This window comes from Arcobacter cryaerophilus gv. crypticus (genome assembly GCF_002993025.1).
In the GTDB taxonomy this organism is placed as follows: domain Bacteria; phylum Campylobacterota; class Campylobacteria; order Campylobacterales; family Arcobacteraceae; genus Aliarcobacter; species Aliarcobacter cryaerophilus_B.
The window spans coordinates 57672-115342 of the sequence record NZ_NXGI01000010.1; the positions used below are offsets into that span (position 1 = coordinate 57672).

The 57671-nt window shown below is 27.6% G+C and carries 58 protein-coding genes and 1 tRNA gene (2 of these 59 cut by a window edge); 29 read left to right on the forward strand and 30 right to left on the reverse strand.

Annotated features, from left to right (window positions below; translation table 11 throughout):
- Nucleotides 1–416 carry the 5' portion of a pseudouridine synthase gene (locus tag CJ670_RS05520; RefSeq protein WP_105939183.1) on the reverse strand. Its footprint begins 253 nt before the window's first position, so 416 of the gene's 669 nt are visible here — the first part of the coding sequence; it begins with the start codon at nucleotides 414–416; its stop codon lies off the left edge, out of view.
- 52 nt (nucleotides 417–468) lie between these two features.
- On the opposite strand from CJ670_RS05520, the gene aat reads away from it, so the two are divergent.
- Entirely contained in the window at nucleotides 469–1134 is a 666-nt protein-coding gene (gene aat / locus CJ670_RS05525) for a leucyl/phenylalanyl-tRNA--protein transferase (protein WP_105911319.1), read from the forward strand.
- An 11-nt stretch (nucleotides 1135–1145) separates the two neighbouring features.
- Here aat and CJ670_RS05530 read toward each other — a convergent pair whose 3' ends face one another.
- From CJ670_RS05530 to CJ670_RS05550, 5 genes are read right to left on the reverse strand one after another with little or no spacing between them, the layout of a single operon-like run.
- Nucleotides 1146–1505: a thiol-disulfide oxidoreductase DCC family protein gene (locus CJ670_RS05530; protein WP_105939184.1), complete on the reverse strand. Its 360-nt coding sequence runs from the start codon at nucleotides 1503–1505 to the stop codon at nucleotides 1146–1148.
- A 15-nt stretch (nucleotides 1506–1520) separates the two neighbouring features.
- Nucleotides 1521–2090 (reverse strand): TlpA family protein disulfide reductase, encoded by a 570-nt coding sequence (locus tag CJ670_RS05535; protein ID WP_105939185.1) that lies wholly within the window; start codon nucleotides 2088–2090, stop codon nucleotides 1521–1523.
- Nucleotides 2087–2377: a hypothetical protein gene (locus CJ670_RS05540; RefSeq protein ID WP_105939186.1), complete on the reverse strand. Its 291-nt coding sequence runs from the start codon at nucleotides 2375–2377 to the stop codon at nucleotides 2087–2089. The genes CJ670_RS05535 and CJ670_RS05540 overlap by 4 nt, the downstream gene beginning before the upstream one ends.
- Nucleotides 2377–3030 (reverse strand): DsbA family protein, encoded by a 654-nt coding sequence (locus tag CJ670_RS05545; protein WP_105939187.1) that lies wholly within the window; start codon nucleotides 3028–3030, stop codon nucleotides 2377–2379. Before CJ670_RS05545 ends, CJ670_RS05540 begins: the two co-directional genes overlap by 1 nt.
- A gap of 55 nt (nucleotides 3031–3085) precedes the next feature.
- Nucleotides 3086–3487, reverse strand: coding sequence for a disulfide oxidoreductase (locus CJ670_RS05550; RefSeq protein WP_105911324.1), 402 nt, complete (start codon nucleotides 3485–3487; stop codon nucleotides 3086–3088).
- Nucleotides 3488–3599: 112 nt separating this feature from the next.
- On the opposite strand from CJ670_RS05550, the gene CJ670_RS05555 reads away from it, so the two are divergent.
- Nucleotides 3600–6098, forward strand: a complete 2499-nt coding sequence (locus tag CJ670_RS05555; RefSeq protein WP_165785191.1) for a glycosyltransferase family 2 protein — start codon at nucleotides 3600–3602, stop codon at nucleotides 6096–6098.
- Nucleotides 6099–6127: 29 nt separating this feature from the next.
- Here the strand turns inward: CJ670_RS05555 and CJ670_RS05560 are convergent, their stop codons facing one another.
- From CJ670_RS05560 to CJ670_RS05575, 4 genes are all read right to left on the reverse strand, one after another.
- Nucleotides 6128–7753 (reverse strand): cation:proton antiporter domain-containing protein, encoded by a 1626-nt coding sequence (locus CJ670_RS05560; protein WP_105939189.1) that lies wholly within the window; start codon nucleotides 7751–7753, stop codon nucleotides 6128–6130.
- A 33-nt stretch (nucleotides 7754–7786) separates the two neighbouring features.
- Complete coding sequence (locus tag CJ670_RS05565; RefSeq protein ID WP_105939190.1) at nucleotides 7787–8695, reverse strand: class I SAM-dependent methyltransferase; 909 nt, start codon at nucleotides 8693–8695, stop codon at nucleotides 7787–7789.
- A gap of 133 nt (nucleotides 8696–8828) precedes the next feature.
- Nucleotides 8829–9995 (reverse strand): acyltransferase family protein, encoded by a 1167-nt coding sequence (locus tag CJ670_RS05570; protein WP_228154208.1) that lies wholly within the window; start codon nucleotides 9993–9995, stop codon nucleotides 8829–8831.
- 320 nt (nucleotides 9996–10315) lie between these two features.
- Entirely contained in the window at nucleotides 10316–11482 is a 1167-nt protein-coding gene (locus CJ670_RS05575) for a pyridoxal phosphate-dependent aminotransferase (protein ID WP_105939191.1), read from the reverse strand.
- An 82-nt stretch (nucleotides 11483–11564) separates the two neighbouring features.
- Between CJ670_RS05575 and CJ670_RS05580 the strand changes: the two genes are divergently transcribed.
- Nucleotides 11565–12158: a M48 family metallopeptidase gene (locus CJ670_RS05580; protein WP_105939192.1), complete on the forward strand. Its 594-nt coding sequence runs from the start codon at nucleotides 11565–11567 to the stop codon at nucleotides 12156–12158.
- 1 nt (nucleotide 12159) lies between these two features.
- Here CJ670_RS05580 and CJ670_RS05585 read toward each other — a convergent pair whose 3' ends face one another.
- Nucleotides 12160–12450 (reverse strand): hypothetical protein, encoded by a 291-nt coding sequence (locus CJ670_RS05585; protein WP_228154209.1) that lies wholly within the window; start codon nucleotides 12448–12450, stop codon nucleotides 12160–12162.
- A 120-nt stretch (nucleotides 12451–12570) separates the two neighbouring features.
- Between CJ670_RS05585 and CJ670_RS11045 the strand changes: the two genes are divergently transcribed.
- From CJ670_RS11045 to CJ670_RS05600, 4 genes are read left to right on the forward strand one after another with little or no spacing between them, the layout of a single operon-like run.
- A complete protein-coding gene (locus CJ670_RS11045; RefSeq protein ID WP_265735152.1) occupies nucleotides 12571–12705 on the forward strand; it encodes a hypothetical protein in 135 nt (44 codons plus the stop codon).
- The gene (locus CJ670_RS05590; RefSeq protein ID WP_105939193.1) at nucleotides 12702–14153 is read left to right on the forward strand and encodes an L-aspartate oxidase; all 1452 of its coding nucleotides are present in this window, start codon (nucleotides 12702–12704) and stop codon (nucleotides 14151–14153) included. The genes CJ670_RS11045 and CJ670_RS05590 overlap by 4 nt, the downstream gene beginning before the upstream one ends.
- A gap of 53 nt (nucleotides 14154–14206) precedes the next feature.
- Entirely contained in the window at nucleotides 14207–15742 is a 1536-nt protein-coding gene (guaA, locus tag CJ670_RS05595) for a glutamine-hydrolyzing GMP synthase (protein WP_105939194.1), read from the forward strand.
- Nucleotides 15743–15790: 48 nt separating this feature from the next.
- Entirely contained in the window at nucleotides 15791–16105 is a 315-nt protein-coding gene (locus CJ670_RS05600; RefSeq protein ID WP_105939195.1) for an HNH endonuclease, read from the forward strand.
- Between the two features lie 12 nt (nucleotides 16106–16117).
- On the opposite strand, the gene CJ670_RS05605 is transcribed toward CJ670_RS05600, so the two are convergent.
- Nucleotides 16118–17818: a protein adenylyltransferase SelO family protein gene (locus CJ670_RS05605; RefSeq protein WP_228154210.1), complete on the reverse strand. Its 1701-nt coding sequence runs from the start codon at nucleotides 17816–17818 to the stop codon at nucleotides 16118–16120.
- 166 nt (nucleotides 17819–17984) lie between these two features.
- Here CJ670_RS05605 and CJ670_RS05610 point away from each other — a divergent pair, with 166 nt between their 5' ends.
- Entirely contained in the window at nucleotides 17985–19283 is a 1299-nt protein-coding gene (locus CJ670_RS05610) for a M99 family carboxypeptidase catalytic domain-containing protein (protein ID WP_105939197.1), read from the forward strand.
- 24 nt (nucleotides 19284–19307) lie between these two features.
- Here CJ670_RS05610 and CJ670_RS05615 read toward each other — a convergent pair whose 3' ends face one another.
- Nucleotides 19308–19502 carry a YgaP family membrane protein gene (locus tag CJ670_RS05615; protein ID WP_105911893.1) on the reverse strand — a complete coding sequence of 65 codons (195 nt, stop codon included), beginning with the start codon at nucleotides 19500–19502 and terminating at the stop codon, nucleotides 19308–19310.
- A 159-nt stretch (nucleotides 19503–19661) separates the two neighbouring features.
- On the opposite strand from CJ670_RS05615, the gene CJ670_RS05620 reads away from it, so the two are divergent.
- Together CJ670_RS05620 and CJ670_RS05625 are read left to right on the forward strand one after the other, a co-directional pair.
- Nucleotides 19662–20366, forward strand: a complete 705-nt coding sequence (locus CJ670_RS05620; protein ID WP_105939198.1) for an alpha/beta fold hydrolase — start codon at nucleotides 19662–19664, stop codon at nucleotides 20364–20366.
- A 53-nt stretch (nucleotides 20367–20419) separates the two neighbouring features.
- On the forward strand, nucleotides 20420–21013 hold the full coding sequence (locus tag CJ670_RS05625) for an FAD-dependent oxidoreductase (protein WP_105939199.1): 594 nt from the start codon (nucleotides 20420–20422) through the stop codon (nucleotides 21011–21013).
- Between the two features lie 29 nt (nucleotides 21014–21042).
- On the opposite strand, the gene CJ670_RS05630 is transcribed toward CJ670_RS05625, so the two are convergent.
- Nucleotides 21043–21666, reverse strand: a complete 624-nt coding sequence (locus CJ670_RS05630) for a hypothetical protein (protein ID WP_105939200.1) — start codon at nucleotides 21664–21666, stop codon at nucleotides 21043–21045.
- A gap of 134 nt (nucleotides 21667–21800) precedes the next feature.
- Between CJ670_RS05630 and CJ670_RS05635 the strand changes: the two genes are divergently transcribed.
- The 3 genes from CJ670_RS05635 to argC all read left to right on the forward strand — a co-directional run bounded on the left by CJ670_RS05635 (nucleotide 21801) and on the right by argC (nucleotide 27334).
- Entirely contained in the window at nucleotides 21801–23420 is a 1620-nt protein-coding gene (locus tag CJ670_RS05635) for a bifunctional diguanylate cyclase/phosphodiesterase (RefSeq protein ID WP_105939201.1), read from the forward strand.
- A gap of 71 nt (nucleotides 23421–23491) precedes the next feature.
- The gene (gene uvrA, locus CJ670_RS05640) at nucleotides 23492–26305 is read left to right on the forward strand and encodes an excinuclease ABC subunit UvrA (RefSeq protein WP_105939202.1); all 2814 of its coding nucleotides are present in this window, start codon (nucleotides 23492–23494) and stop codon (nucleotides 26303–26305) included.
- A 78-nt stretch (nucleotides 26306–26383) separates the two neighbouring features.
- A complete protein-coding gene (argC, locus tag CJ670_RS05645) occupies nucleotides 26384–27334 on the forward strand; it encodes an N-acetyl-gamma-glutamyl-phosphate reductase (RefSeq protein WP_105939203.1) in 951 nt (316 codons plus the stop codon).
- Between the two features lie 127 nt (nucleotides 27335–27461).
- Here the strand turns inward: argC and CJ670_RS05650 are convergent.
- Nucleotides 27462–27560, reverse strand: a tRNA-Sec gene (locus CJ670_RS05650).
- A 53-nt stretch (nucleotides 27561–27613) separates the two neighbouring features.
- Here CJ670_RS05650 and selA point away from each other — a divergent pair.
- On the forward strand, nucleotides 27614–28966 hold the full coding sequence (selA, locus tag CJ670_RS05655; RefSeq protein ID WP_105939204.1) for an L-seryl-tRNA(Sec) selenium transferase: 1353 nt from the start codon (nucleotides 27614–27616) through the stop codon (nucleotides 28964–28966).
- Nucleotides 28959–30788: a selenocysteine-specific translation elongation factor gene (selB, locus tag CJ670_RS05660; protein ID WP_105939205.1), complete on the forward strand. Its 1830-nt coding sequence runs from the start codon at nucleotides 28959–28961 to the stop codon at nucleotides 30786–30788. The genes selA and selB overlap by 8 nt, the downstream gene beginning before the upstream one ends.
- A 12-nt stretch (nucleotides 30789–30800) precedes the next feature.
- On the opposite strand, the gene CJ670_RS10835 is transcribed toward selB, so the two are convergent.
- Together CJ670_RS10835 and CJ670_RS05665 are read right to left on the reverse strand one after the other, a co-directional pair.
- The gene (locus CJ670_RS10835) at nucleotides 30801–30977 is read right to left on the reverse strand and encodes a hypothetical protein (protein WP_165785188.1); all 177 of its coding nucleotides are present in this window, start codon (nucleotides 30975–30977) and stop codon (nucleotides 30801–30803) included.
- 70 nt (nucleotides 30978–31047) lie between these two features.
- A complete protein-coding gene (locus CJ670_RS05665; protein WP_105939206.1) occupies nucleotides 31048–31878 on the reverse strand; it encodes a prephenate dehydrogenase in 831 nt (276 codons plus the stop codon).
- Between the two features lie 104 nt (nucleotides 31879–31982).
- Here CJ670_RS05665 and bamA point away from each other — a divergent pair, with 104 nt between their 5' ends.
- The 6 genes from bamA to CJ670_RS05695 are packed head-to-tail and all read left to right on the forward strand — an operon-like array spanning nucleotide 31983 to nucleotide 39867.
- The gene (bamA, locus tag CJ670_RS05670) at nucleotides 31983–34259 is read left to right on the forward strand and encodes an outer membrane protein assembly factor BamA (RefSeq protein WP_105939207.1); all 2277 of its coding nucleotides are present in this window, start codon (nucleotides 31983–31985) and stop codon (nucleotides 34257–34259) included.
- Entirely contained in the window at nucleotides 34259–35332 is a 1074-nt protein-coding gene (locus CJ670_RS05675) for a dehypoxanthine futalosine cyclase (RefSeq protein WP_105939208.1), read from the forward strand. Before bamA ends, CJ670_RS05675 begins: the two co-directional genes overlap by 1 nt.
- Nucleotides 35333–35387: 55 nt before the next feature.
- The gene (locus tag CJ670_RS05680) at nucleotides 35388–36626 is read left to right on the forward strand and encodes a M16 family metallopeptidase (protein ID WP_228154211.1); all 1239 of its coding nucleotides are present in this window, start codon (nucleotides 35388–35390) and stop codon (nucleotides 36624–36626) included.
- Nucleotides 36627–36629: 3 nt separating this feature from the next.
- Nucleotides 36630–37931 (forward strand): glutamate--tRNA ligase, encoded by a 1302-nt coding sequence (gene gltX, locus CJ670_RS05685; protein ID WP_105911905.1) that lies wholly within the window; start codon nucleotides 36630–36632, stop codon nucleotides 37929–37931.
- Complete coding sequence (locus tag CJ670_RS05690) at nucleotides 37928–38200, forward strand: YggT family protein (protein WP_105911906.1); 273 nt, start codon at nucleotides 37928–37930, stop codon at nucleotides 38198–38200. Before gltX ends, CJ670_RS05690 begins: the two co-directional genes overlap by 4 nt.
- Nucleotides 38201–38205: 5 nt before the next feature.
- Nucleotides 38206–39867: a lytic transglycosylase domain-containing protein gene (locus CJ670_RS05695; RefSeq protein WP_105911907.1), complete on the forward strand. Its 1662-nt coding sequence runs from the start codon at nucleotides 38206–38208 to the stop codon at nucleotides 39865–39867.
- Here the strand turns inward: CJ670_RS05695 and CJ670_RS05700 are convergent.
- Nucleotides 39836–40315 carry a hypothetical protein gene (locus tag CJ670_RS05700; RefSeq protein WP_105939210.1) on the reverse strand — a complete coding sequence of 160 codons (480 nt, stop codon included), beginning with the start codon at nucleotides 40313–40315 and terminating at the stop codon, nucleotides 39836–39838. The genes CJ670_RS05695 and CJ670_RS05700 overlap by 32 nt on opposite strands.
- Nucleotides 40316–40417: 102 nt before the next feature.
- Between CJ670_RS05700 and mobB the strand changes: the two genes are divergently transcribed.
- Genes mobB through CJ670_RS05725 form a run of 5 tightly spaced genes read left to right on the forward strand, consistent with a single transcriptional unit; the run spans nucleotide 40418 to nucleotide 44935 of the window.
- Nucleotides 40418–40915: a molybdopterin-guanine dinucleotide biosynthesis protein B gene (gene mobB, locus CJ670_RS05705; RefSeq protein ID WP_105939211.1), complete on the forward strand. Its 498-nt coding sequence runs from the start codon at nucleotides 40418–40420 to the stop codon at nucleotides 40913–40915.
- A complete protein-coding gene (locus tag CJ670_RS05710) occupies nucleotides 40916–41758 on the forward strand; it encodes a class 1 fructose-bisphosphatase (RefSeq protein WP_105939212.1) in 843 nt (280 codons plus the stop codon).
- Nucleotides 41751–41954, forward strand: coding sequence for a hypothetical protein (locus CJ670_RS05715; RefSeq protein ID WP_105911911.1), 204 nt, complete (start codon nucleotides 41751–41753; stop codon nucleotides 41952–41954). The genes CJ670_RS05710 and CJ670_RS05715 overlap by 8 nt, the downstream gene beginning before the upstream one ends.
- Before the next feature lie 15 nt (nucleotides 41955–41969).
- Complete coding sequence (gene metG / locus CJ670_RS05720) at nucleotides 41970–43937, forward strand: methionine--tRNA ligase (protein WP_105939213.1); 1968 nt, start codon at nucleotides 41970–41972, stop codon at nucleotides 43935–43937.
- Nucleotides 43937–44935 carry a peptidoglycan synthetase gene (locus tag CJ670_RS05725; protein ID WP_105939214.1) on the forward strand — a complete coding sequence of 333 codons (999 nt, stop codon included), beginning with the start codon at nucleotides 43937–43939 and terminating at the stop codon, nucleotides 44933–44935. Before metG ends, CJ670_RS05725 begins: the two co-directional genes overlap by 1 nt.
- Here CJ670_RS05725 and CJ670_RS05730 read toward each other — a convergent pair.
- Entirely contained in the window at nucleotides 44932–45588 is a 657-nt protein-coding gene (locus tag CJ670_RS05730; RefSeq protein ID WP_105939215.1) for a LexA family transcriptional regulator, read from the reverse strand. The genes CJ670_RS05725 and CJ670_RS05730 overlap by 4 nt on opposite strands.
- Nucleotides 45589–45786: 198 nt before the next feature.
- Between CJ670_RS05730 and pckA the strand changes: the two genes are divergently transcribed.
- Nucleotides 45787–47364 carry a phosphoenolpyruvate carboxykinase (ATP) gene (gene pckA, locus CJ670_RS05735; protein ID WP_105911915.1) on the forward strand — a complete coding sequence of 526 codons (1578 nt, stop codon included), beginning with the start codon at nucleotides 45787–45789 and terminating at the stop codon, nucleotides 47362–47364.
- A 106-nt stretch (nucleotides 47365–47470) separates the two neighbouring features.
- Here the strand turns inward: pckA and CJ670_RS05740 are convergent, their stop codons facing one another.
- The 11 genes from CJ670_RS05740 to CJ670_RS05785 all read right to left on the reverse strand — a co-directional run bounded on the left by CJ670_RS05740 (nucleotide 47471) and on the right by CJ670_RS05785 (nucleotide 56523).
- Nucleotides 47471–48502, reverse strand: coding sequence for a bifunctional 3,4-dihydroxy-2-butanone 4-phosphate synthase/GTP cyclohydrolase II (locus CJ670_RS05740; RefSeq protein WP_105939216.1), 1032 nt, complete (start codon nucleotides 48500–48502; stop codon nucleotides 47471–47473).
- A gap of 62 nt (nucleotides 48503–48564) precedes the next feature.
- Nucleotides 48565–49551 carry an LPP20 family lipoprotein gene (locus CJ670_RS05745; RefSeq protein ID WP_105939217.1) on the reverse strand — a complete coding sequence of 329 codons (987 nt, stop codon included), beginning with the start codon at nucleotides 49549–49551 and terminating at the stop codon, nucleotides 48565–48567.
- Complete coding sequence (locus CJ670_RS05750) at nucleotides 49548–50555, reverse strand: CsgG/HfaB family protein (RefSeq protein WP_105939218.1); 1008 nt, start codon at nucleotides 50553–50555, stop codon at nucleotides 49548–49550. The genes CJ670_RS05745 and CJ670_RS05750 overlap by 4 nt, the downstream gene beginning before the upstream one ends.
- A complete protein-coding gene (locus CJ670_RS11050) occupies nucleotides 50552–50680 on the reverse strand; it encodes a hypothetical protein (RefSeq protein WP_265735138.1) in 129 nt (42 codons plus the stop codon). The genes CJ670_RS05750 and CJ670_RS11050 overlap by 4 nt, the downstream gene beginning before the upstream one ends.
- Before the next feature lie 8 nt (nucleotides 50681–50688).
- Nucleotides 50689–51219, reverse strand: a complete 531-nt coding sequence (locus CJ670_RS05755) for an LPP20 family lipoprotein (RefSeq protein ID WP_165785189.1) — start codon at nucleotides 51217–51219, stop codon at nucleotides 50689–50691.
- An 83-nt stretch (nucleotides 51220–51302) separates the two neighbouring features.
- Nucleotides 51303–51728 (reverse strand): hypothetical protein, encoded by a 426-nt coding sequence (locus tag CJ670_RS05760; protein WP_105939249.1) that lies wholly within the window; start codon nucleotides 51726–51728, stop codon nucleotides 51303–51305.
- The gene (locus CJ670_RS05765) at nucleotides 51725–52309 is read right to left on the reverse strand and encodes an NUDIX domain-containing protein (RefSeq protein ID WP_105911920.1); all 585 of its coding nucleotides are present in this window, start codon (nucleotides 52307–52309) and stop codon (nucleotides 51725–51727) included. The genes CJ670_RS05760 and CJ670_RS05765 overlap by 4 nt, the downstream gene beginning before the upstream one ends.
- A 9-nt stretch (nucleotides 52310–52318) precedes the next feature.
- Nucleotides 52319–52819, reverse strand: coding sequence for a YajQ family cyclic di-GMP-binding protein (locus tag CJ670_RS05770; RefSeq protein ID WP_105939220.1), 501 nt, complete (start codon nucleotides 52817–52819; stop codon nucleotides 52319–52321).
- Between the two features lie 157 nt (nucleotides 52820–52976).
- A complete protein-coding gene (locus tag CJ670_RS05775) occupies nucleotides 52977–53369 on the reverse strand; it encodes a DUF423 domain-containing protein (protein ID WP_105939221.1) in 393 nt (130 codons plus the stop codon).
- Between the two features lie 2 nt (nucleotides 53370–53371).
- Complete coding sequence (locus tag CJ670_RS05780) at nucleotides 53372–53806, reverse strand: phosphoribosyltransferase (RefSeq protein ID WP_165785192.1); 435 nt, start codon at nucleotides 53804–53806, stop codon at nucleotides 53372–53374.
- Nucleotides 53807–53946: 140 nt separating this feature from the next.
- Nucleotides 53947–56523 (reverse strand): bifunctional aconitate hydratase 2/2-methylisocitrate dehydratase, encoded by a 2577-nt coding sequence (locus CJ670_RS05785; RefSeq protein ID WP_105911924.1) that lies wholly within the window; start codon nucleotides 56521–56523, stop codon nucleotides 53947–53949.
- 246 nt (nucleotides 56524–56769) lie between these two features.
- Here CJ670_RS05785 and CJ670_RS05790 point away from each other — a divergent pair, with 246 nt between their 5' ends.
- On the forward strand, nucleotides 56770–57534 hold the full coding sequence (locus CJ670_RS05790; protein WP_105939223.1) for a M48 family metallopeptidase: 765 nt from the start codon (nucleotides 56770–56772) through the stop codon (nucleotides 57532–57534).
- 95 nt (nucleotides 57535–57629) lie between these two features.
- On the forward strand, nucleotides 57630–57671 hold the 5' end (the start) of the coding sequence (locus tag CJ670_RS05795) for a c-type cytochrome (RefSeq protein WP_105939224.1). Its footprint extends 957 nt past the window's final position; the window shows 42 of its 999 coding nt (coding positions 1–42); its start codon is at nucleotides 57630–57632; its stop codon lies off the right edge, out of view.

The following is a 57671-nucleotide window of genomic DNA, read 5'->3' on the forward strand; positions in this document are numbered from 1 at the left end:
GGATTTTGTAAAGTTACTTCATATATCTTTTTTACATCTTTTTTTGGACTTGTAAGCTTATGGTTTAACTCTCCATCATCTGTTAATAAAATAGCTCCTGTTGTGTCCATATCCAATCTTCCAATAGTTGAAATTTTTGGATTTCTATTTTGCCATCTTTGTGGAAGAAGTGAATAAATCAGCTTTCCAGAGTCATTATGAGAACAAATAACATTAGAGGGTTTATTCATTAAAATTATTATTTTTTCACTATCAAGCTTTTCATCATTTACTTTAATTTCATTATGTTTTGCTTTTAAACTAGGATTAAATACCCTATTTTCATTTATAAAAACACTATTCATTTTTAAAAACTTTCTAGCTTCACTTCTAGTACAATATCCCAAACTTGATAAATAAGCATCTACTCTTTTCATATTAAACCTCTTAAAAATTGGATATTAACATAATTTTAAATAAAATGCCAAAATGAAATTACTTGATAAAAAAGAAAAAATCTGGCTTTTAGATGATGAAAATTTAAGTTTTCCAAAACTAGAACAAATGGGTGGTGATTTAGTCGCAATTGGTGGTGATTTTCACCCGCAAAGATTGCTTAATGCCTATGAAAATGGTTTATTTCCTTGGTTTATTGATGATTACAACTATATAAATTGGTATAGCCCACAAAAAAGAATGATTTTGTATCCAAATGATTTAAAAGTATCAAAAAGCCTAAAAAAATCAATAAAAAATAGAGGTTTTGAAATAAAATCAAACACAAATTTTGAAAATGTTATAAAAAATTGTCAAAAAGTAAAAAGAAAACACGAAAATGACACATGGATAGATGATAATTTTGTACAAGCATATAGCTTAATGCATAATTTAGAGATTGCAAATAGTATTGAAGTTTATTTAGATGGAAATCTTGTAGGTGGGCTTTATGGACTTGTTATAAATGATATTTTTTGTGGTGAAAGTATGTTTTCTCTTGTAAATGATGCTTCAAAAGTAGCATTTTTTTATCTTTGTAATTGGGCAAAAGAGAATAATATTAAAATTATTGATTGTCAAGTTTATAATAAACATTTAGAAAGTTTAGGAGCTTATGAGATAAGCAGAGAAGAGTATTTTAAAATCTTAAAATCTTAAAAAGAGTAATTTTAGATTTTAGATTTTTTTTGCATCAAAAAAAGTACTACTTTTCTTAAAATAAATAATATTTTATATAAAAGACTTGAAAAAACATTATCATATTTAAATAAAAAATGTAGTTTTCCCAAAAATGTAGTTTTATTTACAACACTATTTAAAAACTCCAAAGCTTTTTGGCCTTGGAAAAAATTATCTTTAAAATTTACTATAAATCCATTGTTAATATCAAATTTTGAATCAATATTTTTATCTTCTCTTGCATTCTTTAAAATCAATTCATAAGCATCTTTTAACTTCAAATATCCAGCATAACTATTACAAAATGGGCACTCTTTATCGTAATATATTATTATTTTTTCCTTAATCATAAAATTTAATTTTGATTAATTCTCCATAGCTATTTTAAGATATTTTTCTAACTCTTCTTTTGGTACATTTCCTACAAATTTATGTATAAATTTTCCACTTTTTGAAAATAAAAACATCTCTGGAACTTTTGTAACACCTAGCTCATCTGCTAATTTTTGGTTCTCTTCACCCATTGTAATTGGATAGTTAATTTGATACTCTTTAATAAACTCTTTCATCTCTTCAACTGTTTTTTCATCTTGAAAAAGTACTGAAACAATCTCTAAACTATCAGCATATCTATCTTTTAACTCTCTTAGTTTTGGAATTGTTTCAATACAAGGCGGACACCAAGTTGCAAAAATATCTACAATAACTGCTTTTTTACCTTTAAACTCATCAAAATCAAGTCCATTTTCACTTGTTTTAAATCCAATAAATTTTTCATCTGTTGTTAATAAAACAAAAGGAGTTGGTTCAAACTCTTTTTTTTCAGCCTCTATTTTTGTTTTTGATAGTGATTTTGCATCAATAGTTGAATTACTATCACAAGCTGTAAATAAAAACAGAAATCCAGTTAAAACTGTTGTTAATAATTTTTTCATTCATTCTCCATTTTTGATAACTCTTCTAAAATAACTTTTATTTCATGCTTTTCAAAAAATATATTTCTTGATAGCTCGTCATTTACTCTTTTTAAAAACTCTATTTTGTTATTTCTTTGTAACTCTTTATCATTTTTTGACTCATTTAAAATTTTTAAAAGAGCAATTTTATATCGATTTATTATGTCTAATTTACTTTGTGTCTTTTTTAATATATTTTTATTTGTAAAATATATAAATAAAACAACTAAAATAATAGTTAAAACAGTTGTTCCTAAATACTCCATTATTTATAAATCTCTTTTTCTACTAAATCAAATAAAGCTTTTTGTGATAAAGAATTTAATAAAACTCCATTTACAAAAAGTGTTGGCGTTCCTCTTACTCCTAAAGCTGTTGCATCAGCTCTATCTTGCGCAATAATTTCATCAATTTTTGGATTATTCATATCAACTTTTAACTTCTCAATATCCAAATTAGGAATCTCTTTTAAAAATTGCCATAAAAGCTCTGGTTTATCAACAGAAGCATAGTGAGAAGCCCATAATGAGTGTTTTTCAAACATCATATTTAAAACATCTTCGTATTTACCTTGAATTCTTGCTGCTTCTAACATTTGAATTGTTAGTCTAGAATTTTTATGATTATCCAAATATTTTACGACAATTTGAATATCTTTGTAATACTCTTTATATAACTTTTTAACAACTTCCGAATATATAGCACATGATTCACATTCAGGATCTAAAAACTCAACAACACTAATATTTTTTTGATTATCACCCATTTTATAAGAGTAATCTCTTAAAAGTAGCTCATTTATATTTGTATTTGTAGCTACTTGCTCAACTTTTTGCTCACTTTTATAAAAAAATGAAAATCCAATAAAAAGTGCTAAAACCAAAACCAAAGAACCTAAAACCAAAACCTTATTTTGCATCTAATTTTCCTTAAAAATTTTTATAAAACTCTAACTTAGAAAAGATAACAAAAGATTAAGAAACTCTTCTTTTATGAGCTATTAATAGAGTAAAAATAGTCAAAAAAGCAATAAAAGAGAGTAATGGAATAGTAATAAATCCAAAATAGTTCAGATAATCAACACTGCAAGGTACTCCACTAACACAAGGAGAGAGAGTTTCAGGAATTATTTTTAAAATCAATAAATTGTGATAAATTGAGATAAACAAACCAACAACTACAAGTGGAAAACTATATTTAAAAACTTTATCGTCTGGATATAATAAATTAATTAAAAATATAAAAACTAATGGATACATAAAAATTCTTTGATACCAACACAAACTACAAGGAACAAAATGCATAATTTCAGAGAAAAAAAGACTTCCTAATGTAGCAAACAAAGAAATAATAAAAGCAAAAAATATATAATTCAAAACAAAAATCCTTTTAAAATTCAAATAAGTTTTATTCTATCAAAATAATGTTAATATTCGCATATTTTTTGTAGAAGGATTTTATTTGAGATATATTATCTTAGGGCTTATTATGGCTGGGCTTTTCCAAGTCTTTTTTTGGTTATCAAGGGATAACTTAGTGACACTAAATGAAAATTCATTTGAAAAAATTGAATCATTGTCATATTCACCATTTGGAGGATACGATAAAAATTTACTTTCAAGTGAACAAATTGCTTATGATGTGAATTTATTTGAAAATTTTACGAACAAACTTAGAACTTATGGAACTTTGGAAGCTTATAAAATACTTAACTCTAGCAAAGATTCAAATCTTCCTATTGATTTAGGACTTTGGATAAGTGGTGATTCAGAAGAGAATAATCTTGAAATACAAAGAGCATTAGAAATTTTAAAAGAGTATCCAAATAGAATTCAATCTGTAATAGTAGGAAACGAGGTACTTTTAAGAAAAGAACTTGAGCCTTTGGAACTATATGCTTACATTGATTTTATGAAAAGTAACACAAAAAAGCCTGTAACAACTGCAGAAACTTGGGATATTTGGGAAAAACATCCGCAACTAGCTAGTCATGTTGATTTTTTAACTATTCATATTTTACCATATTGGGAAAAAGTTCCAATAGAAAGATACAACGAATTTATAATTGAAAAATATACACTAGTTGAAGAACTTTTTCCAAATAGAAAAATAGTTATTGGAGAGACTGGATGGCCTAGCCATGGGTACAACAATAATAGTGCAATTCCTAGTATCAAAAATCAAGCACAAGCTATAAGAGGTTTTGTAAATCTAGCTCATGAAAAAGGTTGGCATTATAATATAATTGAAGCCTTAGACCAACCTTGGAAAGGTTATGATGAGGGAAGTGTTGGGCAATATTGGGGAATTTTCACAACTTCTAGAGCATTGAAATTTCAATTAGCTGGTGAAGTTGAGTTAAATCAATATTGGTTTTATCAAATGATTGCTGCAATTATTATTGGAGCATTATTGACACTTTTTGGATTAAAAAATCAAAGAGTAAATATTAGCCATGCTTTTGCTTATGCAATTGCTGCTCAAGGTATGGCATTTGGTATTGTAATGGCTGCGATATACCCATTTGTAAACTATATGAACTTTGGAATGTGGATTATGTGGGGAATGGGAAGTTTTCTTATGATTCCTCTTGTAATAATAACTTTAGCAAAAGCAAATGAACTATTTAGAAGCTCGATTGGTATACAACCTTCAAGACTAGTTCCTCTTGATTTAAAATCACAAAATGCACCGCTTGTATCTATTCATGTTCCTGCATACAAAGAACAACCTCATGTTTTGGCCGAAACTTTAGAGAGTTTATCAAAACTTACATATCCAAACTATGAAGTTTTAGTTATTATAAATAATACTCCTGAAGATTTTTATAAAACCCCAATAAAAGAGCTTTGTGAGAAATTAGGAGATAAGTTTAAATATCTTGATATTAAATGTACTGGATTTAAAGCTGGAGCTTTAAATACGGCTCTTGAATATACTTCAAAAGATGCACAAATTATTGCAGTTATAGATGCTGATTATAAAGTTGAATCGCCTTGGCTTGTAGATTTGGTTCCACTATTTGATGACCCAAAAGTTGCAATTGTTCAAGCTCCACAAGATCATAGAGATGGTGATGAAAGTATTATAAAAAAAGCTATGAATGCAGAATATGCAGGTTTCTTTGATATTGGTATGGTTGATAGAAATGAAGAAAATGCAATAGTTGTTCATGGAACAATGGTAATGGTAAGACTGAGTGCTATGATGGAAGTTGGTGGTTGGGGAACTGACACTATTGTTGAAGATAGTGAATTAGGACTTAGACTATTTGAAGCTGGATATATAGCGCACTATACAAATAGAAGATATGGATTTGGACTTTTACCAGATACTATTGAAGCATTTAAAACTCAAAGACATAGATGGGCTTATGGAGCTATTCAAATTCTTAAGAAACACTGGAGAGAGTTTAAACCTAGTTCAAAAAAATTAAGTCCTGCTCAAAAAAATAAATTTGTTACAGGTTGGTTTTTCTGGTTAAGTGATGCTATGGGTCCAGTTATGGCAGTTATGAATATTATTTGGGTTCCTGTTATTATCTTTGTTGGTGTTACAATTCCTACAATTCCTCTTACTATTCCTATTATTACAGCGTTTATAGTAAATATTTTGCATACTTTTATACTTTATAGAACAAAAGTAAAAGCTAGTTTTAAAGATATTATTCTTAGCTCTATAGCTTCTATGAGTTTACAATTAATAATATTTAAAGCTGTATTTGATGGATTTATCAAAGATGGATTACCATTTAAAAGAACAGAAAAAGGTGGAAAAGCTAAAAAAAGTGCTAACCCAATAAAATACGAAACAATTTTATGTATTTTACTTTTAACTGCATTTGTATCTTTAATCTACACAAATAAATCTGGGATTACAGAGATTTATGTATTTGCGGCAACAATATTTATTCAAACTATTCCTTATATCTCTGCAATTATTATGAGAATATTGGAACTTTACTCTTTAAAAAATCAAAAAGCTTAATAGCTTTTTGGTTTAAAATAAATCTTTTTTTAATCATATTTATGAAGTCTTAAATCACAACAATGAGTTGCCTCTTCTACTAATAATCTTCCAATTTCAGCATGTGCGTGAACAAATTTTTTAATTTTTAAATCATTTAAAATATGTCTTTCTTCTAATGATTCATATTTTAAAATAATATTTGTATCTGGACAATATTTTAGTATTGCATCACATATAAGTATTTTTTCATGTGTTTCATTAATAGTTATTATAACACTTGAACTCTCTTCTATTTTTAAAGCTTCCAAAACTGATTTTTTATCTAAGTGACCAAAATATGCTTTATATCCCATTTTTGTAGCAACTTGAATTTGTCTAAGGTCATTTGAAACAATAACAAAAGGCATATTTCTATCTGATAAATCTCTAGCAACAACTCTTCCTAAAATAGAAAAACCGCAAATTATAATATGATTAGTCTCTTTAATAGGCTCTAAATTATCTGATTGATAAATATCAGCTGAAATTAAATTTGATATTTTATAGATATTATTTAATAAAAATGGTGTTAAAATCATTGACATAACAGAAATCAAAACCAAAAAATTTGCAGTTTCAACTGGAATAACATTTTGACTCGAAGCAAGGGTTAAAATAGCAAAAGAGAATTCACCAACTTGGCAAAGTGCAATTGCTGATTTTACAGATGTATTTTTGTCTGATTTTCTTCTAATAATTAAAAATACAACCAAGGCTTTTATTATCATTACTAATAAAAATAGACCTATTACTATATGGATATTATTTAAAAAGTATAAAATATCTATTTTTGTTCCAACTGTAAAAAAGAATGTCCCTAAAAGTAAATCTTTGAAATTTGAAATATCTGATTCAACTTTTATTCTAAATTTTGTATCAGCAATAATCATTCCAGCCAAAAAAGCTCCCAAAGAGTATGTAAATCCTAAATATTCAGCCAATAAAGATGCACCAATAACAATTGAGAAAACAGCTCCAATAAATAGCTCTTCAAGTCTTGTATTTGATGAAAATTGAAGCAACCAATCTATTATTCTTTTCCCAAAAAAGAACATAAATACTGTAATAACAGCAGCTGATATAAAAGTATTCAAAATAACTTGCCCAATAGATAAATTATCATTTGTCAAAAATGAAATCAAAAGTAAAATTGGAATAACTGCTAAATCTTGATAGATTAAAATAGCAGTTGTTCTTTCACCATAAGGAGTATAAATATCTTTTGAAGATTTTAAATAAGGCAAAACAATTGCAGTTGAAGATAGAGAAAATGCAAAAGCAATTATTATTGAAATTTCTATTGATAAATCAAAAATAAAGTGAGTAACAGCAAAAATAAGTAATGCACTAATATGAACTTGTAAAAAACCATTTAATAAAAGAATCTCTTTCATCTTTCTAATCTTATCAAAGCTTATTTCAAGCCCTATTGTAAACATTAGAAAAACTATTCCAAATTCTGCTATTGCATCTAATGATGCTATATTAGCACCTTGAAAATGAAATCCATAAGATATTATAATTCCAGTTAATATATAACCTATAATTTGTGAAATACCTAATTTTTTTAAAATTATATTTAAGACAGTTGCTAGAAAAATTGCCATAAATAGAGTAAATAAGAAGTGTTCCATTGTGATTTCTTTCTTTAAAAATGTTGGATTATATCAGTTTTTTTTAAAAAAAATTAGATTTTTAAGAGCTTTTTCTTCACTTTCTACTAAAAATTCATCTACATTTTCTAATTTTTCTAAAAACTCAAAATTTGGCGCTTCTTCTTTAAATATATCTATTAAAAAATTACTACTTAAAAATGGATCATTTAAACAAGCTAAAACTATTCCACCTATTGGTAATATCAAATCAAGCTTTTTTATAATCTTAATATAGTCACTAGTAGCAACAAATGAGCCTTTTTGAAAAGATGGAGGATCTATTATAACAATATCATAAGGTGACATTTTTTTAATTTTACCAAATGATTTTAAAATATTATGTGGTAAAAATTTTACATTTTCTGTATCTAAATGATTTATATGATGATTTATTCGCCCAATAGATAAACTAGCTTTTGACATATCAATATTTATTACACTTGAAGCTTTACCACTTATACAAACTACGCTAAAAGCACAAGTATATGAGAAAAGATTTAAAACGTTTTTATCTTTGCAAATAGATTTTATATACTCTCTACCTTTTTTCATATCTAAAAATAAACCAATATTTCGATTTTTAAAATCTATTTTATATTTTAATCCATTTTCAACTACAAAAAAATCTTCTACAATCTCTCCATAAATAACTTCATAAAAATCTTTTTCTTTATATTTTCTTTGAATAATAAAATTCGTAAAAGCACTATTTTTTGAAATAATTTCTAAATTATTTATAATTTCTTTTTCATCAAAACTCTCTTCAAAAAAAGTTGCAAAGAGAGTATTATCAAAACTATCAACACTTAAATATGAAAAATTATCATAAAAGTTCCCACGACCATGAAAAACTCTTTTTACTTCATTTGTTCTATTTTCCAAATTTTTCTCTATAATATTTTTTAAATCTTCTATAATCATTTGACCTCTATATTTAATATTTTAAAAATATTATTGAAATTGTATTTTTTATTTTTATTACACTAAGAATTATATATTTTGTAATTTTCAAAAAGTAAAAAGTAAGCTATAAAGCCTACTTTTTTATATATTTTTATTTAGTAATTTTATCTACAAAATTACTAACAGGAGTTACTAGTCTTTGAAGAATCATACTTACTAAAATAAATGCAACCAACCAAGCAATAACAGCAGCCCAAGCTGGAAGATATACAAAGAAAATATCATATTTTGCCATTAGTGGCCAGTGAATTAAATAAACTTCATAAGAGTAAACTCCATACATAGTTAAAAATTTACTATCAACTTTTTTAAGTATAAAAATCACTGTAAATGCTAGCATTATTACAATTGACATTATTTGTTCTACAAAAAAACCTTCACCTAAAATAGCAGTTAAAGCAGGCCATGAACCAGCACCTGTTCTTTGTGATACATAAAATACAATAGCAAACATAATAAAAATAATAATATATTTCATATCTTTAGAGTTGTCTCTGAAATCTTTAATATATTCTATAAATCTATTTTTTTCACCCTCTTTTACTTGTAAAAGCCAAGCTAAAAGAATACCCATAGAAAAAGCAACAGTATGAAGTCTATGAAGCCAGTTACTTCCTAAATCAAAGATATTAAAAGTTCCAATAATTGTAGCAATAACTGCTAAAATAATTGCGCTTAACCATGGCTTATCTTTAAAAAATACCAATGGATACAAAAGATAAAACATAATCATCCATGTAATATACCAAAATGGAGAGTTTACATCACCAAAACCATCTGCTGTTGGGAAAAATCCTAGCATAGATTTTATAATATATCCTACAGAGTAAGTTTTATCCATAAATATTGCATCTGCGATAAACATAATAATTAAAGCAATCCAAAATGGAATAAAGATTTTTATAACTCTTTTTTTATAAAAATCAACTGTCTTCATAGGTCTTTTAAGCATTCCTACTGTAAGACCAAATCCTGACATAAATAAGAATAAATCAACTCCAACTCCAGCAATTATAGAAAGTGGAAATAAGAATTCAGCATTTGTAACTTTCATATATGCGAAGTGAGCAAACACAACTGTTAAAATTCCAAGACCTTTTAGCTCATTTGTAACAGAAATTGGAAAAACATCACTATGAGTTGATTGTTTTAAAGTAGTAAACAAAACCAATATTGCAAAAGCAATAACAACAAAAGTAGATAACTGAAGACTAGTAAATGATACAACATCATTTGCAAGTGTAATAGGACCCATCATTTTATAAATTCCCCCTAATAAATTTTAAATTAACAAAAGATTTAATACCTTTTTTAAAATTGTGCGGATTTTACCTAATCTTAAATTAATAAAAAGTTAATAAATTATTCTTTTTATTTATTTAAAGAACAATGAGAGCCTGTGTTAAAAAAATATGATTTATTTTATAGGCTTTAGTAGTGTCATTTGAGATTTGAAAAGAAGTAGTACCAAAATTCTTTGATTTATTGCCACTACTTCCGAGTATTTTTAGATAATTCATAAGCATTCCCTAATTTAGATTATAAATTATTGTATCAAAATTAGGTTTAATTTTAAAATTATTTTTCTACAAACTCTTTGATTCTATTTATTCCATCTTCTATAGCTTTCATACTTGTAGCAAAAGATAATCTAACATATCCTTCCATTCCAAAAGCAAGCCCAGGAACAAGTGCAACTCCTTTACTTTCCAGTAAATCAGCACAAAATTTCATAGAGTCATTTGAATATTTTTTAATATTTATAAATAGATAAAAAGCACCATCTGGGTCATAACAAGATAGTTTAGGAATATTATTTATAGCTTCTACTGCATAATTTTTTCTTTTCTCAAACTCAACTCTCATCATCTCAATATCTTTATCTGCTTCACCTTCTAAAGCTACAATTGCGGCATATTGAGTCATAGAATTTACATTTGATGTAACTTGCCCTTGAAGTTTTGACATAGCTTTTGCAAGTGTAGAATTTGGACATGCAACATATCCAAATCTCCAACCAGTCATTGCAACAGATTTACTTAGACCATTTATTGTAACTGTTCTATTATACATATCTTCGCTAACTTCAGCAGTTGCAGTGAATTTTTTACCTTTATATATTAGTTTTTCATACATTTCATCTGATAAAACTACAATATTTGTACCTTTTAAAACTTCACCAATAGCCAATAATTCATCTTTTGAATAAATTGAACCAGTTGGATTTGAAGGAGAATTCAACATTAAAATCTTTGTTTTTGGTGTAATTTTCTCTTTTAATTGTTTTGCTGTAATTTTAAATTCCGTACTCTCATCTGTCTCAATAAATACAGGAACTCCACCACTGTAAACAACTAATTCAGGATATGTAACCCAATATGGACTAGGAATTATAACTTCATCACCTTCATCAATTAGTGCTTGAGCTAGATTAAATAAAGAGTGTTTAGCTCCATTACTTATTACAATTTTATCTAGCGTATAATCTAAATTGTGGTCTTTCTTTAACTTATTAATAATTGCTTGTTTAGTTTCTTTAATACCCTCAACTGCTGTATATTTAGTTTTTCCTTCATTTATTGCTTTAATAGCTGCATCTTTTACAACTTGTGGCGTATCAAAATCAGGTTCTCCTGCACTAAAACTTAGAATATCTTTACCAGCAGCTTTTAAATCATTTGCTAAAGCTGTTATAGATAAAGTAAGTGAAGGAGCTAATTTCTCCATTCTATTTGCAATTTTCATAATAGTTTTCCTCAATTAAATTATCATTACACTTATGGTATAATTGGGCGGATTTTATCTAAATTTTACTTAAAGGTTTTTTTTGAATTTTGAAATTAATTTGAATAATAGTGTAATAAGTGTTGAATTACATAATAAAAAGCATATAAAACATTGCTATTTAAGAATTTTGAGAAAAGATTTATTACAAATAAAAGCAAATAGATATTTTACAATTTATGATGCAAAAGATTTGATAGATAGAAAAAAAGATTGGATAATAGAAAATATAAAAAAAGTTGAAAATAAAACACTAGAAGATGGTTATTTTTTATATTTGGGAGAAAAAAGACTTTTAACTGATTTTTCTATAAAAAATCTTGATAGTTTTTATAAAAAAGAGATTGATAGTTTTATTTCTACTTTTATTGAAAAATATTCAAATTTAATGCAACTATTTCCAACAAAAATCTCTTATAGAAAAAATAAAAGAACTTGGGGTTCTTGTAACTATAAAAATGAGCTAAACTTTAATATCTTGCTTATGAAATTTCCACTTTATATTATGGAATATATTGTTATTCACGAACTAGCTCATATAAAACATAAAAACCATTCAAAAAGATTTTGGGACTTAGTTGAGAAATACTCTCCAAATTATAAAGAGATAGAAAAAATATTTAAAACTCTTTTATAATTTAGACATTACTTTGATTATTTGAATTTTTTATAATATCTCTTATATCTTCAAATTTTTTAAATAATCTTTCATCTTTTGCCCTATTTTCAAAAATTCCAACACTTTTTTCTGTATATTTTTCATCTATAATTTGATTGTTTTTTCTAAGTAAATTATCAACACTATTTGATACAAAAAAAACAAAATTTGAAACATCTTTTATATCTGCCATTTTTAAAAGAGCTTTTAGTGTATCTTTGTTGTGTTCGAATTCAACTTTGAAAAGTTGGTGTGTTAACACAAAATGCATAGTTTGATTTTTTATATAAACAAACTTTATGCCACTTTTTAATTTTAAAGGTAGTATATTTACAAATCTTTTTATTTCTAAAAAGATATTTAATTTATCATAAGAGGGATTATTTGTAATATGATTAAGAATTTCGTTAATATTTTTCATGCTTTTATTATAGCAGGAGTTTTATTTAGTTTTAGTGGTTGCGGTTTTAAAGCTAATCCAGTTTACAAACCAAGCGACAAACAAGAAACAACACAACAACAATGATATATGATTATATTATAGTTGGAGCTGGAATAGCAGGACTTAATGCTGCTAGACTTCTACCAAAAAACAAAAGAGTTCTGATTTTATGCAAAATGTCGACATGGAATTCAAACACTTTTTGGGCTCAAGGTGGAATTGCTAGTGCTGTTGATAAAAGTGATATACCAACTCATATAAAAGATACTTTAGAAGCAGGTGCTAATTATAACAACCTTGAAGCAGTTGAGCTTTTAAGCAATGAATCAATTCCTACAATAAAAGAAATTATAGAAGCTGGTATGATTTTTGATAAAAATGTAGATGGAAATTTAGCATACACAAAAGAAGCAGCACATAGTAGAAATAGAATATTACATGCTCAAGGTGATGCAACTGGAAGAGAGATTCATCTATTTTTACTAGAACATTGTTCTCACGAAATAGTAACTCAAGCTGTAGTTTGTGATTTATTAATACAAGATGATATTTGTTATGGAGTTCAATATTTTACTAGCGAATATGAACAAAAAGTAGCTTTTGCACACAATACAATTATAGCAAGTGGTGGAGTTGGTTCTTTATACAAATATCACACAAATTCAACTGCAAATGCTGGTGAAATTCATGGGATTATTGCTGAAAAAAACATTTCTTTAAAAGATATGGAAATGACACAGTTTCATCCAACAGTATTAAAAGGAACATCTTTTGCTAGAAAACCACTTTTAAGTGAAGCATTAAGAGGTGAAGGTGCATTTGTTGTAGATGAAAATGGTAACAGATTTCTCTTTGATTATCATCCTAGTGGGGAGTTAGCTCCTAGAGATATTGTAAGCCGTGCAATTTTTGACTACAACAAAAAAACAGGTTTGGGTATATTTTTATCTTTTAAAAATTTTGAGAAAAAAGCATTTAAACAAAGATTTCCAAATATTTATGAAAACATAAAAGATTTGGGATACGAACTTCCATTTGAAAATGTTCCAATAAGCCCTGCTTTTCACTACTGTATGGGTGGAATAGAAGTTTCTTTAAATGGATTAGTAAAAAACTTTAAAAATCTTTATGCTATTGGTGAAGTAGCTTGTAATGGAGTTCATGGAGCAAATAGACTTGCTTCAAATTCACTTTTAGAAGGTCTTGTTTTTTCAAGAATTGCAGTTAATAAATCTTTAGAAGTAGATTTTAAAATAGATAAACAAAACTATAAAAAAGAGATAAAAAAGTACATAAGAAACAAAGAGATTGATAAAGATATAAAAGATGATTTAAGAAGAACTATGTGGGAATCTGCTGGAATTGTGAGAACAAAAGAAGAGATAAAAGATGCTTTAAACAAAATAGAGAGTTATTTATTACTTGATGTTGGAAGATTGTTGTATCTTAGGCTTTTAACAGCAAAAACTATATTAAAAGCTTGTCTTCTTAGAGAAAAATCTTTAGGTGCACATTTTATAAAAGAAGATTAAAAAGAGTTTTTAGATAAAATATTCGATTAAAATATAGAAGAAAGGTTAAATATATGAAGCATGTACCAATAGTTGTATTAGATTTTGGTAGTCAATATACACAAATAATTGCAAGAAAACTAAGAGAAAGCGGAGTTTACTCTGAAATAGTTCCATACAATGAATCAATTGAAGATATTATGGCAAGAACTCCAAAAGGGATTATACTTTCAGGTGGTCCAGCTTCTGTTTATGCTAGCGATTCATATCACCCTGATTCTACAATCTTTGATTTAGGACTTCCAATTTTGGGAATTTGTTATGGAATGCAACTAATTGCTCAATACTTTGGTGGAAGTGTAATTCCAGCAACAAGTCATGAATATGGAAAAGCAAAACTAGATATTATTGTAGAAAATGAAATTTTCAAAGATACACAAAATGGTCAAATTGTTTGGATGAGCCATGGAGATAAAGTTGAATCAATTCCATCTGGATTTGAGAAAATAGCAATTAGTGAAAACTCTCCTTATGCAGCTATTGCTGATACAAATAGAAATATTTATGCTTTCCAATTTCATCCTGAAGTTTATCATTCAGAATGCGGAAGCAAACTTCTTAAAAACTTTGCAAAATATATTTGTGGGTGTGAAAGCACTTGGAATATGGGTTCTTTTGCAAAAGAGCAAATAGCAAGAGTTAAAAAACAAGTTGGAGATAAAAAAGTTCTATGTGCTGTTTCAGGTGGAGTGGATAGCTCTGTTGTAGCAACTCTTCTTTTTGAAGCAATTGGAAATCAAGTTATTCCTGTATTTGTTGATAATGGACTTTTAAGAGCAAATGAAAGAGAACAAGTTGAGACTATTTTTAAAGGTCGAGGTATTGATTTAATAACTATTGATGCAAGTGAGCAATTTTTAACAAAACTTGCAGGTGTTACTGATCCTGAAACAAAAAGAAAAATAATTGGTGAAACATTTATTGAAGTATTTGATAAAGAGGCAAAAAAACACGAAGGTGTTGAGTTTTTAGCTCAAGGAACACTTTATACAGATGTTATTGAATCTGTTTCAGTTAAAGGTCCTTCAAAAACTATAAAATCTCATCACAATGTTGGTGGACTTCCTGATTGGATGAAATTTGAACTAGTTGAGCCTTTAAGAGAGATTTTTAAAGATGAAGTAAGAGAGCTTGGACTTGAGCTTGGACTTCCTAAAATGATGATAAATAGACATCCATTCCCTGGGCCTGGTCTTGCTATTAGAGTTATGGGAGATGTAAACAAACCTGACTTAGATTTATTAAGAAAAGCAGATGTTATTTTATTAGATGTTCTACACTCAACTGGATATTATGAAAAAACATGGCAAGCATTTACAGTATTATTAAATGTAAAATCTGTTGGAGTTATGGGTGATAATAGAACTTATGACAACACTGTTTGTGTAAGAATAGTAGATGCAACAGATGGTATGACAGCAACTTTTGCACACATTCCTCACGAAATTTTAGAGACTATTTCAAGAAGAATTATAAATGAAGTTGATGGAATAAATAGAGTAGTTTATGATATTTCATCAAAACCACCAGCAACTATTGAGTGGGAATAATATATAGCAGTATCTTTTAACTTGATACTGCGTCAAATAAGAAAATCAATGGCAAATAATTGGAATATACCTTCTTTTTTAGAACAAGAAATTAGACAAAGAGATAAAGTTTGTATTTATTGTAGTGTGCCATTTACTAAAGCAAAAATATCTAAAAAAACAGCTGCAAGCTGGGAGCATATAATTAATGATGCCAAAATAATTACTAGAGAAAATATTGCTTTATGTTGTTGTTCTTGTAATGCAAGCAAAGGACAAAAACAACTCTCTTTTTGGCTTAATTCAAAATATTGCAAAGAAAAAAATATTACTTTTGAAACTGTAGCTCAAGTTGTAAAAGATGCTATAAACAATGGTCAATAAAATCGACTATTATTAAGACGAACAACTAACATGCGATATACCAGCTATTCCAAAAAAATCTGATGGTTTTTTAATATAATATTTCTCTTCTATCTCTTTTGTTTGCTCAATATATGGATTTGTCATTATCTCTTGTAGTTCATTTGCTGGTTCATAATTTCCGTTTTGTGCTTCTTGATATGCCCAAACCAAATGCCATTCTCTTAAAATATATTTTGGATTAGTTAGTTTCATTTGATTTGATAGTTTTTGCTTAGACTCTTCATTATTTACATTTATCTGTGATTTCCAACTCTCAAGCCACCTATTCCATCTTAATTTGATATTTTCATCTTTTAAACTTCCATAAAAACTTTTTTTAAAACTACTAATATCATCTGGAATATTTGATAACTCTCTAAAAAATATTGTGTAGTCAACTTTTGTATCTATCATAAGATTTATAAGCTCATCAAAAAGTTCATAATCAAACTTTTCTAAACCCAACTTACTAGCCCACATATTTTGCATCTTCTCTTCCATAACTTTATTAAAGTTATTTTCGATTTTTTCTAGCTCTTCTAAAGCCTCTTTATTTGAAATAAGTAGTGGTTTTAAAGCACTACAAAATGATTTGAAGTTTTTAAAAGCAGCAACTGGCTGATTAAAAAATGAAAAGTGCACTCCTCCACCTGTCCAAGATTGATATTTTGGCTCAAACATCTCTATAAATCCAAATGGACCATAATCAAGTATAAATCCTCCAGCTGCACAGTTGTCACTATTGAAATTTCCTTGACAATATCCAACTTTAATCCAGTTAGCAACCATTGATGTAAGCCTATTTTGAAACTCAATTGCAAGTAATATTATCTTTTCTTCTAGGCTTAAATTTTGATTGATTACTTCGCTATATTCTCTATTAATTAGGTGTAAAACTATCATCTCTAACTCTTTTAAAGCATCTTTATGCTCATTTTTTCTAGCACGTCTAGCAAAAAGTTCAATTTGACCAACACGCAAAAAAGATGATGCAACTCTTGTTGTTATTGCAACATCTTCTTCTATCATAACTTCAGGGTCCCTTGAATAGGAGTTATCTCTAAACCAAGGTCTAGTTACTTGCTCTTTTTTAGAAGTAAATAAAGTCAAAGACCTAGATGTTGGAATACCAAGAGAGTGCATATGCTCTTGAGCCAAAAACTCTCTTACACTTGATCTTAAAACCGCCCTTCCATCAGCACCTCTACAATATGGAGTTTTTCCAGCACCTTTTAGTTGAAATTCCCATCTTTTACCATCTATTAAAGCTTCTAAAACAGAAATTGCTCTTCCATCTCCATAACCATTTCCTGTTTGAAAAGGACATTGTGCATAATACTCACGACCATAGATTGATAAAGCATATCCAGTTGCCCAAGCTTTATTTTGTTTAAGATTATCGATGCTAGACATATCTCCTGAGAATAGCTTAATAAAATCTTCTGACTTTAATAATTTATCACTAAAACCCAATTCTTTAAAAAGATTTTTACTGTGTGAAATATATGTTGGCTCTTTAATAGCAGTTGGACTTACAAGAACATAGTGTCCGCAAAATACTTCTCTTGAAAATTTATTGTCACCATTTTTTTTTGCATCAGGGTCGCTGTTTAGGTTTTCTATAAAAGAGTAATTGCTTAGATTAATTAGTTCATTAAAAGTTTCTATATTTTTTTTAATATTATTTTTCATTATTATATTTATCCATTTTTATCTTAGTTTACTAAGATTCTAACATAAAATAAAGAATAATACTTTTAATAATGTTTAAAATAAGAAAACTAATTTTAATCCTCATCTAAATAAGCTTTAGATACTATACGAGCCATTTTTAATAATTTTATAGGCTTGGAGACATATGAGATTTCTTTTTCTTATTATATTTTTAATATCAAATATTTATGCAAATACAAATAAAGATTTTACTCTTTACAAAAAAGATGGGAAAATATTAGGACACACTTTACTTATAATTGGTGGAATACACGGTGATGAGCCAGGTGGGTATTTTGCACCAGCATTTTTAGAAAAATATTACACTATAAAAAAAGGGAGTGTTTGGATTGCTCCTAGTGTAAATATAGATAGTATGGTTGCAAACCAAAGAGGCATATATGGAGATATGAATAGGAAATTTAGTACTATTTCAAAAGATGATAAAGATTTAAAAAATATCGAAAAGATAAAATCTCTTATTTTGGATAAAAAAGTAGATTTAATTTTAAATCTACACGATGGACATGGTTTTTATAGACAAAACTATGAAAATGCAATTTTTAATCCAAGAGCATGGGGACAAGCAACTATTATTGACCAAGATAAAATAGACTCTTTGGAAAAATTTGGAAATTTAGATGAGATTGCATCAACAGTACGAGATAATCTAAACAAAGATAAACTTTTTCAAGACCATCACTATTTTGGAGTGAAAAATACAGAAACAAAAGCAAAAGATGAACAACAACAACTATCTTTGACTTTTTTTGCAGTTACAAGCAATAAACCAGCATTTGCAATAGAAACAAGTAAAAATATTACAGATTTAACAGAAAAAGTAATTTATCAATTAAAATCTATTGAAGAGTTTATGAGAATTATGGATATTGAATTTAGTAGAAATTTTGATGTAAATAACTACAAAGAGGTACAAAAGTTACTTTTTGATTTTGGAAAAATTGAAATAAACAGCAATATCTCTTTTAATTTAAATGATATTAGAAAAATTTTAAGATTTATTCCTATGAAAAAGAGTGAAAATAATTTTAAATTTGAACACTCTTTAGGAAATAGTAAATTTACAAATGGTAACTATGAAATATATATAGGAAATAACCTAATAACTACTTTATCTTCTCAAATATTTGATAAAAATGGCTCATTTGACAGTGTTGATTTAGAAATAGATGGAAATATAATAAAAACTAAATTTGGTGAAATTTTAGAAGTTAAAAAAAGTTTCAAAGTTTTAAAATCTCCACTTAGAGTAAATGTTATTGGTTTTAGTAAATCAGGTGCTGATAGTGAAGATAGTTTAGTTCTTAAAAAAAGTGATATGGTAAGTAACTTTTCAATAGATAATTCTAACAAAAGTTATAGAGTTGAGTTCTATCATGACAATATATTTTATGGAATGATTACAATAAAATTTATAGATTAATAAGTTTTAAAGTAGAGCATAACTCTACTTTAAATTTTTCGGTGTACATTTTCCACTAAACTTACAAAGTGGACAAAGGTCAAAAACCCCTGCAAGTAATGGAATAATTCCTAAATAAAACCAAACAATCCCAGTATAAATCCCAGCAATAATTAAAATAATTCCAACAACAATTCTAAATGGTCTGCAAAAAGCTCTAATTTTATCAAATGTATTCATATTTAAACTCCTTATAATTTAGCAAATTATATATAAGATAACTTAATTTAAAATAAATAAGTAAAACTTATTAAAATATACTATTTTTTAAACTATTAAGCTAATTTAATATAGAATTTAATACAAAAATAGTTAAAAAAATAAAAAGAGAATTATCATATGAAAAAAGAGAAAATATATTTTATACCAGGACTTATGACAGATGCTAGACTTTGGAGAAAAGCATTACCACTTTTGGAAGATGAGTTTGAAATAGTTCATACTCCTATTCCAAACTCAACAAATTTTGATGAGATTGTTGATATTTTAAACAAAGAGTTTAAAGAAGAGAAGATAAATATTTTGGGATTTTCACTTGGTGGCTATATTGCATCATATTTTACTTGTAAATATCCACAAAGAGTTAAAAGATTATTTACAGTTGCAGCAACTCCTGGAACTACTTCAAAAATAGAAAAAGCAAGAAGAGAAAAGAAACTCGAAGAGTTCGAAAATATCAGTGATTTTTTTGGACTTGATTTTGAAAAAGCAATTATGCTTTTAGAAGAGCAAAATCAAAGTGATTTATCTTTGGCTCAAACTATGGTTGATATGTTTAATGATTTAGGAAGAAATACTTTTTTAACTCAACTAAAAAGCACTTTTAATAGAGTAGATTTGTTTGATAAATTAAAAGATAAAACAATTCCTATGCATATGCTTTATAGCTCAAACGATAGACTTTTGGATTTAGAAGCTTTGCATAAACTACATAATCAAAAACATAATATTAAATTAATAAAAAGAGATGGTACTAGCCACAATATTCCTTTGGAGTTTCCAGAGCTATTTGCTTCAAGCATTAAAAAGTGGATAAAAGAGTAAGTTTATATCTCTTTTGCTAAACTACGAAAAATTTTAAATGAAAGGAAAATATTATGAGATATGATGTAATAATTATTGGAGCTGGAGCTGCTGGTTTTGCTTGTGCTTTAACTTTAGGAAGTGCAAATGATAAATTTGACTGGGCAAAAGATAAAAAGTATCTAATTTTAGATGATAATAAAAGTGATTTAAATGTTGGAAAATATTTCAATGTTGCTGGAGTTGATAGTGGAATCAATGGTGTTGATTTAGTTTTTAAAATGAAAAAACAGCTAGAAATATACAAAGATGTTGAACTAAAAGATGAAAAAGCTACTAAAATTGAGAATTTTGGTGAATATTTTAAAGTTACAACACAAAACTCTACTTATGAAGCTTCAATTGTAGTTTTAGCAACTGGTCTTCATAAATTTGATATAGAGTGTGAAGATGTTAATGTAAAAGATAATATCTTTGTTCCAAAACCAAATAATATATATTTAGAAAATAAAAACAATTTAATCTCTAAAAATCTATATGTAGCTGGACTTGCAAGTGGTGTTCCTACTATGTTTTCATGTGCAAGTGGAGATGGAGCTAAAGTTGCTTGTGATATTTTCAAAGTTTGGAGTGGAAAAATAGCAGTTGTTCACGATGTAAAAGCATAAAAAATAGAAGCTTTTGCTTCTATTTTTTACTACTCTTCTACTTTTGCTTGTGGATTTTTCAAAGATTCAATTTTTGCATCTAATAAAGCTAATGTTCTTTCTTGAGTTTTATATGAAATTTCTGGTAAGTTTCCACCAAACATTTTATTTGCTTCGTCAAAACCTTTAACAATTCCATCTCTTCCTTTTTGAAGTTTTTCTAAATCATCTCCAGCAAAACTAAAAACAAAGTTAGAAACTCTATCTGAAGTTTGAGTTATTCCAAAAAAACCATTTTCACTTACAAGATCTGTTGCCTCTTGTGGTGATAAATCCATAATTGGTTTTCCAATATAACCAATATCATATAGATTTTTATCATCTATTTTACCTTTTCCACTTAAAAAATCTAAAACACTTTGTTGATCTTTTGAAGCATTAAGTCCAGCTTGTCCTACTGAGTTACCAGAAGCGATAGCTTTCGCATTCATCTCAAATAAAATATATTGAGCATTCATAGATATAGCAACTTTTGCAGCTGAATTATTTATTATCTCTTCAACAGATTTCTCTGTTTTAGGAGCAACTTGTTCTTTTAAGTTCTCATCTACTTTTGAAGTAGAATTTTGTTTAAAAGCATTTAAAGCCTGATTTGTATTATTTTGGATTTGCATAGATAACTCCTTTTGTTTTAAAACATTTTACATTTCTTAAAATTAAATTAATATTAATTTCATTCATTTATTTCTTTTTTTATAGAAATAAATGTATTATGTATCAAATTAAAATATTTTTTATAGGATAACATATGAAAAAAGAAGATTTGAAATATAGCTACAATTTTCTGCTAGAGTACAAAAAAGCCATTGATGAAAGTTCTATAGTCTCTAAAACAGATAAAAATGGTCTCATAACATTTGTAAATAAAAAATTTTGTGAAGTTTCAGGTTATGATGAACATGAGCTAATAGGAAAAAATCATAGCATCATAAGACATCCGAGTATGACAAAAGAGTTTTTTAATAATCTTTGGAAAACTATTCTAAATAAGGGTATTTTTAAAGGTGTAATTATAAATAAAAAGAAGAATGGATTAGTTTATTATGTAGATACAACTATTGTTCCTATTTTAGATGAAAATAAAAATATAGATGAGTTTATTGCAATAAGACATGATATTACAAAAGTATATGAGCAAAAAAAACTTATCGAAGAACAATTTATAGATGAATTAACTTTATTACAAAATAGACAAAAACTTTTAAAAGATTTAAAAGATAACAAAATTACAAAAATTGCTATGATAAATATAAATAGTTTTAGAGATATAAATAACTTTTACGGTTTTGAAACAGGAGATTTAGTACTAAAAAAATTTTCACAAATACTTCTTGGTAAAATCTCTGCAAATATAGATTTATACAGAGTTGCAAATGATCTTTTTGCAATATGTACAAAAAATAAAGATAATGTAGAAGAGATAAGAGTTATATGTACAAATATTATTGAAAATGTATCTTTAAATCCAATTTTAATAAATAATAATAGCTTTTATTTAAGTATATCAATTGGTGTTGCTAGAAATTGTAAAGATAGTGCTATTCAAAATAATCTTTTGTCAAAAGCAGAATATGCACTAAGAATGGCTAAAAAACTAGATATTTCAATACTTTTTTTAGATGAACATATAGAACTTTACAATAAATTAAAAGAGAATAAAAAACTAATTGAAGATTTAAAAAGTTCTCTTATTTCAAATAATCTTTTAATCTATGGTCAAAAAATAATTAATAATATTTCAAAAAAAGAGAAATATGAGGTATTAATGAGAATAAAACTAGAAGATGGTTCAATTTTATCACCTTTTAGTTTTCTAAACGAGGCAAAAAAAGCAAAGATATATCTTGGAATGACACGAATACTTGTAAAAAAAGCTTGTGAATATTTCAAGGGTAAAGATATTGACTTTAGCTTAAATTTAACTCTTGAAGATATTAAAGATGAATACACTATGGATTTTATTATTAATTCAATGAAAAAAACAAATACTGCAAAACAGATAACTTTTGAGATAGTTGAAAGCGAAGGAATTGAAAGTTTTGCTGAAGTATCAAATTTTATAAAAAAAGCAAAAAAACTTGGTTGTAAGATTGCTATTGATGATTTTGGTACTGGATACTCAAATTTTGAGTATATTATAAAATTAGATGTTGATTATATAAAAATAGATGGTTCTTTAATAAAAAACATAAATACGGACAATAATCTGTATCTTACAGTTCAAACTATTGTTGGATTTGCAAAAGCTCTTAATATAAAAACAGTAGCTGAGTTTGTACATAGTGAAGATGTTTTAAATTGTGTACAAAATCTAAATATAGATTACTCTCAAGGTTTTTTTATAGATGAGCCAAAAGAGTTGGTGTAGTAGCAAAATATAATACTAACTATTAACAAACTTTATATATAATAGTCACTTTAAATTTTTAAAGGCAAATTATGAGTGATACAATAAAAATATTTAATGCAAAAGAGAATAATCTAAAAAATATAAACTTAGAAATACCAAAAAATAAGCTAATAGTTTTTACAGGGCTTAGTGGTAGTGGTAAATCTACACTAGCTTTTGATACACTTTATGCAGAAGGACAAAGAAGATATATTGAGTCTTTATCTTCTTATGCTAGACAGTTTTTGGATAAAGTTGGAAAACCTGATGTTGAAAGAATTGAAGGATTAACTCCAGCAATTGCAATAGACCAAAAAACAACTTCAAAAAATCCACGTTCAACTGTAGGAACTATAACTGAAGTATATGACTACTTTAGACTTTTATATGCAAGAATTGGAGAGCAACATTGTCATCAATGTAATAAACCAATTTCACAAATGAGTGCAACTGATGTAATAAATCAGGTGTTATCACTACCAAATGAAGCGAAACTTATAATATTAGCACCTTTGATAAATAGAAAAAAAGGAAGCTTTACTGATTTACTTGAAACTCTTCGAGCAAAAGGTTATGTAAGAGCTATGATAGATGGAGTTATGGTAAGACTTGATGAAGATATTGAGTTAGAAAAAACAAAAATGCATACAATCAAAGTTGTAATAGATAGAGTTACAGCAAATGAAACAAACAAAGATAGAATTGCTCAAGATGTTGAAAAAGGTCTAAAAGAGAGCTTTGGAGAGCTTGAAATTGAGATAATAAATCACGAAGAGCTTGGAGTTGAAAAAAGTATTCACTACTCAGAGCATATGGCTTGTTTTGATTGTAAAATTTCATTTGAACCACTTGAGCCAATATCTTTCTCTTTTAATTCACCAAAAGGTGCTTGTAGCTCTTGTGATGGTTTGGGAATAAGATATGCACTTGATATGAAAAAAGTTATTGATGAAGATTTAGCTATAGAAGATGGTGCAATAAAGATAATATATGGCTTTAACAAAGGTTTCTATTTTAAAATGTTAATAGCTTTTTGTGAACAATCACAAATAAATATAAAAACTCCTTTTAGAGAGTTAGAAGAACATCAAAAAAAGTCTATCTTACATGGAACTGTTGATGAAGTAAAATTCTTTTGGAAAAAACACAAACTAACAAGAAAATGGGATGGTGTTGTAAAATTAGCCTATGATATGATAAAAGATGAAAAAGAGTTATCTGAATTTATGACAGAAAAAAAATGTGACTCTTGCAATGGAAATAGACTAAAACCAGCTAGCCAAACTGTATATGTAGCTAAAAAAACTATTCCTGAAATTTTAAATATTCCAATAGAAGAAGCTCATGTTTTTTTTCAAGATGAAAACAATTTTTCATATTTAAGTGAACAAAATAAGATGATTGCAGCTCCTATTTTGAAAGAGATAAAAGAGAGAATTTTCTTTTTATATGATGTTGGTTTAGGATATATTACTTTAGGAAGAGATGCCCGAACAATAAGTGGTGGAGAAGCCCAAAGAATAAGAGTTGCTTCACAAATTGGAAGTGGTTTAACGGGGGTTATGTATGTACTAGATGAACCATCTATTGGACTTCACGAAAGAGATACTAGTAAACTAATAAAGACATTAAGAGCGCTACAAGAAAAAGGGAATACTGTAATTGTAGTTGAGCATGATAAAGAGACTATACAGTCTGCTGATTTTATTGTTGATATTGGACCAAATGCTGGAAAATTTGGTGGAGAAGTGGTATTTGCTGGAACTTTAGAAAAGATGAAAAAAGCAAAAACTCTAACTGCTTTATATATAACAGAAGCAAAAAAAGTTGAATATCCTCATAATAGAAAACAAGAAGATTATATTGAAATAAAAAATGTAAATATAAACAATATAAAAAATCTAGATGTAAAACTTCCTCTTAGAAACCTAGTAAGTATTACAGGAGTTAGTGGAAGTGGTAAATCTTCACTTATTCTTCAAACACTACTTCCTGTTGCTCAAGAGCTTTTAAATCGTGCTAGAAAAGTAAAAAAAGTAGACGGTGTAGAAATAGATGGTTTAGAAAAACTAGACAAAGTAATCTATCTTGACCAAAGCCCAATTGGTCGAACTCCTAGAAGTAATCCAGCAACTTATACAGGACTTATGGACGAAATAAGGGACCTTTTTAGTAAAACAAAAGAAGCTAGTCTTAGAGGGTATAAGATTGGACGGTTTTCATTTAATGTAAAAGGTGGAAGATGTGAAAAATGTCAAGGTGAAGGTGAAATTAAAATAGAGATGCACTTTTTACCAGACATTATGGTTAAGTGCGATGCTTGTAATGGTAATAGATACAATGCTCAAACACTTGAAATAGTTTATAGAGGAAAAAATATATCTGAAGTTCTAAATATGAGCGTAGATGAAGCTTTAGAGTTTTTTGCAAAGGTGCCAAAACTAAAAGCAAAACTTCAAACTCTAAGCGATGTAGGACTTGGATATATCACTTTAGGACAAAATGCTGTAACTTTAAGTGGTGGAGAAGCTCAAAGAATAAAATTAAGTAAAGAGTTGAGTAAAAAAGATACAGGAAATACTTTGTATATTTTAGATGAACCTACAACTGGACTTCATTTTGCAGATGTTGATAGGCTTACAAAAGTTCTACACCATTTAGTAGAACTTGGAAACTCAGTACTTGTAATAGAACATAATCTTGATGTTATAAAAAACTCTGATTTTGTAATAGACATAGGTCCTGAAGGTGGAGATAAAGGTGGAAAAATTGTAGATATGGGAACACCTGAATTTTTAGCACAAAATCATAAAAATAGTGGCTCATATACAGGTTACTATTTGGATAAAGAGATAAACAAGTAATCTTTTTTTATTAAACAAAAAGCACATAAAAAGAGATATTTTGATAGGATAATAAAACACAATTTATGAAGGAAAATAATGAAATTTAAAGTATTTGTAGATGGACAACACGGAACAACTGGATTAAAAATTCACGAATTATTAGAACAAAGAGATGAGATAGAACTTTTAGAAATAGATGAAAATGATAAAAAAAATATAGAAAAAAGAAAAGAGCTTTTAAATAGTGCTGATTTGGTATTTTTATGCCTTCCAGATGAAGCTTCTATTGAATCTGTAAGTTTAATCGAAAATGAAAATGTAAAGGTAATAGACGCAAGTACAGCACACAGAACAAATCCATCTTGGGTTTATGGTATTCCTGAACTTACAAGCAAACAAAGAGATAAAATTAAAAATTCAAAAAGAGTTTGTGTCCCTGGTTGCCATGCAAGTGGGCTAATTATCTCTATGAAACCTCTTTTTATAAATAAAATTTTAGGTAAAAATCATAAACTTATTTGTCACTCAATAACTGGATATAGTGGTGGTGGAAGTTCAATGATAAGTGATTATGAAAATGGTGATTTTGAAATCTTTGCAGCTCAAAGACCATACTCTTTAGGTTTAAATCACAAGCATTTACCTGAGATGAAATATGTTTTAAAAACAAACAAAGCCCCTATTTTTACACCAAGTGTTGGGAATTTTAAACAAGGTATGCTTGTAATGTCATATATTGAAAAAAAGAGTATGAAAAAAGCAAAAAATCGTGAAGAGCTTATAAAAATTTATAAAGATTATTATGCTGATGAGATTTTTATAAAAATAGTTGAAAACAATGAAGAATACCTAGAAAATGGCTTTTTAAATCCAATGAGATGTAACAATACAAATAGTATAGAAGTATCAATTTATGAAAACAAAACTGATTTAGTGATTATTTCAAGACTTGATAATCTAGGAAAAGGTGCAAGTGGAGCTGCTATTCAGTGTATGAATATCATGCTAGGACTTGAAGAGAGAAAAGGTTTGGAGATAAAACTCTAAACCTAAATTAAATTTTTTAAATATACTTTTCTTATAACTCACAATTTGTATTATTTTAATAAAAGATTTTTTTTCTACTATTTATAGAAATGGGATTAGTTTTATATATATTTTATTAGATTATTTATGGCGAGAGGGTAGAGGAATCGAACCTCTCACGGCGTTTACACAAAAACCGTCAATCAGATTTGAAGCCTGTGGTGCTCACCAGATACACAAACCCTCCATAAAGATTAAAATAGTATAATAATACTCTTTAAAAATTTATAAAAGGTAAAAATAATGTTACTAAAATCCATTCCAAAGGTTGATAAGTTTATCACAAACAAAGCTTTTGAAGGATTATCAAAAACTTTAATAACAAAAATCACAAAAGAAGTTTTAGAAAATCTAAGAGTTGAAATATTAAATAAAAAAATAGATAGTTTTGATGAACAAACTCTTATTTTAAATGTTTTAAAAAAGTACGAAAATCTTACACAATCTTCACTAAAACCAGTTATAAATGCAACTGGAATTATTGTGCATACAAACTTAGGAAGAAGTTTGCTTGATGAGAGCTTATTTAAAAATGCAATAGCTATTGCAACTTCTTACAACAATCTTGAGTATAGTTTAGAAGAGGGAAAAAGAGGAGAGAGATATGAACATATCACAAAATCTCTACAAGCACTAATAAATTGTGAAGATGCTTTGGTTGTAAACAACAATGCAAGTGCTGTTTTTCTAATCCTTAACACTTTTTGCAAAAACAAAGAAACGGTTGTAAGCCGTGGTGAACTTGTTGAGATTGGTGGAAGTTTTAGAGTTCCTGAGGTTATGACTCAAAGTGGAACTACATTAAAAGAGATTGGAACTACAAACAAAACTCACTTAAGAGATTATGAAAATGCTATAAATGAAAATACAGCTATGCTTATGAAAGTTCATAAATCAAACTATAGTATTGAAGGATTTTCAAGTGAAGTTAGCTTTGAAGAGATATCAAAACTAGCACAAGAAAATGGCTTGATAGACTATTTTGATATGGGAAGTGGACATATTTTTGATTTACCTTTTAATTTAAGCAAAGATGAGCCTTCTATTCTTGAGCTTATGAAATCAAATCCAAGTTTGCTTAGTTTTTCAGGAGATAAACTTCTAGGAAGCGTTCAAGCTGGAATAATAGTTGGAAAAAAAGAGTTAATAGCAAAATTGAAAAAAAATCAGCTCTTAAGAATGCTAAGAGTTGATAAAATTACTTTAGCACTTTTAGAAGAGAGTTTGAATATCTATTTAAAAAATGAGTTAGATAAAATTCCAACTCTAAAAATGCTAAATACAAAGCTTGAAGTTTTAGAACAAAGAGCAAATGTTTTAAAAAATAGTATAGATAACTTTATAAAATGTGAAGTAATCAAAAGCTTTACAATGGTTGGAGGAGGAACAACTCCAAATAAAAAAATCCCTACATTTGCTTTAAGCCTTGAGTATAAAAACCTAAAAGCAAATGAGATAGAAAAAATATTAAGAAAAAATCTAATTATTAGCCGTATTGAAAATGACAAAGTATTACTTGATTTTAGAACAATATTAGAAAAAGATATAAACAAAATTGAAGAGATATTAAAAAAAGAGTTTAAAAATGTCTAATATTATAATTGGAACTGCTGGTCATATTGACCATGGAAAAACTGCATTAATTCGTGCTTTAAATGGTTTTGACGGTGATAGCACAAACGAAGAGAAACAAAGAGGAATAACAATAGATTTAAGCTTCTCAAATCTTACAAGAGCTGAGAGAAATATTGCTTTTATTGATGTTCCAGGTCATGAAAAGCTTATAAAAAATATGATTGCTGGAGCTTTTGGTTTTGATTATGTATTGCTAGTTGTTAGTGCAAAAGAGTCCCTTATGCCTCAAACTATTGAGCATATTGAGATTTTATCGCTTTTGGGAATAAAAAATCTTATTTTAGTAATTACAAAAAAAGATTTAGTAGATAAAAATAGCTTAAAAGAGCAAGAGAAAAAGATTGTAGAGTTTTTAAATGAGTTTGAATTTGATATAAAATTTATAAAAGCTGTATCTATTTATGATGAAAAATCTATTGAAGATTTAAAAAACACTCTATTTACAATCTCAAATAGCACAAAAGATGAAGAGAACTTTTTTAGATTTTATGTTGATAGAGTTTTTAGTGTAAAAGGTAGCGGAACAGTTGTAACAGGGACTGTTTTAGGTAAAAAAATTGAACTTGAAGAGAAAGTTTTTATTCCTCATTTACAAAAAGAGACAAAAATAAAAAATATTCAAGTTCATAATCAAAACGCAATAGAAGCAAATATCTCTTCTAGAGCTGCATTAAACCTAGCTTCAATTGATATAAACTCTTTACAAAGAGGAGATATTATTACTAAAAAAGGATTTTTAAGAGGTTTTGATACTATTGATATCTCTTTTAAGTGCTTAAAAAACAAAAAACTAAATCACAATCAAACATACACTTTGTTTATTGGAGCTAAAAAAATAGATGTAAAAGTTCTACTTTTTGACTCTTTAACATCGCTTGAAGATGGTTTTGCAACACTGAAAATTGATGAAAAGATATTTACTGTTTTTGGCGAAAAAATTATTTTAAGAAGTGCAAATGATACTATTTGTGGCGGAGTGATTTTAAATCCAATATATGATCCAATGAATAAAAATCAAAAAAGAGATCTTTTGAAAAATCTTTATAAAAAAGATTTTAGAAATGCTTTTAAAATACTTTTAGAAGCTCATAAAAGAGGTTTAGGAGTTGTATCTTCAACTCAAAGATTTGCTCTAAGTCATGATGAGTCTTTAGAGTTTGCAAACTCTTTAGAAGATGTTTTTATAGACAAAAAAGAGTTAGTTATCTATCCAATAAAAACAAAAGATGAGATAGTTGAATTTATAAAAAACATTTATATAAAAAACTCTTATGCCCTACTTTCAAGCTCATCAATTAATTTAAGAGTTCCTTGGGCTAGTATTGAGTTTATAAATAGTGCTTTAGATGATTTGGTACAAAATAGCTTTTTAGTAAAAGAGGGGCAACTTTATAAAAACGCAAATATAAAAGAGGATATTACAAAAGAGCTTGAAAATATATTTTTAGAACGATTAAAAAGTGAAGATATAACTCCAACAGCACCTTACAATATCTATGATGATTTAGATATTGATAGAAAACTTGGAGATGATATTTTAAAATCACTTACAGCAAAAAAAGATGTAATAAGACTTCAACACAATCTTTTTATTCATAGTCAAAGTTTAAATAAGATTATAAAATCTATGAGAGATATTATAAAACAAGATGGTTTTATAGAGATTTTTAACTTTAAACAGAGATTTGATTTAAGTAGAAAATATCTTGTTTGTTATTTGGACTATTTAGATAATTTTAGTGATATCAAAAAAGTTGAAAATAGAAGAGTTTTTACATAGATATAAAATTAACTACTCTTTTTCCATAAGATTTGTTTTTTTACATCTTGGACATGGATTTCCAGGATTTGAGTAGCAGGAGTAACAAAACATTGTAGTACAAGTTTCACATGTTAGTTTACAATGTTTGCAAACATAAGTTTTTTCTCTTTTTCTTTTCTCTTTTTTTCCAAATAACCAATTAAACATAGCTATCCTTTTTTGAATAAAAAGGATTATATTTAATCTTTTTTATTCATTAGATGATACATATCAAAGCTTATAAAATTTCATGTAAACTATTTGCTTTTTTCATCCAATTTTCTAACTCTTCATATCTCTCATCTTCAATCATTTTTTTGGCTTCATTCATTTGGTCTTCAAAAGATTTAATACTTTCAAGCATATTTTCTCTATTTTGCTTAAAAATATCTCCCCACATTCTTGGGCTTGATTTTGCGATTCTACTCATATCTTTAAATCCTCCAGCAGCAAGTGCAATAATCTCTTTTGGATTTTGATGACTCATAACAGTATTTGCAAGTCCAAATGAGATTAAATGAGGTAAATGTGATATATAACAAGCATTTACATCGTGCTCGTGGCTATTCATAACCACAATTCTCATACCTATTTCTTGGAAAATCTTAAAAGCTTTATTAACATGTATATTTGCATTATCTTCCAAATCACATAAAACTACTGTTTTTCCCTCATATAGATTGTCAATAGCAGCTTTTGGACCATTTTTTTCTGTTCCTGTCATTGGGTGCGCTGCTACAAAATTCTTTCTAATCTTTGCAGGAATATTTTTTACAATATACTCTTTAGTTGAACCCATATCTATAATAGTTGTTTTATCATCAATATCTAAAAAATCAGGAAACATAGAAATAATAGCATCAACAGGAATAGACAAGATAATAACATCTGAAACTTCTTTTAAAGTTTCTAAATCAACAAGCTCATCAACAAGCCCTAACTCTTCTATCTCTTTTTTACTTTTTTCACTATTTGTAAATCCATAAACTTTTTTTGAAATACCATATCTTTTAACAGCCTTTGCCAAAGAACCGCCCATAAGTCCTAAACCAACAATTCCAATGTTCAAATTTAACCTTTTTTAAGTAATTTTGCCAAAATTATAGCTTACTTTAGATTTATATAAACTATTTTTAGATATATTATTGCTTAATTTTGAAAACAAGGACATTTGTGAAAAATCGAATAACTCTTTTATCTTTAGCTTGCGCTACTGTTTTAAGTGCAAGTAGCATTAAATCTATTGAATACTTAAATGTAAGTAAAGTATCGCCGCAAGTTTTAGAAGAAACTTTGGGAATGAGAACTGGTGATAACTTAGATAGTGACAAGCTAAATGAAGCTTTAATAAAATTTTATAGCTATGGTTACTTTGATGATATAGCAATAGATAATGACAATGGAAATCTAAAAATTATCTTTAAAGAGAAACCATCAATTGCAAATGTTGATATAAAAGGTTATAAAACTAGAAGTGAAGATACTGATGCTATTAAAAAAGTCTTAAAACTAAACAAAGGTTCTATGTATAGTGAAAAAAGAGTTAAAGAGGCAAAAGATCAACTTTTAGGAATGTTAGCTAGTGAAGGTTTTATCAACTCTGTTGTTGAAGTTGAAACAGAAAAATTAAGTGATTCTTCTATAAAGCTTACTTTTAATGTAAATAAAGGTGATGAAATTATCATAAGAGAAGCAAAATATCACGGTGCTAGCGAATTAGATGGAAGTGACTTTAAAAAAGTGACTGCAAATAAAGAGAAAGAGTTTGCTTCTTGGTGGTTTGGTCAAAGTGATGGTGAGATGAAAATTGATCAACTAAAATATGATGCTAGAAGAATAAATGACTTGTATTTTGAAAAAGGTTACTTAGATGCAGATATAAAAGAACCATTTTTAGATATAGATTTTGCTTCAAATCAAGCAAAACTTGACTTTTTTGTTAAAGAAGGTGAAAAATATACTACAAATGATATAAAAATCTTTTTAGACCCTTCAATAGTAGATCCTGAAGAGATTTATTCAGAGTTAAAACTAAAAACTGATAGAACATTTAACATTAAAAAACTAAGAGATGACCAAGAATATATTAGAACTTTGGTTGCTGACAAAGGTTATGCTTATGCTGATGTTAAATTTGATTTAAAGAAAAATGAAGCTGAACATAGAGTTGATGTTGTATTTAGTGTAGTTCCAGGACAACAAGTATATATAAATGATGTAAAAATATCTGGAAATGCAAGAACTCTTGATAGAGTTGTAAGAAGAGATGTATATTTAGCACCTGGAGATATGTATAATCTTACAGATTTAAAAGATGCAAAAAGTAAACTAAAAAGATCTAGTTTCTTTGAAGATGTTCAAATTGAAGAAAAAAGAATAAGTGAAGATAAAATGGATTTATCTGTAAAAGTAACAGAAGCACCAACTGGAAGTATTATGCTAGGTGGGGGATATGGTTCTTATGATAAATTAATGATAAACGGATCTGTAAGTGATACAAATATCTTTGGAAGTGGTCTTACTCTCTCTTTAAGTGGTGATTTATCAAAAAGATCAAATAGATACGAAGTAGCTCTTAAAAATCCTGCTATCAACGATAGCGACTATAATGGTGAAGTTGAAGCTCACTCAACAAAAATTGAGTATAGAAGAAGTCAATATGATTCAGATGTAAAAACAAAAGGCTTCTCTGTTGCAGCTGGGAAAGAGGTAGTAAGAAATACATATGTTGGTGCTAGATATGGACTTGATTTTATAAAAGAGGTTTATAATTATGAAAATAGTTTTTTAACTACTTACAATGCACAATCTCAAGCATTTAAAGATCAAAATAAATTATTTCAAGATCAAGACTATACAAATAGCTCTATTACACCTTATATAAACTATGATAGTACAAATGATTTTTATTTTCCAACAGCTGGTATAAAAGCTGGGGCTTCTGTTGAATATGCAGGAGTTGGTGGAGATTCAAAATATATTAAACCTGGGGTTAATTTTAGATATTTCTACTCTTTGGAAGATTTAACAGAGCTTGACTGGATTTTAAGATTTAAAACTCAAGCTAAAATGTTAATTGACAATGGTCAAATAAATCAAGGAGATTCTTTGTATCTTGGAGGTCCAAAAACTTTAAGAGGATATAAATCTTATGCTTTCCCAAATAATGAATCTGGATATTATCAAGATCCTTATGAAAAAATGTGGTCAAATCAAGCAGAAATTAGTTTCCCATTAGTTCCATCTGCAAAAATGAGATGGGGACTATTTTATGATTATGGTATGATTGGTAAAAATAGCTTTAGTGAAGTAACAAGATCAGGAACAGGAGCATTGCTAGAGTGGATTTCTCCAATGGGTCCTTTACAATTAATATTTGCTAAACCTATTGGTGATAAACCAGGTGATGATACATCAAGCTTTGAGTTCTCTTTTGGAACAAGTTTCTAATGACAAAAAAAATCAAGCTTGATTTAAAAAAAAGATTAAGCAAAGAAGATGCACTTGATTTAATCAAAAATGCATCTTTGCTAGATTTAGCTAAGATGGCAAGTGCAAAAAAAAATGAGCTTCATAGTGAAAAACTAACTACTTTTATAGTGGATAGAAATATAAACTATACAAATGTATGTTGGGTTGATTGCAAGTTTTGTGCTTTTTTTAGACACAAAAAAGATAATGATAGTTATGTTTTAAAATTTGATGAAATTGATGCAAAAATAGAAGAACTTTTAGCAATTGGTGGAACTCAAATTCTTTTTCAAGGTGGTGTTCATCCAAATTTAAAAATTGATTATTATGAAGAGCTAGTAAATCATATTCATACAAAATATCCACAAATTACAATTCATGGCTTTTCATCTATTGAAATAGATTTTATAGCAAAAGTTTCAAAAATCTCAATACTAGAAGTTTTAAAAAGACTTCAAGCAAAGGGATTAAGCTCAATTCCAGGAGCTGGAGCTGAAATTTTAAGTGATAGAGTAAGAGATATAATTGCTCCAAAAAAAATGGATACACAAGAGTGGTTAGAGGTTCATAGACTTGCACACTCTATTGGAATGAAAACAACTGCTACTATGATGTTTGGAACTGTTGAAACAGATGAAGAGATTATTGAGCATTGGGATTTGATTAGAAAATTACAAGATGAAACTGGTGGTTTTAGAGCATTTATTATGTGGAGTTTTCAAGGTGAAAATACAAAATTAATTGAAGAGCATCCAGAAATAAAACCACAATCTTCAAATAGATATTTAAGACTTTTGGCAGTTTCAAGACTATATTTAGATAATTTTGCAAATCTTCAAAGCTCTTGGGTTACACAAGGCTCATATATTGGTCAAATGGCTCTTAAATTTGGAGCAAATGATTTAGGAAGTACTATGATGGAAGAGAATGTTGTAAAAGCAGCTGGTGCTGCTAATAGAATGAATCAAGATGAAATGATAAGATTAATAAAAGATATAGGTGAAACTCCAGCAAAAAGAGATACTGCTTATAATATCTTAGAGAGATTTTAATAAAATGAAAACAAGATATATATTATATATTTTTTTACTATTACAAGGAAGTTTAATGAGTGCAACAATAAAACATATAAATATAAATAATATTGATATCCCAGTGATTTTTGAAGAACAAAAATCGCTTCCAATTTTAAATCTACAATTAATTTTTAAAAATTCTGGATATATAAAAGATAATGAAAATTTAGGACTTGCTAGCTTATCAGCTAGAGTTTTAAATGAAGGAACAAAAAAATCAGGAAGTGTTAAATTTTCTGAAGTCTTAGATGACAATGCTATTACTATTCATAGCGCTGTTGGTTTTGAAACTCTTACAATAGAACTTTCAAGCCTAAAAGAGAAATCAACTCTTGCTATTAAATCTTTAGATGAACTTTTAAAATCTCCAAATTTATCAAAAGATACATTAGAAAAAGTAAAAACTTTGGCTATTGGAAGTTTAAAAAGAAAAGAAAATGACTTTGATGATGTAGCAAGTAAGGGTTTAAATTCTCTACTTTATAGTGGAACTGCTTTGGCAAATCCTGCTGGTGGAACAATAGAATCTATTTCAAAAATTGAACTAAAAAATATAGATGAATTTTTAAAAAAATCTTTAACTTTAAATAATTTAACTATTGTTGCAGGTGGAGATATTAGCTTTCTTGAGTTAGAAAATGCTTTAAAACCTCTTTTAAAAGAGCTAAAAGTTGGAGAAAAAGAAGATAATAAAAAAATAGAGTTTGTATCTAAAAAAGAAGAAAAAGAGCTTTTAAAACAGACAGAACAAGCATATATCTATTTTGGTTCAAATTTTAATGCAAAAGCTCAAGATGAAGAGAACTACAAAGCAAAAGTTGCTTCATTTATTTTAGGTGGTTCTGGATTTGGTTCAAGATTAATGGAAGAGATAAGAGTAAAAAGAGGTTTAGCATATAGTGCTTATGCAACTATTGGAATAAATAGACTTTACTCAAGCTTTAGTGGATATTTACAAACAAAAAATGAGAGTGCTTCTCAAGCTATTAATATTGTAAAAAGTTTAGTTGATGAATTTGTAAAAAATGGAGTAACAAAAGAAGAACTTGATGCTGCAAAAAATTTCCTTTTAGGAAGTGAGCCACTAAGAACTGAGACTTTAGCACAAAGATTAAATAGAGCATTTATGCTAGATTTCAGAGGTTTAAGTCTTGATTATCCAAAACTTGAACTAGAAAAAATCCAAAATTTAAGTTTAGAAGATTTAAACGACTATATAAAAACTCACACTGAGTTAAATAATTTAACATTTTTTATTGTAAGGAAATAGTTTATGCTAAGATTTGCACCAAGCCCAACAGGAGATATGCATATAGGAAATTTGCGAGTTGCAATTTTTAACTATATTGTATCAAAACAATTAAACGAAGGGCTTATTATAAGAATTGAAGATACAGATAAAGAGAGAAATATTGAAGGAAAAGATAAAGAGATTTTAGAGATTTTAAATCTTTTCTCTATTGAATACCAAAGTGTTTTTTATCAAAGTGAAAACCTAAAGTATCATCAAAAGATGGCTTTGCAACTTATGACTCAAAAAAAAGCATTTGCTTGTTTTTGTAGTGATGATAAACTTCTTGAGCTAAAAGAAGAGAGTATAAAAAAAGGTATTGCTTTTAGATATGATGGTTTTTGTGAAACGCTAAGTGATGAAACTGTTTTAAATACAAATGCACCTTTTACAGTAAGACTAAAAAAACCTGATCATAATATTAAATTTACAGACCTTTTAAAAGGTGATTTTGATTATGCTCCTTTTGATGTTGATAGTTTTATTATTTTAAGACAAGATAAAACGCCAACATATAACTATGCTTGTAGTGTTGATGATATGCTAATGGATATATCTATGGTAATAAGAGGTGAAGATCATGTTTCAAATACTCCAAAACAAATACACATTAGAGAGAGTTTAGCTTATACAAAAGAGATAAAATATGTTCATCTACCAATTATTTTAAATGCGACTACTGGCAAAAAAATGAGTAAAAGAGATGATGCAAGTAGTGTAAAATGGCTAATTGATGAAGGTTTTTTACCAAGTGCTATTGCAAACTATCTTGTGCTTATGGGAAATAAAACTCCAACAGAGATTTTTACTCTTGAAGAAGCAATTTCATGGTTTAAAATAGAAAATGTTTCAAAAAGTGGAGCAAAGTTTGATATTGATAAACTAAGATTTATAAATAGAAAACATATAGAACTATTAGATGAGATGAGATTATCAAAAATTTTAGGATTTGCTGATAATGATATTGGAAAATTAGCAAAATTATATTTAGAAGAGACAAGTACGCTAAAAGAGATAAAAGCAAAACTAAATGATATTTTTGCTCAAAAATCTACACTTGAAGGTTTTGAACAAGAGAGTAAAAATATTAAAGAGGCTTTAAAAGTTGCACCATATTTTGAAAATTATGATGATTTGAAAGATTATGTTGTAGAAAAAACAGGACTTAAGGGTAAAAATCTGTTTAAACCATTAAGATATATTCTTACAGGTGTTGAAAATGGACCAAATTTAACAGATATTTATCCATTTATTAAAAACTATATTGGGGAGATTACAAAATGATAGATGCACTTTTTAGTTCATTTTTAACTATTTTTTTTAGTGTTATTTTTATTTACAAGTGGATTGTTATTATTTCAGCACTTTTAACTTGGGTTAAACCAGACCCATATAATCCAATAGTTCAAATGCTATATAGATTAACAGAGCCTGTTTATGCAAAAATGAGACAATATATTCCAACAACTTTTGGAGGAATGGATTTAGCTCCACTTATTTTGATTTTTGCTCTTATATTTTTAGAGACATTTTTACAAAAAGTTCTTTTATAGAAATTATGCTAAAAATATTTAAATTTTCTCTTTTATTTACGCTTAGTCTAAATCTTTTTGCAAATAGTATAAATACTGATTTTATGCAAAAAGATTTTAAAATAACTTTTAAATGGCTTGAAGAAAAGCCAAAATCAAGTGCAAAAGATTTTTTCATATTACAATATCTTCAAGATGAAGAGTTAAGTTATGAAAATGCAAAAAAAGCTTACGATATGAGAAATGGAAGAAACGCTCTTCTTGATAAAGCTTTTAAGCAAAAATTCAATGAAAAAATATCTCCAGAAGATAGGTTTTGTTACAACGCTTCAATTTTAGAGCTTAAAAATAGCGATTCAAGATGTATTGCTCTTGGTTTAGCCTCACTTAAAAAAGCCTCTGATTTATCAAAAGATGATCTTACTTTTTTTATATCAAAACTAGATACTTACCCTACTTTAAAAAATAATCTTATACTTATATCTTCAAATGATATTTTTAAAAAACTTATAACTAGCTCTAGCGATAAATTTTTGGAAATTTTTTTTGAAGTTAGTGATTCATATAGATATAAATACTTAAATCAATATATAAACCCAACTTTTTTGCATAAAATTGCTATGCATAAAGATTTTGAAAAATTTTTAAGAACAGCTGTTTATGATAAAAAATTAAATAATATACAAAAATCTCTTGACAATTTAAAAACTGAAAAAATGCTAACAACAAATCTTCAATTTTTACTAGGCATAAATGCAGTAAATAATCATAAACGAGAAAGTGCAAAGCAGTTTTTTCAAAACTCTTACGATATAGCACTTTTAAGAGGTGATAAAGATAGAGCAATCTTTTGGCTATATTTACTATCAAAAAACACTCTTTATCTTGAAGAATTAGCAAAAAGCTTTGAAGCAAATATATACTCTTTGTATGCAAAAGAGCTTTTAAATATAGTTCCAGATAATCTAGTTTTCAAAATAGATATGCAGATAAAACCTAGTTCTTATGACATTTATGATGCTTTTAGCTGGCTAGAAGTTACAGAAGATAGCAAAAAAAGTTTAGATGATATAAAGATGGAAAAATACTCAAATCTTTTTACACAAAAAAGCATGGAACCACATTTAGCTTTTATTCTTGAACGATATAATAGATTTAGAAATCAATATTTTATAACTCCTTATGAAGATTTATTAGAAAATTATGGAATATACAAAAAAGTTTTAATCTACTCTATTGCAAAACAAGAAAGTCGATTTATTCCATCTTCAATTTCATTTTCAAGTGCTATGGGAATAATGCAAATTATGCCATTTTTATCAAAAGATATAGCAAGTAAGTTAGGTGATGATTACAATATTTATGATCAGTTTTTACCTGCAAAAAATATACAATATGCAAGTTTTCATCTTGACTCATTAATTAAGCAATTCGATAGTAATCCTCTTTTTATAGCATATGCTTACAATGGTGGAGCTGGATATGCTAGAAGCCAACTAAAAAAAGGTTTGTTTAAAGATAAATCAGAGTTTGAACCATTTTTGAGTATGGAGATGATTTCATACAATGAAACAAGAGAATATGGTAAAAAAGTTTTAGCTAATTTTTATATATATAATAACTATTTAAATAGCGAGAATAAAATCTCACTATCTTCTATTTTTCAAAATTTAGTGTGGCATCACTAGATTTTGGTTTTAAAACAATATTTAAATTTTGTACCAACTCTTGATTACTAAATTTTACTAAATAGTAGTTTCCCCAAAAATTTCTAAGCATCATATCTTCATATTTTTTATCATCTCTCTCTAATTTTTCAATAGAGATTGGAGTTTTTCCATTTAAAAGAAGTTCGTATCCATTTTTAGAAAAATCTATTTGTTCTTCTAGATTTGGGAAATATATATAAACCAAAAAATTCTCTTCTTTTTGGCTTATTTTTGGATCAAATTTATTTAAGTATGTTGCCATAAGCGTTGCTTCTATTGCATCGTCTTTTATAATATCAGCTTTTTTTGTATTTCTAACTGCATTTGTCTCAATATCACCTTTATCAAAATATCTAAATGCACTATTTTTTGGTGTACAAGCTACAAACAAAAGTGAAATAGCGATTAAAAATAAACCTTTTTTCATTAAAACTCCTCATATATAAGGTAAAGATTATACAAAAACTACACTTTAAAATATATTTTTGCATAAATAGAGTTTAACAATTCTTTGGATAAAATCCGAACTATGAATAAAAAAAGATTAGTAGTAGCATTTTCAGGTCCATCAAATAGTGGTAAAACAACGGCAATTGTAAAAGTTGCAAGTATTTTACAAGACAATAACTTCAAAGTGTGTATAGTAAAACACGATCCAAAAGATAAAGCAATGTTTGATAGAGAAGGAAAAGATTCTTTTAAATTCTCACAAACAGGTGCCAATGTTGCAGTTGTAAGCCCCAATAAAACAACTATTTTTAAAAAAGACAGTTCAACTATTGAGGAGTTAATACATATTTTTGATGATTTTGATTATCTACTTGTTGAAGGACTTAAAACTTTGGAACTTCCTAGAATTTCTATTTTCAGAAATAAGCTTGATGAAAGTTACTTTGAAGTTTCAAATGCTTTGGCTATTGATGATAGTATAGATAAAAAAGATATTCCAAAAAGTCTTGATATTTTAGATTTAAATAAGCCACTTGAAATTATAAAGTGGATAGATAAAAATGCAAAAAGGGTATAGATGCAAGAGATAATAAAAGCTATAGAACAAGCAAGTATAAAAATAAAACACCTAATAGAAACAGGTGATACTGGAAAATCTCAAAGTGAAAATAGCACAGGAGATACGCAACTTAAGCTAGATATTCAAAGCGATGAGATTATTGAAGAAATTTTTTCAAAACTTTCAAGTGTAAAAGCAATAGTTAGTGAAGAGCAGAATAGTATAAAAAATATAAATGAAAATGGTGAATATTTAATAGCTTATGACCCACTAGATGGTTCATCTTTAGTTGATGTAAATTTAAGTGTTGGTTCAATTTATGGAATATATAAAAATGAGTTCAATGCAAAAAATATAATAGCTTCTGTTTATGTTGTTTTTGGACCTAGAGTTGAGATGGTAATAACTACGAATGATGTGAAAATGTACAGACTTTTAAATGGTGAGTTTAAGTTTATTCAAAATATTAAACTTAATGAAAAAGGAAAACTTAACTCTCCTGGGTCTACTCAAAACTGTTGGGCACCTTTTCATAAGAAACTAATCGATGATATTTTTAATGATGGTTATAGACTAAGATACAGCGGTGGAATGGTTCCAGATTTACACCAAATTTTACTAAAAGGTGGTGGACTTTTCTCTTATCCAGCAACTACTGATAGACCAAAAGGAAAATTAAGACAACTTTTTGAAGTTTTTCCATTTGCTTTAGCTTTTGAAAAAGCTGGTGGTGGTGCAATAGATGGAGAAAAAAGAGTTTTAGAAGTTGAAACTTCTCATATTCATGACACAACTGCTTGTTTCTTTGGCTCAAATCTTGAAATAAATAGAGTTTTGGAAGTTTATAGTAAAAATGTCTAATGAAAATAAAAGTTTAGACCAATGGGAAGAGAAGCTTGAAGATATTTTAAAAGATCTAAACTCTTGCCAAAACTCAAAAAATCTAAACTCTTGTAAACCTTGTAGTGAATTTTTTGAGTGTGTTTTAAGAAAAAGATATGTTATAACCGTTTATGAGTCAATGAATAAAGGCTCAAGCGGTGGATTTGAATTTTAAGAAAAAAGGTAGAAAATGCAAAACTCTTGTAAAAATGTTTATATAACAACTCCAATTTATTATGTAAATGATGTAGCACATATAGGTCATGCTTACACAACAATAATAGCTGATATGCTAGCAAGATACTCAAGATTGATTGGTCATAATACATATTTATTAACAGGAACTGATGAGCATGGACAAAAGATTGCTCAAAGCGCAGAAACTAGAGGAAAAACTCCAAAAGAGTATGCTGATGAAATTTCTGGAAAATTTAAAGCACTTTGGGATGATTTTGATATAACTTACGATAAATTCATTAGAACAACAGATGAAGAACATAAAACTGGTGTTCAAAATGCATTTTTAAAGATGTATGAAAATCAAGATATTTACAAAGGTGAATATGAAGGTTTTTACTGTGTTCCTTGTGAGACTTTTTTTCCTGAAACTCAACTAATTGATGAGCAGTTTTGTCCAGAGTGTGGAAGAGCTACAATAGTTGTAAAAGAAGAGAGTTACTTTTTTAAGTTATCAAAATATGAAGATAAACTTTTAAAATGGTATGAAGAAAACCCTGATTGTATCTTGCCAAGAGCTAAGAAAAATGAGATTGTTAACTTTGTAAAAAATGGATTAAAAGATTTATCAATATCTAGAACTTCTTTTGACTGGGGAGTTAAACTACCAGAACAGTTAAATGAACCAAAACATGTTATGTATGTTTGGCTTGATGCTCTTTTAAACTATACAACAGCTCTTGGGTATGGAACGACTGAAAAAAATATGGATTTTTGGCCTGCAAATATTCATTTAGTTGGAAAAGATATTTTAAGATTCCATGCAATTTATTGGCCAGCATTTTTAATAAGTTTAAATTTACCTTTACCAAAACATATAGCAGCTCATGGATGGTGGACTAGAGATGGTGAAAAAATGAGTAAATCAAAAGGAAATGTAGTAAATCCAAAAGAGGTAGCAGATGCTTATGGGCTTGATGCATTTAGATATTTCCTTTTAAGAGAAGTTCCTTTTGGGCAAGATGGAGATTTTTCACAAAAAGCGCTATTAGATAGAATAAACTCTGATTTAGGAAATGATTTAGGAAATTTACTAAATAGAATTATAGGAATGAGTGGTAAATATTTTGACTTTAATGTAAGCTCAAAAGATGTAGAAAAGTTCCACAAAAAAGAGCTTGACGAAGTAAACAATATTATATCAACACTAGAAAACTATATTTACAATATGCAAATAAACAGATATCTAGAAGAGATTTGGAAGATTTTAACAATTGGAAATAAAGCTATAAATGATTACGAGCCTTGGAATCTAATAAAAGATGGAAAAAACGATGAAGCTATGGCTTTAGTTGCCTTAATTACAAATATTATGGCAAAAGTAGCTCTACTTCTTGATAGTGTAATGCCACATAAAATAAAAGATATTGCAACTTGTTTGGGTCTTGAAATATCAACTCAAAATTACAATAAATTAATATTAAATAAAGAGCTTTTAAATGATGTAAAAATAACAAAAATAGATACCCTATTTCCAAGAGTTGAGGATATTTTACTAGCTCAACCAGATGTTTCAGATATTACAGTTTTACAAAAAGATGAAAGCAAATATGAATCAAAAGATGAGCCTGAAGCTCTTGATTTAGGAGATTTAAATATTATAACTATTGATAAATTCTTTGAAACAACTATTAAAGTTGGAACTATCATAGAAGCTGTTGAAGTTCCAAAATCTTCAAAACTTCTAAAACTTCAAGTTGATTTAGGTGAAAATCGTCCAAGACAAGTTGTTGCAGGAATAAAAGAATTTTATAGTGCATCTGAACTTGTTGGAACTCAAGCTTGTGTTGTTGCAAACTTAAAACCTGCAAAACTAATGGGTCTTTTAAGTGAAGGAATGCTACTTGCAGCAAAAGATGAGAGTGGTTTAAGCCTAATAAGACCTGAAAAACCTAAAAAAATTGGGACAAAAATAAGCTAGTGAAAATCTCTTCAATAGTTGATATAGTTGATGGAGAACTTCTAAACTCTCCATCTATCTCTTTTATAAACAATATAAGTAGTGATGCAAAAAAAGTAAAAACTTCTGATATGTTTATTGCAAAAAATATTGAGGATTTACAAATAGCTATAGCAAATGGAGCTTATGCAGTTATTTTTGAAAAAGATTTTGAAGTTATTGATAATGAAGTTGCTTTTATAAAAGTAAAAAATCTAGAATTAGCTTTAGTAAAAATAGTTAGATATAAGCTATCTATTTTGCAAATTGAATCTTCTTTTTGCAATGATGAAACTTTTGATATGTTGAAGTTATATCAAAACAATCACACAAAACCTATTTTTTTAATCTCAAAAAATATAGAAAAAATCTTTAAATTCATTGATGATATTAAAGATGGTGATATTTTAATATCAAAAGATAAAAATATTTTAGAGAGTATCTATCCAAATAGTAAAAAGTTTGAAAAAAATATAGATGAAAAAAATATAAAAAATTTAATAAAACACTCTTTATTTGAACTTAGTTTTTCATACAAAGATATATATTTTTCAAAATTAAGATTATCAAAAATATATTTAAGTAGTTTTTTGAATATTTATGATTTTTTTAAAGGAAATATTGATATTTCAAAATTAAAACTATACTCAAACTTTAAATCAATATTTATAGATAAAAATTTTGAACCAATAGAGAGTGGGAAAAGTGATAGTTTTATAATTTGTCAAACAAATAAAAATTTAATTCCTATAGAAATTGAATATTTAAAAAATGAATTTAAATATGCAAAAACTATATTTATTTCAAAATATAAAATATCTTTTTTAGATGAAAAAGAACAAATAATTATAAAAAATATAGAAGATTTAAAAATTATTTTAAAAAATTCAAATTTTAACTGTGTTTATTTAATAGGTTTTACAAATCAAGAGAGTTTTGAATTTCTACAAAACTCTCAAAAATTTCAAACTCTATTTTAATATATTTTTCCAAATGAGCTAATAACTTTTCCTAAAATATTTAGTTCATCTTTTTTTAAAACCTGAACAGGATAATCTTTATTATCAGAAATAATATCTAAAAATCCATCTACTCTTTTTTGTACTCTTTTTACAAAAAGCCCGTGATTTGTTGTAAATGCATATATTCCATCTCTATTTATATCATTTTTAGTTTTATCAACAAAAATTATATTGTTTGAGTTTAGTGTAGGTTCCATTGAATCACCAACAACATTTATAGCATCTATATTTTTAAGATTTTCTTTTCCACCTAACATATTTAAGAAACAATCAGGAAGCTCCAAACTTTCACAATAATCTTCACTATCATAAGCACCTCCCCCCGCACTTACGTTTACAGTTGGATAATATTTTATCCAGTATCTATCCGTACTATCTATTAAAGAGTTTGGATTTTGATTATACAAAAGCCAATTTATCGAAATTTTTCTCTTTGCACAAAAATTTAAAATATTTGTATATGGAATTTTTCCTCTATTCTTCATTGTTGCAAAATTTGCTTGAGTTAAATCCAAAGCTTCTGCTAATTCTTTATCAAATACTTTTTTCGTCTCACCATCAGTTTTTAAAATATTTTTTAACTTAGTAAGAATATCATCAACTATAAACATTTTAATCCTTCTTTTGAATTATTTTTGAAATTATATTACATTTTGAAATATTTTTCAACTATTTTTTTGCTTTTTTTGATATTTCTTTATAAAAATTAAGAAATATTTATTTTGTTATGAAAATCACTCATCTTTCAGAAAGTTTTATATTTTTTTGGATAAAATTTCGCATTAAAAATTAGAATAGGAATTTGAATTATGTCTAATACTAAAGACTCACTAGGTTTAGAAAACGTTGGTACGATATTTAGAAATTCGGATGTCGATTTTTTAATCGATTTCGCAGTAAAGAATGAGAAGGCAAAGATATCTTCTGCTGGTGCTTTAATGATTGATACAGGTATTTTTACAGGTAGAAGTCCAAAAGATAAGTTCTTTGTAAATCAAGACCCATCAAACAAATATATTGCTTGGGGAGATATAAACAGAAAAGTTTCAAAAGAAGTTTATGTTGATCTACTTGCAAACTCAAAAAAACAACTAAGCAATAAAGATATTTTTGTAACAGATGTTTTCTGTGGTTCTTCGCTAGATTCAAGAAGAGCAGTAAGATTTATTACTGAAGTTGCTTGGCAAGCTCATTTTATTCAAAATATGTTTATTCTTCCAACTCAAGAAGAGCTTGAAAACTTTAAACCAGAATTTACTATCTATAATGCTTGTAAAACTGTTGATATGGCATATGCAAGTCATGGCTTACACTCTGAGGTTTATGTTATATTCAATGTTGAAGATAATGAAGCAATAATTGGTGGGACTTGGTATGCTGGAGAGATGAAAAAAGGTGTGTTCTCTATGATGAACTACTGGCTTCCGCTTGAGGGAAAACTACCAATGCATTGTTCAGCAAATATTGGTAAAAATGGCGATACTGCACTATTCTTTGGACTTTCTGGAACTGGAAAAACAACTTTATCAACTGATCCAAATAGAGCATTGATTGGTGATGATGAGCACGGTTGGGATGATAATGGAGTATTTAACTTTGAAGGTGGTTGCTATGCAAAAGTAATCAATCTAGACCCAGATAGTGAACCTGAAATATTTGGTGCTATAAAAAAAGGTGCTATTTTAGAAAATGTAGTTGCAGATGAAAATGGAGTAGTTGATTACTCTGATAAATCAAAAACAGAAAATACAAGAGTTTCTTACCCAATAAATCATATAGAAAACCACACGCCATCTATGAGAGGTGGACATCCAACAAATATTATATTCTTATGTGCTGATGCTTTTGGTGTTTTACCTCCAGTTGCAAAACTTGATAAACAACAAGCAATGTACTACTTCTTAAGTGGATATACAGCCAAAGTAGCAGGAACTGAAAGAGGAATAAACGAGCCAATGGCAACTTTCTCTTCTTGTTTTGGAGAAGCATTTTTACCACTAAATCCGACTGTTTATGCTGAACTTTTAGGTAAAAAAATAGATGAACACAATGTAAATGTATTTTTAGTAAATACAGGATGGACAGGTGGTCCTTATGGTGTTGGAAAAAGAATGAGTATTAAAAATACAAGAGCTTGTATAAATGCTATTTTAGATGGCTCTATAAATGACTCTGAGTTCCAAAATATGACAATATTTAACATACAAATTCCAAAAACACTAAAAGGTGTAGATACTCATGTATTAACTCCTAGATATACATGGTCTGACCCACTAGAGTATGACAAAGCAAAAAGAAAATTAGCAGAGATGTATATAGAAAACTTTAAAAAATATTTAACACTAGAAAGTGAATATGATTTTACAGCTGCTGGTCCACAGTTATAATAGAATTAATTGTAAATAAACAAAAAAGGTAAGGATAAAAATCCTTACCTTTTTTTATTTACATATATTAAAAAAAGAGATATAAACTTCTTTTCATGTATCTTTTCTATCCTTCGATTTGTATCTCTTCTAGAATCTCTAAACCAAAACCTTGAAGTCCTATAAAAGAGTGTTTTCCTCCACTTGTCATTAGCTTAATTTTTTTAATTTTTAAAGAATTTAATATTTGAGCACCTATTCCATAGTTTTTTTCTAGTTCTTGATTTTTATTTGAATTATTTAAAAATATCAAAACTCCACCTTTACTTTGTAAAAAATTTACAGTTTTTAACATAGAGTTTAGTTTATTATCATTTAGGAATATTTTAATATCAGGTCTTATTGTATGAAATTTTACATGATTTACATCTTCTTGTTTTCCAAAAAGAATAACTGTATGAATATTTTCAAGATGGTCTTTAAACTCTTTTTTTATAGCCTCTTTACCAAAGAATTTAATTTCAGTACTAGAAACTTCACTAACTAAAGTTTCATTTGCAAGTCTATATTCAACTAAATCAGATATATAAATCTGTTTTAAATTGTGTTTTGCTGCAAAGATATCTAAATCATCTCTTCTTGCCATTGTTCCATCTTCTTTTAAAATTTCACAAATAACTGCTTCACCTTTTAGCCCAGCTAACTTACATAAATCAACACTTCCTTCTGTATGTCCAGTTCTCACTAATACTCCACCATCTTTTGCTATTAATGGAAAAATATGCCCAGGACGAACTAGTTCAACAGCTTTTGCTATTGGGTTTGCCAATATTTTTATAGTATTATCTCTTTCAATTGCACTAATTCCTGTAGCTGCATTTACATCATCAACAGAAACTGTAAAAGCTGTTTCATACGATGATGTATTATTTGAAACCATAGGAAAAAGCTCAAGCCTTTTTGCTGTTTCATTTGAGACACTCACACAAACTAAACCTTTAGCATGAGTTACCATAAAGTTTACAAGTTCTGGACTACTTAAAGCTGCTGAATAGACTAAATCTCCTTCATTTTCTCTATCTTCATCATCTAGCATTATTACCATATTACCTTTTTTTATCTCTTCTATTGCTTCTTTTACTCTTGTTATTGCATTCATATTTTCTCTTTAAATTATATTTTTTTTGGATTATATCAAAAAAGCGCTTGAGTATGTGCTAGTTAATCAAATGGCAAAATACTATTTTGCTCTGTATATTTTTTTAGTTTTTGAATTAGATTAATCTTTGCATCATCAAAATTATTTGATGATGCACCTTTTAACTCAATAGTTTTACTTGATATTTGTATATTGTTTTCATCTTTTATTTTAATATTTAAAATATTTTCAATAATAAAAAAACCAGATGGTCTAATCTTACTTTGATTTGAACTCAAATCTATCTCATAAACATTTTCACTATCTTTTTTTTCTACAACTTTATATGATTTTTTGTTTAAGTTACTTTTTATAATTTCTTTAAAAATTTCTGAATTAGTATCACTTTTTATAAAAAAACTCATCTTTGAAATACTGTTTTTTATCTCTTCTTCTATTTTTTGAATAGTTTTTATATATCTATTTTCACTATTTTTTTTATTTTGTAAGCTTTCTAAAAGTTCTGCTTTGTTTAAATTTATATAAAACTTTTCTAAAAGCTCTTTGTATTTTATATTTTTACTTAAAAGATTATCATTGCTTTTTTTTAGAATTTCATATTCATAATAAAGATTTGATATTTGACTGTTTAAACTATTTATTAAATCACTTTTTTTTATACTTATTAAATAAAAAATCTCTTTTTGAAAACTATAAAAATCCTCTATTTTATAATCTTTAAAAGTTAATTTCTCACTTTTTGTATTTATATTAAAAGCTGTAGTTTTAGTAACATACTCTCTATAATCTCTAAAAGATTTTAAACTTATTTCTTGATTTGATTGTATTGTTAGCATTAATCTTGAAGATAAATCATCTAAAGCATTTAAAACAGCTTCTTGTTTTGTATTTGCAACTCCAACTCCATAAAGTATATTTTCATCATTTAAAGGTGGATTTAAGTACCAAGAAGGGTATTTTAAAGAGTTATTTTGTGAAACTTCTTCTTTATTTATTCCAAAACAAGCTGTAAAAAAAATTGCAAAAAATATAGATATTAAATATTTCATTTTTCAGCTTCTATTTGATTGTTTAATCTATTTCTCTCTTCAATTCTCTGTTTTATTCTAGTTATAGCTTCTATTACTGTTTTATTTGGTTTTAGTGTTAATTTATCTGATAAAGCATAAAGTTCTTTTGCATTTTCATACTCTCCTAAACTCTCTTTTATAACACCTAAATTATAAGAAGCAACATAACATTTATCATGTGTTGAATCCAAAAGTTTACTAAAAATCTCCATACTTCTATCTAACTCTCCAAGTTTCAAATACTCTAAACCATTTTCCAAAAGAATCTCTTGCTTTTTTGTATATGAAATATCTGGATCATCAAAAAGCTCTAAATAGTAACTTTGTTTTGTAGGGGCGATATATGGCAAAAATTCATCTACAATGCTTTTTGCAAAAAAGTCATAAACTACATTTGATTGAGGTAAACCACCACTTTCATCTGAACATTTTTTATAACCTCTATTTTTTGTGTAGTTATTTGTATAAATAACATCACCTTTTTGTACATCAATCATTGAAATATTTGCTATTAATGAATACTTTGCATTGGTACAAGAGACCCTATATTCTTGTGTATATTGACATTTTTTATCAACACATCTATATCTTTTTTCATAATAGTTATCTCTTTGGACATTTGTACTATCAATTTTTCCACTAATTAGTGCTTGAGCACCCAAAAGCTCACCTATTTCAACACTATTTATTTTATTTGCAAGTCCTGAATATTGAAATTTTTGTTCATTTAAGATATTTTCTCTATTATTTTTACTAATAACTGTAAAATATGATTTATCATCTACTTTTACACTATATAAAGCTGATTCAATTTTTGTAGAAAGTCCTACATTGTCATTTTCAAACTTTAAAACTGCAATTTTTTTTGTATTTGAAGCTCTATCAATAATAGCTGGTTTTGTACTATTTATAAGTACTTTTGGGCTACATCCAGATATAAAAATAACAACAAATATGAAAAAAAGTACTAATTTTAATCTCATAATCCTCGTAAAGCCTCTTTTGCATTTTGCTGTTGTGTTTTTGTATCTATCAAAGTATTATCTTTTGAAGAACAAGCACTAAAAAATATTGATAAAAAAATCAAAAAAATAGATAAAGATTTCATAATTTTTCCTATATTTTATCTAGTGAATCAAGTGCTTTTTGAACTTCACTATTTATTGTTTTTTCTATATTTGCTTTTGGAATTGCAACTAAAATATATATAAAATTATCATTTGGATTTTCCCAAGAGCTTATTTGCTTTGATTCTTTTAAAGTCATAGATGAAGTTTGTCTTGATACCATAGTTACAACTCTTTCTATGCTTTCACTCTCTTTTAATCCTGTTGAATTCATATAGCTTTCAACTTTGTTTTTCACTTCAAGTTCTATATCATTTACTAAATTTGTTCTAGCATTTGCCAAAGCTTCTCTTCTACTAAAATCATGCCCTAATTTTGACATAGGAGCAGACCCCACTGCTACAAATCTGTTCTCTTCAATATAGTTCCCACAAGCCCAAAGTGGAGCTTTTGCTCCTGCAATTACACATTCAGTTACAGCTATCTCATTTATATCTTCATTTTTAGAGCTACAAGATACAAATAATATTGAAGATGATAGAACCAAAAAAATACTTAATGCTTTTTTTAAAATAGACATATTTATCCTTAGAATATTGATTTTAAAATAATAGTACATATTTGTGAAAAAATAGTTAAATAGATACTATTTTTACTATTTTACTACTTCATATTTTGAATATAGTAATAAATAGCTTCAATCTCTTCTTCAACCATAAAATATGTCGGCATAACATTTGCTTTATAGATTAATTTTTCACAAACTTGCTCTTTTTCAAATTTAAGATTATCATTTTTTTTCAAATTAACTTTTTTTGAAAAAACATCATACTCTATATATTTTATATCAGGAGCAATTAAAGAGCAAAAATAATCTTCTTGATTTTGAATATGTTTAAACTCAACAAGTTTTTTACCTCTTGCATCATCTCCGTGACAGTTATTACACCCTATTCCTCTAGGGTTGTTGTATAGCATTTTTCCATACTCATATTTCGTAATAAAAGAGTTGTTAATATTGATATTATTTGAATTTTCTTCAGCAAATGAGTTTAAAAATATAAATAGAGATAAAATTAAAATCTTCATTTTAATTCCAACTCTTTTTGATTTTTTAAAAACCAATATAAACTAAAAATTAATCCAGGAGTTTTTGCTTTTGTTTCATCAAAAATAAAACTATCTATATCATTTATATTTAAAAAATATAACTCTATTTGTTCATCATTTATTCCACCACCACTATGAAGTTTTTGATTTTCACAAATTGTTGCAAAAAATAGATATTGTTTTGCTCCACTAATTCCAACATTTGTAAAAAAAGAAGTTATTTTTTGAAGATTTCCAAGCTCAACTTTATATCCACACTCTTCATCTATCTCTTCAATAGCTATTTCTTCAATAGATTTATCCTTATCAACAAGTCCAGCACAAAGCTCGTAAGTATATTTAATATTGTTATCATTTAAATAAACAGGAACTCTAAACTGCTTTACAAATAAAAATGCCTTTTTTTCCTCATGATATAGTAAAATAGATACGCTATCATGACTTTTTACTGCTTCCCAGCTTTTTTTTATACCATTTAAAGTAAAGTTTACTTTCAAAGGTTTTATATAATTTGTCTCTTTTAGTGGACTTATTTTTAAATCTTCAATAATATTATTCATAAAAATTCACTATTTAAAATTATCAAAAACCAATGGGGCTTTCAAATCTAAACTTTTTAAATGTTTCATAACTACTTGTAAATCATCAATATTTTTACCAGTCAATCTTATAGTATCACCTTGATTTACAGCACTTACTTTTAATTTTAAATTTTTAATCTCTGTTTGAATTCTTTTTGCTTCATCTTTTTCAATACTATCAATTATTTTGTAGCTATATTTTCTATTTCCACCGCTACTATCCTCTTTTTTTAACTCTTCAAGTGAATTTATACTTATATCTCTTTTATTCATTTTTGAAATCATAATATCAAGCATTGCATCAATTTTATTATCACTTGAAGATACAAGAGTTAAAGTTTTTGCTCCAATATTTAAATCAATCTCTTTACTTATTCCTTTAAAATCGTATCTATTATCTATCTCTTTTTGTGCTTGAATAACTGCATTTTTCATCTCTTGCATATCAAGTTTTGCTGAAATATCTAGTGAATGTTCTTTTACTGCCATTTTTATTTTCTCCTTTTTAAATAGTTCCTATTGAAAAAGGAACCGTTTCATTTATTTCTACTTTTTACCTGTACAAGACAGGATTTCATATAGCAGGGATTAAAAAATCCCCTAAAAAGTAGCAAAAACCTAAAGGGCTTCAAGAATGAAGCCTTGCCTATTTATTATCTTTTAAAACTGCATAAGCAGCAATTATGTAAGCAATAATTTGTAAAGTTCCACCAATTGGTGTAATCATTCCAAGTTTTGGAATATTAAAAATTGTTAATACATATAGTGAAATACTAAAAATTAAAGTTCCAATAATTAGCAGATTTTGTGCCAATTTTAGCTTACTATTATAAGCTCTTAGCATTGTTAAAAAAGTTATAACAAAAAGTGCTAAAGTGTTATAAAACTGGTACTCTACACCTGTATGAAAAATTGTTAACATCTCAGGTGTTAATATTTTTTTTAATCCATGAGCTCCAAAAGCTCCAAAAGCAATCGCACTTGCAAATAGAATAAAACAAAATGCTAGATATTTTCTAGCTCTACTATCATAAATCATATTTATATCTTTTCTTTCATTTGTATATCAACTTCCCAAAAAAACTCAATCCACATATCTGTTTCATTTATATAAAAATCAGGTTTAATCAAAGCTGTTTTTTTATAAAAAAGTGTAGCTAATTTAAATTCACAATTTGGGAATTTTTCATTTAATATTTTGAAAATTTCTATCATAGTTTTACCACTATCGACTATATCATCTATAATCAAAACTTTTTTATAAGATTTTAAATCTGGGATATTAAAAATATCTATACTATCTTTTTGGTTTTTTCTATCATAAGATATTGAATTTATTGTAAAAATATTTCTTTGGTTCATTGTTTGAGCCATAAGATGAGATAGAGTTAACCCACCTCTTGCAACACTTAAAAATGCATCCGCTTGAAAACTTTTAGAAATATCTACTAGTTTTTGAGTATCTTTTTTACACATTTCATAACTATAATATAGTTTATTCAAAAAAATATCCTTTGTTTAAAAAAAGTATATTAGCAATTTATTGCTTATTTTGTGGTTTTGTGAGTTTAGTTTATATAAAAAGAGGAAAACTCTTTTTATATATTTATATTCAATTATCTTGAAGTTAAAAGTGTAGTTAAGTGTTCAGATGTAACTTGGTGGAAGTTTAGGTATTTATAAACTCCATCTTTGTTGCTTTCATTGATTTTTTTAGCAACAATTGTTAAATACTCTTCTACAGAAGGTAATCTTCCTAAAAGTGCAGCAACAGCAGCTACTTCAGCAGAACCTAAATAAACTTTTGAGTTTTTACCAAGTCTGTTATCAAAGTTTCTTGTACTTGTACTAAATACTGTTGAACCTTCACTAACTTGTGCTTGGTTACCCATACATAGTGAACATCCTGGAATTTCTATTCTAGCACCTGCTGCTGCAAATGCTGCATAGTATCCCTCTTCTGTTAATTGAGCTTCATCCATTTTTGTAGGAGGAGCAACCCATAGTTTTGCTTTAGCAGCACCCTCACCTTTTAATACTTCTCCTAAAGCTCTAAATAATCCAATATTTGTCATACAAGAACCTACGAATACTTCATCAATATTTTTTGGTCTTGAGTCATCAGCTAATATTTCACTTAAAGTTGCAACATCATCTGGATCATTTGGACAAGCTAAAATTGGCTCTTTAATCTCATCTAGGTTGATATTGATTGTAGCTAAATACTCAGCATCAGCATCTGGCTCAAGTAGTTTTGGATTTTTAATCCACTCTTTCATTTTATCAGCTCTTCTTTGAAGAGTTTTAGAATCTTCATAACCCTCTTCAATCATTTTTTCAATTAAAGCGATATTTGAAGATAGGTACTCAATAATTGGCTCTTTGTTTAATTGAACAGAACAAGCAGCTGCACTTCTTTCAGCTGATGCATCTGATAATTCAAACGCTTGCTCAACTTTTAACTCTGGTAAACCTTGAATTTCAACAATTGTTCCAGCAAAAATATTCTTTTTGTTTTTCTTAGGAACTGTTAATAATCCTTGTTTAATTGCATAATATGGAATTGCATTTACTAAATCTCTTAAAGTAATACCTGGTTGCATTTTTCCACTAAATTTAACTAAAACAGATTCTGGCATAGTTAAAGGCATCATACCAGTAACTCCAGCAAATGCTATAAGACCAGAACCAGCTGGGAATGAAATACCAATTGGGAATCTTGTATGTGAATCTCCACCTGTTCCTACAGTATCAGGTAAACAAAGTCTATTTAACCATGAGTGAATAACACCATCACCTGGCTTAAGTGTAACTCCACCTCTTGAATTAATAAAATCTGGTAAAGTGTGTCTTAATTTAATATCTGCTGGTTTTGGATAAGCAGCTGTATGACAGAATGATTGCATAACCATATCAGCACCAAAACTTAGAGCTGCAAGTTCTTTAATCTCATCCCTTGTCATTGGTCCTGTTGTATCTTGGCTTCCTACAGTTGTAGCGATTGGCTCAACATACATTCCAGGTTTAATACCTTCAACACCACAAGCTCGTCCTACCATTTTTTGAGCTTGAGTATAACCTTTTCCATTGTTAGCTGGTTGTTCAGGAGCGATAAATAAAGTTGAATTACCTAATTTTAGAGCTTCTCTAGCTTTTGCAGTTAATCCTTTTCCAATAATTAAAGGAATTCTTCCACCTGCTCTCATCTCATCTGTTAAAGTATTTGGATTTAATTTAAAAGTTGATACAACTTTTCCATCTTTTAAGATTTCACCAGCGTATGGCTTTAATGTAATAACATCTCCAGTTTCAATACTATCAACGTTTGCTTCGATTGGTAAACATCCTGAATCTTCTGCTGTGTTAAAGAAAATTGGTGCAATGATAGAACCAATTACAACTCCACCTGTTCTTTTATTTGGAACACCTGGAATATCTCTTCCCATATGCCATTGAACTGAGTTGATTCCTGATTTTCTTGATGAACCAGTTCCAACAACATCTCCAACATAAGCCAAAGGATGACCTTTTGCTTTTAATTCTTCCATTTTTTCTAAAGGTTTTTCCATTCTTGATTGTAACATCGCAGTTGCGTGTAATGGAATATCTGCTCTTGTAAATGCAACAGTTGCAGGAGATAAATCATCTGTATTTGTTTCACCTGGAATTTTATAAACTGTTAGAGTAATTTCTTCTTCTAAAGCTGATTTATTTGTAAACCACTCAGCATTTGCCCATGATTCAATAACTTCTTTAGCTTTTGCATTTCCAGCATCCATTAAATCTTTTACATCATTAAATGAGTTGTAAACAAGAATTGTATTTTTTAGCTCTTTAGCAGCTGCATCTGCAACTTCAGCAACTTTTAATGCTTCAACAAGTGGTGGTACATTGTACCCTCCCATCATTGTTCCTAAAATTTCAATAGCTTCAACTTTTGAAATAACAGAACATGCAACTTTACCTTGAACAACATCATTTAAAAAAGCAGCCTTAACATAAGCAGCATCATCAACACCTGGGTTGATTTTGTTTTTAAACAAATCTAATGCATACTGTGCATCTTCCACTTTACTTGATTTTAAAATCTCTACTAAATCAGCAGTTTGAGCAGCAGTAAGAGCAAGACCTGGTAATCCACCTTCGCTTTGTCTTTGTGCTTCGTGTGCTTTATAATCTTGTAATAAACTCATTTTTTCTCCTATTAAATTTTAAGAATTTGGGTGAATTATATCACAAAGTTCTAAATATCTTTGTACAATTATTGTTTATAGTTGTACAAATTTATATTTTGTAAATAAAAGTTACACTTGTAGTTATATAAATGCTTAATAGATTATAGTATATTAATATTGTACAATTTGTGTACAATCAAAAATTAAACTATTTTTATACTTTTTTTTGATTAAATAGTAAAATTTTATTTTAAAGAGGAAAAAATGAGGTATTTTAAAGTTATTATATTTGCTACATTTGTAGCTATTTTGTTTTCAGCTTGTACGCACAAAACTCCATATACAAACCGTTCACAACTAATTCTTATGTCAGCACAAGAAGAGTTAGCTTTAGGTGAAAAATCATATAAAGAGTCTTTAAGTGAAGTAAAAGTTATAACAGGCACAAAAGATGCTGTAAGAGTTCAGACTATTGGGCAAAAAATTGCAGTTGCTGCAAATCAACCAAACTACAAATGGGAATTTAACTTAGTTGATGATAACCAAGCAAATGCTTTTTGTCTTCCTGGTGGAAAAGTTGTTGTATATACGGGAATTTTAAAGTATGCTAAAAATGATGACCAATTAGCAACTGTAATATCTCACGAAGTAGCTCATGCACTTGCACGTCATGGAGCTGAAAGAGTTACACAAGGAATGATACAACAAGGTGTTGGATTAATTGGAAGCGTAGCAGTTTCAGCAACAGCTCCACAATATCAAAATGCATTTAATCAAGCTTATGGTTTGGGTTCAAATTTGGGAGTTATGCTTCCTTATGGAAGAATGCAAGAGAGTGAAGCAGATGAAATAGGTATTTATTTGATGCATAAAGCTGGTTACAATGTAAATGAAGCTACTAAATTTTGGGAAAATATGAGCGAGGGTAAAAGTGGAGGAAATGACTTTTTTTCTACACATCCAAGCTCACAAAATAGAACAAAAGATATTCAAACTGTAATAAATAAGATTGGAAATGAACCAAAATAGATAGATTTATAAAAGTCTATCTATTTTTTGTTACATTCAAGTTATATTAAAAAGATATGATTCTTTATATTAATAAATCGTAGGAGGAGTTATTTATGAAAAAGATTATAACAGTTGCCGTTTTTGGTGCATTAAGT

Bases quoted from the DNA above. Each gene is read 5' to 3' on its own strand.
- CJ670_RS05535 (WP_105939185.1), bottom strand. From the start codon at position 2,090: ATGAAAAAATTATTAACAACAGTTTTAACTGGATTTCTGTTTTTATTT.
- CJ670_RS05570 (WP_228154208.1), bottom strand. From the start codon at position 9,995: ATGATGGGTCCTATTACACTTGCAAATGATGTTGTATCATTTACTAGT.
- CJ670_RS05575 (WP_105939191.1), bottom strand. From the start codon at position 11,482: ATGAAAATTGCAAATAGAATGGAGAAATTAGCTCCTTCACTTACTTTA.
- selB (WP_105939205.1), top strand. From the start codon at position 28,959: ATGTCTAATATTATAATTGGAACTGCTGGTCATATTGACCATGGAAAA.
- mobB (WP_105939211.1), top strand. From the start codon at position 40,418: ATGAATAAAAAAAGATTAGTAGTAGCATTTTCAGGTCCATCAAATAGT.
- CJ670_RS11050 (WP_265735138.1), bottom strand. From the start codon at position 50,680: ATGAAATCTTTATCTATTTTTTTGATTTTTTTATCAATATTTTTTAGT.
- CJ670_RS05755 (WP_165785189.1), bottom strand. From the start codon at position 51,219: ATGTCTATTTTAAAAAAAGCATTAAGTATTTTTTTGGTTCTATCATCT.
- CJ670_RS05555 (WP_165785191.1), top strand. From the start codon at position 3,600: ATGGCTGGGCTTTTCCAAGTCTTTTTTTGGTTATCAAGGGATAACTTA.
- CJ670_RS05610 (WP_105939197.1), top strand. From the start codon at position 17,985: ATGAGATTTCTTTTTCTTATTATATTTTTAATATCAAATATTTATGCA.
- CJ670_RS05715 (WP_105911911.1), top strand. From the start codon at position 41,751: ATGTCTAATGAAAATAAAAGTTTAGACCAATGGGAAGAGAAGCTTGAA.
- CJ670_RS05545 (WP_105939187.1), bottom strand. From the start codon at position 3,030: ATGCAAAATAAGGTTTTGGTTTTAGGTTCTTTGGTTTTGGTTTTAGCA.
- CJ670_RS05615 (WP_105911893.1), bottom strand. From the start codon at position 19,502: ATGAATACATTTGATAAAATTAGAGCTTTTTGCAGACCATTTAGAATT.
- CJ670_RS05750 (WP_105939218.1), bottom strand. From the start codon at position 50,555: ATGAGATTAAAATTAGTACTTTTTTTCATATTTGTTGTTATTTTTATA.
- CJ670_RS05780 (WP_165785192.1), bottom strand. From the start codon at position 53,806: ATGTGTAAAAAAGATACTCAAAAACTAGTAGATATTTCTAAAAGTTTT.
- CJ670_RS05585 (WP_228154209.1), bottom strand. From the start codon at position 12,450: ATGCATTTTGTGTTAACACACCAACTTTTCAAAGTTGAATTCGAACAC.
- CJ670_RS05745 (WP_105939217.1), bottom strand. From the start codon at position 49,551: ATGAAATATTTAATATCTATATTTTTTGCAATTTTTTTTACAGCTTGT.
- CJ670_RS05600 (WP_105939195.1), top strand. From the start codon at position 15,791: ATGGCAAATAATTGGAATATACCTTCTTTTTTAGAACAAGAAATTAGA.
- aat (WP_105911319.1), top strand. From the start codon at position 469: ATGAAATTACTTGATAAAAAAGAAAAAATCTGGCTTTTAGATGATGAA.
- CJ670_RS05730 (WP_105939215.1), bottom strand. From the start codon at position 45,588: ATGTTTATAGTTGATGATATTCTTACTAAGTTAAAAAATATTTTAAAA.
- CJ670_RS05700 (WP_105939210.1), bottom strand. From the start codon at position 40,315: ATGAAAAAAGGTTTATTTTTAATCGCTATTTCACTTTTGTTTGTAGCT.
- CJ670_RS05785 (WP_105911924.1), bottom strand. From the start codon at position 56,523: ATGAGTTTATTACAAGATTATAAAGCACACGAAGCACAAAGACAAAGC.
- CJ670_RS05775 (WP_105939221.1), bottom strand. From the start codon at position 53,369: ATGATTTATGATAGTAGAGCTAGAAAATATCTAGCATTTTGTTTTATT.
- CJ670_RS05695 (WP_105911907.1), top strand. From the start codon at position 38,206: ATGCTAAAAATATTTAAATTTTCTCTTTTATTTACGCTTAGTCTAAAT.
- CJ670_RS05680 (WP_228154211.1), top strand. From the start codon at position 35,388: ATGAGTGCAACAATAAAACATATAAATATAAATAATATTGATATCCCA.
- CJ670_RS05675 (WP_105939208.1), top strand. From the start codon at position 34,259: ATGACAAAAAAAATCAAGCTTGATTTAAAAAAAAGATTAAGCAAAGAA.
- CJ670_RS10835 (WP_165785188.1), bottom strand. From the start codon at position 30,977: ATGTTTAATTGGTTATTTGGAAAAAAAGAGAAAAGAAAAAGAGAAAAA.
- CJ670_RS05620 (WP_105939198.1), top strand. From the start codon at position 19,662: ATGAAAAAAGAGAAAATATATTTTATACCAGGACTTATGACAGATGCT.
- CJ670_RS05565 (WP_105939190.1), bottom strand. From the start codon at position 8,695: ATGATTATAGAAGATTTAAAAAATATTATAGAGAAAAATTTGGAAAAT.
- CJ670_RS05760 (WP_105939249.1), bottom strand. From the start codon at position 51,728: ATGAAGATTTTAATTTTATCTCTATTTATATTTTTAAACTCATTTGCT.
- CJ670_RS05560 (WP_105939189.1), bottom strand. From the start codon at position 7,753: ATGGAACACTTCTTATTTACTCTATTTATGGCAATTTTTCTAGCAACT.
- CJ670_RS05740 (WP_105939216.1), bottom strand. From the start codon at position 48,502: ATGAATGCAATAACAAGAGTAAAAGAAGCAATAGAAGAGATAAAAAAA.
- guaA (WP_105939194.1), top strand. From the start codon at position 14,207: ATGAAGCATGTACCAATAGTTGTATTAGATTTTGGTAGTCAATATACA.
- pckA (WP_105911915.1), top strand. From the start codon at position 45,787: ATGTCTAATACTAAAGACTCACTAGGTTTAGAAAACGTTGGTACGATA.
- CJ670_RS05625 (WP_105939199.1), top strand. From the start codon at position 20,420: ATGAGATATGATGTAATAATTATTGGAGCTGGAGCTGCTGGTTTTGCT.
- gltX (WP_105911905.1), top strand. From the start codon at position 36,630: ATGCTAAGATTTGCACCAAGCCCAACAGGAGATATGCATATAGGAAAT.
- CJ670_RS11045 (WP_265735152.1), top strand. From the start codon at position 12,571: ATGATTAAGAATTTCGTTAATATTTTTCATGCTTTTATTATAGCAGGA.
- CJ670_RS05770 (WP_105939220.1), bottom strand. From the start codon at position 52,819: ATGGCAGTAAAAGAACATTCACTAGATATTTCAGCAAAACTTGATATG.
- argC (WP_105939203.1), top strand. From the start codon at position 26,384: ATGAAATTTAAAGTATTTGTAGATGGACAACACGGAACAACTGGATTA.
- CJ670_RS05710 (WP_105939212.1), top strand. From the start codon at position 40,916: ATGCAAGAGATAATAAAAGCTATAGAACAAGCAAGTATAAAAATAAAA.
- CJ670_RS05590 (WP_105939193.1), top strand. From the start codon at position 12,702: ATGATATATGATTATATTATAGTTGGAGCTGGAATAGCAGGACTTAAT.
- CJ670_RS05790 (WP_105939223.1), top strand. From the start codon at position 56,770: ATGAGGTATTTTAAAGTTATTATATTTGCTACATTTGTAGCTATTTTG.
- CJ670_RS05765 (WP_105911920.1), bottom strand. From the start codon at position 52,309: ATGAATAATATTATTGAAGATTTAAAAATAAGTCCACTAAAAGAGACA.
- CJ670_RS05605 (WP_228154210.1), bottom strand. From the start codon at position 17,818: ATGAAAAATAATATTAAAAAAAATATAGAAACTTTTAATGAACTAATT.
- CJ670_RS05530 (WP_105939184.1), bottom strand. From the start codon at position 1,505: ATGATTAAGGAAAAAATAATAATATATTACGATAAAGAGTGCCCATTT.
- CJ670_RS05540 (WP_105939186.1), bottom strand. From the start codon at position 2,377: ATGGAGTATTTAGGAACAACTGTTTTAACTATTATTTTAGTTGTTTTA.
- CJ670_RS05635 (WP_105939201.1), top strand. From the start codon at position 21,801: ATGAAAAAAGAAGATTTGAAATATAGCTACAATTTTCTGCTAGAGTAC.
- CJ670_RS05630 (WP_105939200.1), bottom strand. From the start codon at position 21,666: ATGCAAATCCAAAATAATACAAATCAGGCTTTAAATGCTTTTAAACAA.
- uvrA (WP_105939202.1), top strand. From the start codon at position 23,492: ATGAGTGATACAATAAAAATATTTAATGCAAAAGAGAATAATCTAAAA.
- metG (WP_105939213.1), top strand. From the start codon at position 41,970: ATGCAAAACTCTTGTAAAAATGTTTATATAACAACTCCAATTTATTAT.
- CJ670_RS05690 (WP_105911906.1), top strand. From the start codon at position 37,928: ATGATAGATGCACTTTTTAGTTCATTTTTAACTATTTTTTTTAGTGTT.